Here is a 55,997-nt window from a genome sequence, read left to right on the forward strand (position 1 = left end):
GCTCCTCATCGGTCAGCACCAACTCGGCCTTCGGCCGCCCCATCGCCATACCGAAAGCCTACATCTAAACAGAATTCCAGACTCAGAACACTAGGTGCTGGCGGTCTCCTGCGGACAGCAGCGGTCCAGCACAACAACCATGCCAAACGCAGAGAGGCTATGCAAGCGGCAGAGCATGGTGTACTGTTTAGGCTGCTGCGAATTGCAGGAACGTGCTGCGAGAGGAAGGAGGGGGAATGCCCGACGACGACCGCGAGGACGAGCCCGAGGGCGTCCTGCTCAAGGGCGAGGACAACGCCGCCAAGCGGATCAAGGCCGAGCGCGAGCAGCGGGGCTGGAGCACCACCACGCTCTCCGACCGCCTCAACGAGGTCGGCTACGAGATGAACCCGTCGGCGGTATGGCGGATCGAGAACGGCAAGCGCCGCATCAACCTCGACGAGGCGATCGGCTTCGCCGAGGTCTTCGGGGTGTCACTGTCCAACCTCGTCGGCCCGCCGGCCCTGGCCGCCGCCGGCCGCGCCATGGAGCTGATCGACACCGTCGTGGCCGCCAGCGCGGCCGCCCAGCGCGCCCAGCACGCGTACCTCCGGGTCAACGCCGAACTCATCGCCTACCTCGAGGAGCACCCGGACATCCGTGAGGAGGCCAACGCGGTGGTCAGCAACGCCATCGCCGAGAGCACCATGAAGATCAACCAGGAGGAGTTCGGCCTACCGCCCGAGCCTTAGCCCGCTCCTCCGGCCGCCCTGGACCGCAAACCCCAGGACCCGGCCAGTCACACGCCCATCCCATCCCTGAACGACACCGGCCCGGCCGGGGTTGCCGCCCCACCAGCCGAGGCCACGAGAGGACCCCGCTTGCGCCACACGGCGATACCCCACGCCTCCACCCAGCCCCGCACGGCGAAGGAGGTGAACAACAACGACCGCCTGCTCACGGTCGACGAGGCCGCCGAACGCCTCGGCACCGGCGTCCGCTTCATCCGCCGGCTCATCCAGGAACGCCGGATCCGCTACGTGAAGCTCGGCAAGCACGTCCGCATCGCCGACAGCGTGTTGACCGCGTACGTCGAGGAGCGCACCGTCCCCTCCCTTCCCGAAGCGCGCTCCCGCTTCGGGAAGGCGGCCTGATGGCGAGCCGCAAGCCGCAGCGGCGGCGTGAGTTCGGCACGGTGCGTCAGCTGCCCTCGGGGCGCTGGCAGGCGCGCTACTGGGCACCGGACGGGTCCCGACGTACCGCCCCGGAGACCTTCGAGACGAGGACCGAGGCCCAGGACTGGCTGACCCTCACCAAGGCGGACATCCAGCGCAACGTCTGGGTAGATCCGGAAGTCGGAGCGGTCAACTTCGAGGAGTACGCCTTGAAGTGGGTGGCGGAGCGCGGCCTGTCCGCCACCACGGACGAGCTATACCGCCGCCTCCTGCGGCTGCACCTCCTTCCGTTCTTCGGCGAGGTGGACCTCGATGAGATCACCCCGCCGACCGTGCGGACCTGGCGGGCCGAGCGCTTCGCCACCACCGGGGCTACGACCGTCGCCAAGTCTTACCGCCTGCTCAAGGCGATCATGGAGACGGCTGCGGACGACGAACTGATCCGGCGTAATCCGTGCCGGATCAGGGGCGCCGGCAGCGAGAAGGCGAAGGAGCGCACGACGGCCACCGTCGAGCAGGTCGACGCCCTCGCCGAGGCCATCGGGATCCGCTGGCGGCTGATGGTGTACCTCGGCGCCTACGGTCCGATGCGTCCGGAGGAGCTGGCGGCTCTGCGCCGGAGCTCGATCACCCTCGACCCGCTCGCCGTACGGGTCACGGAGGCCGCTCCGGAACTGAACACCGGACGTCGCGTCGAGGGCGACACCAAATCCGCGGCCGGTGTCAGGACCATCCACTTGCCGGCCTTCCTCTATATCGAGGTCAAGCGGCACCTGGACTGGTTCGCGCAGAAGGAGCCCGACGGGCTGCTGTTCGTGGGGGAGAAGGGAGCACCCTTCCGACGGACGACCTTCGGCCGGAAGTGGGCGAAGGCCCGCGCCAAGGTCGGCCTACCGAAGGACTTCCGCTTCTACGACCTCCGGCACACGGGCCACACCCTCTCCACCCAGTCCGGTGCCACGTTGAAGGACGCGATGGTCCGCGCCGGCCAGTCCTCGGAGAAGGCCGCGATGATCTACCAGCATTCCGACGACGCCCGCCAGCAGGAGGTCGCCGGAGGCATCGACGCCAAGGTCCGTGAGTTGCGTGGACGTGCGACTGGCGTCGAGTCCGACTGAGATCCGTAACGTCCCCGGTCAGAGCGGTTCACCACCAGCTCTGACCGGGGATGGTCGAACCCTGGTAGTCGACTGACCAGCAGCGCTTCTTGATTTCCTCCCTCGAATGAGGGAGGATTTCCGGAAATCGCACTCCGTGGTCAGGGGCTGAATATGGCAGTCATGCACGTTGAGGACTCACGCGGCCAGAGCCGTCTCGCAGACCTGGGGCTCTCGGCCGAAGCCATCGAGAACGTGCTGCGGCGCGCCGAGGCGGAACGCAACTTCTGCACGCCCCTCGACCCGGTCTCGCTCCCGGGCAACATCTTCTGGGGCAGGACCATCCGCTTCCTGCGTGAGGCGTACATCCCTGACGGGTGGCGCAGTGTGAGCCCTCATAACGTCTCCCTCCTGCTGTCGCCGGAGGAGGACTTCGCCATCACTGCCTCCAGCGGAAACAAGGCCACCGGCTACGCCGCGCTCACCCCTGCCACCCGCTACTCGAAGGGCACGGCGGTCATCCGCCGGGTTGAGACCAACCGACAGCTGATGTTCCCTGGCTACGAGGCCGAACCCGAGTCTCAGGGAGTCGGAGAGGGGATCCCGACCTGGTTCCTCCTGTATCAGCACGTGAACACCCTGACGGGCACACGGCTCTACTACGAGCTGTCGCTGCCGACCAACCCGGGGAGTCGTGGCAAGATCGACAGCTGGCACGAGCGGATCATCTTCCCCTACATCGACTTCGAGGGCTTCAACCCGTTCCCGAACGACGACGACGGCGAAGGCGGCATCGACATCCCGATCGAGCGTCTGGGCTGATCGTCCACCCCACAACCCATTGGCACTCCCATGACCACCGCATCCCGGCTCGTCCTGGCGCGCAAGCGCCGCGGGCTCACCGTCACCCGTCTCGCCCAGATGGTCGGACTCACCGCCCGCCGGCTGTCCGATTACGAGAACGGCCGGGCCTACCCTCCCCCGGCCTCCCTGGCCAGCCTTGCTGAGGCTCTGGAGTTCCCTGAGTCCTTCTTCGTTGCCGAAGACGTTGCCGACTTGCCCGTCGAGTCGGTCAGCTTCAGGGCGCTGAGCAAGATGACGGCCTCACAACGGGACATCGCCCTGAGCAGTGGTCGCCTCGCCCGGATCTTGCAGGACTGGATCCGGGCTCGCTTCAAGCTGCCGGCGCCAGACCTTCCGTCCTTGACCTCGTTCAGCCGTCTCGGCAGCGACAACGAACCAGTGTTTCCGGGCGAGGCCGGTGTCGAGAACTGTCCCGCCGAGCGCGCAGCCGAACTGGTCCGCACTCGATGGGGGTTGGGGGTCGCCCCGATCCCCAACATGGTTCACCTGCTCGAAGCGCACGGCGTGCGTGTGTTCTCGCTGTCCCGGGACTGCCCGGAAGTGGACGCCTTCTCCTTCTGGGACCGCGGCATCCCGTTCGTGCTGCTGAACACCGAGAAGACGGCCGAGCGTGGACGCTTCGACGCCGCACATGAGCTGGGGCACCTGGTTCTGCATGGCGAGGAGCAGGTCCCTCATGGGCCCCAGGCCGAAGGGGAAGCGCACCGCTTCGCTGCCGCCCTGCTCATGCCCGCCGCAGACGTCTTGGCGCACGCCCCTCGCAACCCGAGCACCACCTGGATCCTGCAGGCGAAGCGTCGCTGGAAAGTCGCCGCCATGGCACTCGCCCACCGCCTGCACGAACTCAACCTCACCACCGAATGGCAGTACCGCACACACTGCGTCGAGCTCAGTCGCATGGGATATCGGAAGTCGGAACCCCAGAGCGCACTCACGCGGGAGACCTCCCAGGTGTTGGGCAAGGTCTTCGCCGCCCTTCGAGCGGAAGGCACGCCACTGGCGGAAGTCGCCCGTGATCTCGACCTGCGAGCCGTCGACCTCAGCGACTTGATTTTCGGCCTGGTGGTCATGGCCCAGGAGGGCGGGCGCGGTGGTGCCCGTAGTGCAGTCACCTCCCGTAGGCCACAACTTTCTGTCGTGCGCTGACACTCGCACTTGCGTCTGCGGAGGAACGTTCCATCGGGTGGAAGTGGTGCGGATCACAGAGCCGCCCGCCCGCATATCGAGACGGCGCTGCCTCCGCGTCACCTAAATGGTGCGGAGGCAGCGCCGTGGGCAGGGCATATAGCTGAGTTGGGGCACGCGGAGGGCACGGCGGTCCCCAAGAGGTCTAGACAACAACGAAGCCCCAGGTTGCTGACCTGGGGCTTTACTGTGGAGCGGATGACGGGAATCGAACCCGCGCTATAAGCTTGGGAAGCTCATGTTCTACCATTAAACTACATCCGCCTGGCGGTTCGTTGATCGGTACCGCAGACTCGGACACTGTACCCCATCGCGAAGTCGAGGCGTACCTCCCCGTGACGGAGCGGCGCCTGGAGGCGGGTGCTGTTGCGTTCTAATGTGGCTCTCTCGTCCACCACTTGTCGGGGAAGGGACTTGATGGGTTCGATGGAGCGCACCGTCGTTCGTTGTGCCGAAGGGCATGTGTTCAGTACCGCTTCGTTCCCGCTGCAGCAGCTCGGTGCCGGGCGGATCGGCCCAGGGCGGCTCATTCGCTGTCCGCGCTGTGCGCGGCTGCGGCATGCGGTGCCCGTGGAGCTTGAGCGGCGCTGATCGGCTGGGGCGCGGCGGGTTCCCGATTGGGGCAGGTCCGCGCCCTCTGCGTATCGTGGGGGCGTGCTTCTCTCAGACAAGGACATCCGGGCCGAGATCGATGCCGGACGGGTGCGCATCGACCCGTACGACGAATCCATGGTGCAGCCCTCGAGCATCGACGTGCGGCTTGACCGCTTCTTCCGGGTGTTCGAGAACCACCGCTACCCCCACATCGACCCCGCCGTCGAGCAGCTCGACCTGACTCGCGAGGTCGAGCCCGAGGGTGACGAGGCGTTCATCCTCCACCCCGGTGAGTTCGTGCTCGCCTCGACCTACGAGGTCATCTCCCTCCCCGACGACATCGCCTCGCGGCTGGAGGGGAAGAGCTCGCTCGGGCGGCTCGGGCTCGTCACCCATTCCACCGCCGGGTTCATCGACCCCGGTTTCTCCGGGCACGTGACCCTGGAGCTGTCGAACCTCGCCACCCTGCCGATCAAGCTCTGGCCGGGGATGAAGATCGGGCAGCTGTGCATGTTCCGCCTCAGCTCGCCCGCAGAGTTCCCGTACGGCAGCGAGCGGTACGGCTCGCGCTACCAGGGACAGCGGGGGCCGACGGCCTCGCGCTCGTTCATGAACTTCCATCGGACCCAGGTGTGACGGCAATGAGTGACGTACGGGAGAACCTCACCTACGAGGGCTTCGGCCGCGCCATCCGCGAGCTCGCCCAGACCATCGCCGACGACGGTTACGAGCCCGACATCGTGCTCTCCATCGCGCGCGGCGGCGTCTTCGTCGCCGGCGGTCTGGCGTACGCCCTCGACTGCAAGAACATCCACCTCGTCAACGTGGAGTTCTACACCGGGGTCGGAACGACGCTCGAGATGCCGGTCATGCTCGCGCCCGTTCCCAACGCCATCGACTTCAGCGACAAGAAGGTGCTGATCGCCGATGACGTCGCCGACACCGGCAAGACGCTCAAGCTCGTCCACGACTTCTGCGTCGACCACGTCGCCGAGGTCCGCTCCGCCGTCGTCTACGAGAAGTCGCACTCCCTCGTGAAGTGCGAGTACGTGTGGAAGAAGACCGACGAGTGGATCAACTTCCCCTGGTCGGTCGAGCCGCCCGTGCTGCGGCGCGAGGGCCAGGTCCTCGACGCCTGAGGCGAAGAGGTGCGGACGGAATGAGGAAGGGCCCCGGAAACCGCTCCTTGCGGTGGGGGCCCTTCCTTTCGTCTTCTACAGCGTGCCCAGCTTGATGAGCGAGAGCAGTGCGATCAGCTGGATCGCCGACGCGCCCAGCGCCTTCGGCCACGGCAGGTCGTGCGAGCGGCTCACCATCAGCGTGAACAGCGCGCCGGCCGCCAGCCAGGTGGCCCAGCCGAGGACCTGTACCAGGCTGTTCTCGCCGCCCAGGAACATCGCGAAGACCAGCCGGGGCGCGTCCGTGATCGACATGATCAGCATCGACAGGCCCACGGTCGGCTGCCAGCTGCCGTCGCCGCCCAGCTGGCGCGCCAGGGTGTGCGTGACCGCGCCCAGGATCAGGCCACCGACGACGAAGCCGGCGCCCGTCATCAGCACGTACGGGATCGCCGTCGACAGCGTCGCGCCGATCGCCTCGTCGCGCGCCTGGTCGAAGCCGAAGATCGCCAGCAGGCCGTAGAGGAACGTGACGACCAGCGCCGGCCCCCACACCGCGTGGTCCCGCATCTGCAGGAACGTCGGCGCCGGGCGCAGCACGATGCCGCTCAGCAGGGCCTTCCAGGGCAGCCGCGGGCCCGTCGGGACGGGGGCGGCGGCGGGGTACGTCGCCGCGTCGCCGTAGGGGTCCTCGTTCACGCTGAACATCTGCGTGTGCCCCGGCGTGTTCGCCGCGTAGTGCTGCTGCTGATGCTGCTGCGCTCCGTGCGGGTCCCCGAAGTACTCCGGCTCGCCGTACCCGCCGCCCTGAGGGGCCTGCTGGGCCCACTGCTGCTGCGGGTGGGGCGGCGGGGCCGCGGTGTACCCGTACGGCGCCTGCTGCGGTTGTTGTTGCGGGGGGCGGTTTTCCCGGCCGCGTCCGTTCCTGAATCCAGCCACGCCTTGAACGTACCCGTTTCCGCTGTGTGGGCGCTCCTTTGCCACTGAGCTGTGACATCCCCTAGGGGGCCCCTGAGGGCTTTGCCAGGCCGGTGCTCGGCCCTCGGCCCACGGTTACGAGGCCGACGGTTACGAGGCCCACGGTTACGAGGCCGACGGTGCGTCCGGGCGGAAGACGGATCAGCCGGGGGTCCGGCGGCCGGCCCGCGGGGCCTCAGGGCTCGGGTTCGCCCTGTACCGTCGCCGCTCGCCCCGCCAGGAGCGAGGGCGCGCAGCCGTACGTACGAAAGCCGCCCCGCGCATCTCGCGCGGGGCGGCTCTCTCGTTCGTACCGGCTACTCGGCCGAGACCGACTCCGACTCGGACTCCGCATCCGACTCCGGGGCGTCCGCCTCGACGTCCTCCGGCTTCGTCTTCACCGAGTCGAGCAGCAGCTGGGCCACGTCCACGACCTGGACGGACTCCTTCGCCTTGCCCTCGTTCTTCTTGCCGTTCACGGAGTCCGTGAGCATGACCAGACAGAACGGGCAGGCGGTGGAGACGATGTCCGGGTTGAGGGACAGGGCCTCGTCGACGCGCTCGTTGTTGATGCGCTTGCCGATCCGCTCCTCCATCCACATCCGCGCGCCACCGGCGCCACAGCAGAAGCCGCGCTCCTTGTGACGGTGCATCTCCTGCTGGCGCAGGCCCGGGACCTTGTCCATGATCTCGCGCGGCGGCGTGTAGACCTTGTTGTGGCGGCCCAGGTAGCAGGGGTCGTGGTACGTGATCAGACCCTCGACCGGCGTCACCGGGATCAGCTTGCCCTCGTCGATGAGGTGCTGGAGCAGCTGCGTGTGGTGGATGACCTCGAACTCGCCGCCCAGCTGGGGGTACTCGTTGGCGATCGTGTTGAAGCAGTGCGGGCAGGTCGCGACGATCTTCTTCGCCGACTTCGGCTTCCTGGTCGACTCGTCCTCGTCGTCCTCGCCGAACGCCATGTTCAGCATCGCGACGTTCTCCTGGCCGAGCTGCTGGAACAGCGGCTCGTTGCCCAGGCGGCGGGGCGAGTCACCGGTGCACTTCTCCTCGCCACCCATGATCGCGAACTTGACGCCCGCCATGTGCAGCAGCTCGGCGAAGGCCTTGGTGGTCTTCTTGGCCCGGTCCTCCAGGGCGCCGGCGCAGCCGACCCAGTACAGGTAGTCGACCTCGGTGAGGTCCTCGACGTCCTTGCCGACGATCGGGACGTCGAAGTCGACCTCCTTGGTCCACTCGACGCGCTGCTTCTTGGCCAGACCCCAGGGGTTGCCCTTCTTCTCCAGGTTCTTGAGCATCGTGCCGGCCTCGCTCGGGAAGGCGGACTCGATCATCACCTGGTAGCGGCGCATGTCGACGATGTGGTCGATGTGCTCGATGTCGACCGGGCACTGCTCGACGCAGGCGCCGCAGGTGGTGCAGGACCACAGCACGTCCGGGTCGATGACGCCGTTCTCCTCGGCGGTGCCGATGAGCGGACGCTCGGCCTCCGCGAGGGCGGCGGCGGGCACGCCGGCCAGCTGCTCCTCGGACGCCTTCTCCTCGCCCTCCATGGTCTTGCCGCCGCCGGCCAGCAGGTACGGGGCCTTGGCGTGCGCGTGGTCGCGCAGCGACATGATCAGGAGCTTCGGGGAGAGCGGCTTGCCGGTGTTCCAGGCGGGGCACTGCGACTGGCAGCGGCCGCACTCGGTACAGGTGGAGAAGTCGAGGATGCCCTTCCAGGAGAACTGCTCGACCTGGGAGACACCGAAGACGGCGTCCTCGGCCGGGTCCTCCCAGTCGATCTCCTGGCCCGCGGTCGTCATCGGCTGGAGCGCGCCGAGCGCGGTGGAGCCGTCGGCGTTCCGCTTGAACCAGATGTTCGGGAAGCCGAGGAAGCGGTGCCAGGCGACGCCCATGTTGGTGTTCAGCGAGACCGTGATCATCCAGGTGAAGGACGTGACGATCTTGAGCGCCGCGAAGAAGTAGGTGAGGTGCTGGATCGTGCTCAGGTCGAGACCGTCGAGCAGCGCGATCAGCGGGTACGAGGCGAAGAAGCCCGGCTCCCAGCTCGTCACGTGGTGCTGGACGCCCTCCAGGGCGCGCAGCGTCATGATGCAGACGCCGACGATCAGGATGACCGCCTCGACGAAGTACGCCTGGCCGGTCTTGGAGCCCGTGAAGCGGGACTTGCGGCCCGCTCCGCCCGGCCGGTTCAGCTGCCGGATCACGATGAGGGTCACGATGCCGAGAACGGTCATCAGGCCGAGGAACTCGGTGAAGATCTCGTACGGCAGCCAGTCGCCGATGATCGGGATCAGCCAGTCGGCCTGGAAGAGCTGGCCGAAGGCGTTGACGATGGTGAGCAGCAGCGAGAAGAAGCCCACCGCGACGAACCAGTGCGCCACGCCGACGACACCCCAGCGGTTCATGCGGGTGTGGCCGAGGAACTCCTTGACCAGCGTGATGGTGCGCTGTGTGGGGTCGCCGGTGCGCGTGCCCGCGGGCACGGGCTGGCCGAGCTTCACGAAGCGGTAGATCTGCGCGATGGCGCGGCCGAACAGCGCGACGGCCACCACCGTGATGGCGATCGACACGATGATCGCGGCGAGTTGCATGAGGGGCTCCTCGGGCGGGCCTGCGAGGCGGAGCGCCTGTACTCCCCAGTGTGGCGAGTTCGGCGCTACTAAGCGGTAACTTATTCAGTCCGTGCTGAGATTACCCCTTCACGGCTCCGCGCTGTAGCGGCGCCTGCGGTGATCTGTGTCGCTCAGGCAAGCCTTGCCGGCCGGGTTCTCCCGGCCGTCGAAGCGCTCGCCGCGCGACGCCTGCGGACTGCTGGAAGCGTACGCGCCAGGATGGCCAGATCCATCCCGAGCCAGTGATGGTCCACATAGTGGAGGTCGAGCAGCTCGCGCTCCTCCCAGGGCAGCTCGGAGCGTCCGCTGATCTGCCAGAGCCCCGTCAGCCCCGGCCGGACCGTCAGCCTCCGGCGCGACTCGCCCACGCACTCGCGGTGTCCGGGGGTGAGTGGGCATGGTCCGACGAGCGACATCTCCCCCCGTACGACATGGACCAGGAGGGGCATTCCGGCCAGCGGGCTCTTCGTGCGGAACGTGTGCATCGTGAAGGCCTGTCCGCCCCGGCCCGCCACGGTCCGGCGGCGCATCACCCCGCCGGCGCCGGCCGTCGCGACCGCGAGGGAGAGGGCGACGGCGGCGAACAGAGGGGACAGGACGGCCAGCAGGGCGAGTCCGCCCAGGAGGTCGAGTGCGCGCTTGGCCGTCATTCCCCACACCCTTTCGAGTGACATTCATGGGATATTCGTGGGATACGCCCGGTTTGCCTGGCGGGGGCACCCCGGACTCTCTCATGGCGAGGGGTCCTGAGTCGGGGAATGACGCGCCCCGGTGGGCCTTCCGGCGCTTCTTTGAGCGGCTCTCAGGGTGAAGAGTTGAGTCACCTCCACTCAGGTCTGTTGACGCGCCGAGGGTCGTCGTGCATCCTTGAGTCAGTTCCACTCAAGTCAGTCAGCTGGAGGAATCGAAATGGCACGTGCGGTCGGCATCGACCTGGGCACGACTAACTCCGTCGTCAGCGTTCTGGAAGGCGGCGAGCCCACCGTCATCACCAACGCCGAGGGCGCCAGGACCACGCCGTCCGTCGTCGCTTTCGCGAAGAACGGTGAGGTGCTCGTCGGCGAGGTCGCCAAGCGCCAGGCGGTCACCAACGTCGACAGGACCATCCGGTCGGTCAAGCGCCACATGGGCACCGACTGGAAGATCGACATCGACGGCAAGACCTTCAACCCGCAGCAGATGAGCGCCTTCATCCTGCAGAAGCTGAAGCGCGACGCCGAGGCGTACCTGGGCGAGAAGGTCGTCGACGCGGTCATCACCGTCCCGGCGTACTTCAACGACTCCGAGCGTCAGGCCACCAAGGAGGCCGGTGAGATCGCAGGCCTCAACGTCCTGCGCATCGTCAACGAGCCGACCGCGGCCGCCCTGGCCTACGGCCTGGACAAGGACGACCAGACGATCCTCGTCTTCGACCTCGGTGGCGGCACCTTCGACGTGTCCCTCCTGGAGATCGGTGACGGCGTCGTCGAGGTGAAGGCGACCAACGGTGACAACCACCTCGGTGGTGACGACTGGGACCAGCGCGTCGTCGACTACCTGGTGAAGCAGTTCGCCAACGGTCACGGCGTCGACCTGGCCAAGGACAAGATGGCTCTCCAGCGTCTCCGCGAGGCCGCGGAGAAGGCGAAGATCGAGCTGTCGTCCTCCACCGAGACGTCGATCAACCTGCCGTACATCACGGCCTCCGCCGAGGGTCCGCTGCACCTGGAGGAGAAGCTCACCCGGGCGCAGTTCCAGCAGCTCACGGCCGACCTCCTGGACCGCTGCAAGACGCCGTTCCACAACGTCATCAAGGACGCGGGCATCAACCTGTCCGAGATCGACCACGTCGTTCTCGTCGGTGGCTCCACCCGTATGCCGGCCGTCGCCGAGCTCGTCAAGGAGCTGACCGGTGGCCAGGAGGCCAACAAGGGCGTGAACCCGGACGAGGTCGTCGCCATCGGCGCGGCCCTGCAGGCCGGTGTCCTCAAGGGTGAGGTCAAGGACGTCCTGCTCCTCGACGTGACCCCGCTGTCGCTTGGTATCGAGACCAAGGGCGGCATCATGACCAAGCTCATCGAGCGCAACACCACGATCCCGACCAAGCGGTCGGAGATCTTCACGACGGCCGAGGACAACCAGCCGTCGGTGCAGATCCAGGTCTACCAGGGTGAGCGCGAGATCGCGGCGTACAACAAGAAGCTCGGCATGTTCGAGCTGACCGGTCTGCCGCCGGCCCCGCGTGGCGTCCCGCAGATCGAGGTCGCCTTCGACATCGACGCCAACGGCATCATGCACGTGACCGCCAAGGACCTGGGCACGGGCAAGGAGCAGAAGATGACCGTCACCGGTGGCTCCTCGCTGCCGAAGGACGAGGTCGACCGGATGCGCGAGGAGGCCGAGAAGTACGCGGACGAGGACCACGCCCGCCGCGAGGCCGCCGAGTCCCGCAACCAGGGCGAGCAGCTCGTCTACCAGACGGAGAAGTTCCTCAAGGACAACGAGGACAAGGTCCCCGGTGAGGTCAGGACCGAGGTCGAGACCGCCGTCGCCGAGCTGAAGGAGAAGCTCAAGGGCGAGGACACCGCGGAGATCCGTACGGCCACCGAGAAGGTCGCGGCCGTCTCCCAGAAGCTCGGCCAGGCCATGTACGCCGACGCCCAGGCCGCGCAGGCCGCGGGCGGCGACGCGCCGCAGGGCGAGGCCAAGGCCGACGACGACGTCGTGGACGCCGAGATCGTCGACGACGAGGACGAGCGGAGGGGCGGCGGCGCCTGACGCCTGAGGCTCAGCCGAGTGAGAGGCCGCGCTCCTCCAGACTCTCCTGGAGCACGCGCAGCGCCTTCGGGCCCACACCGTGGAGAGCCGCGAGCTCTGCCGCCGGCACTCCGGCGAGCGCGTCGAGCGCGGTGTAGCCCGCGGCGGTCAGCGCCCGCGTGGCGGGCGCCCCGATCCCTCGCGGCAGGTCGGTGCCGGGTTCCTCAGGTGTGGTCACACGCGTGATGGTGCCACGCGGGCGCTCACAACGGGAGCAGCCTGCCGACGAGGTCACTCAGCTGGCGCGCGTTGCGGCACGGACGCATGTCGACCAGCTCGGCGTAGGCGAGGGCGACCGAGTCGCCCGTCGACCACAGTGAGGGCCGCTCGGGGTTGAGCCAGTGGATCCGGCGGGCCCGGTCGGCGATCCGCTTCAGCGCCGCGAGGTTCGGGTCGCTCATGTTCGTACGGGCGTCGCCGAGGACGAAGACCACGGTGCGCGGGCCGACGGCTTCGGCGTACCGCTCGTCGAACTCGCCCAGCGCGGTCCCGTAGTCGCTCTGGCCGTGCCAGCCCGTCAGCACCGCCTCGTCGAGGATGCGGGCGCCGAGCCCCGCCGGGTCCGCCGCACCCCGCGCGACGAGGTCGGTCACCTCGTCGACCCGGTTGACGAAGGCGAACACCCGCACCCTGCTGAACTGGTCGTGCAACGCCTGCACCAGCAGCATGGTGAAGCTCGCGAACCCCGCGACGGACCCTGACACGTCGCAGAGCAGGACGAGTTCGGGGCGCGCGGGACGTCTGCGCCGCAGCACCGGCCGCATCGGAACGCCGCCGGTCGACAGCGAACCGCGCAGCGTGCGCCGCAGATCGATCTGTCCCCGCGCGGCGCGCCGCCGCCGTGCAGCGAGGCGGGTCGCGAGCCTGCGCGCCAGCGGCCGTACCGTCGTCCGCAACTCGTCGAGCCGGGCCCGCCCGGCGAGCAGGAAGTCGACGCTGTCCGGAGTGCCCGCGACCGCGCGCCGCGCGACCCGGTCCCGGCCCTGCCGCTCGGCGACCCGCCGCCGGGCCTCGGTCCGTACCCGTTCACGGAACGCCTCGATGCGCCGCCGGATCTCGTCGTCCGTGAGCCGGTCGGTGAACTCCGGTCCGCCCACGGCCGTGTCGCGGAGCATGGCCCGGACACGGGCGAGCAGGGTCTCGGGCCGCAGCCGGGCGAGCGTCTGGTACGAGGACCAGCCGTCCGAGTCCGGAGAGGAACCGTACCCGCCGAGGCCGCCCACCGCCTCGCCCGCGAGCCGCGTCAGCGCCGAGCGGTCGTCGGCGGCCAGGGCGGCGGCCAGCCGGTCCCGTAGCGCCGCGGTGTCGAACGCACCGGCGGGAGCGACCTCGTCCGGGTCGGTGGAGGTGAGGGGAAAGTACAGGTCGAAGACGCGGTCGAAGAGCGGGCGTTGTCCCTCCTTGTGGAGCAGCGTGGCGGCGAGTGCCTCCCGCATCCGCTCCCGGGCGGTGAAGCCCACCGCCTCCAGGGCGTGCGCCGCGTCCACGCTCTCGCCCGTGCCGATCGACAGGCCGTGGGCGCGGAGCGCGTGCACCAGACCGGTGAGCCGCCGCGCCACCCCGGCCGGCGCCGCGGTCACAGCGTGTCCAGGTCGAGCTTGGCGGCCGCCTTCAGGATGTCGTCCTGGTGCTTGAGGATCACGCCGAGACTCTCGCGGACCACCGTCTCGTCGAGGGCGTCGGCACCGAGGGCGAGGAGCGTCCGCGCCCAGTCGATGGTCTCCGCGACCGAGGGCACCTTGCGCAGGTCCATGGCGCGGAGCGCGCCGACCACGCGCACCAGCGACGCCACCAGGGCCGCGTCGAGTCCGGGCACCTTCGAGGTCACGATGCGCCGTTCGAGCTCCTCCTCAGGGAAACCGATGTGGAGGAAGAGACAGCGGCGGCGCAGCGCCTCCGACAGTTCGCGCCCGGCGTTGGAGGTGAGGACGACGAAGGGGCGCCGGGCCGCGGTGATGGTGCCCAGCTCGGGCACGGTGATCTGGAAATCGCTCAGCACTTCGAGGAGGAGCCCCTCCACCTCGATGTCGGCCTTGTCGGTCTCGTCGATGAGCAGCACGGTCGGCTCGGCGGAGCGGATGGCGGTGAGGAGCGGGCGCGGAAGCAGGAACTCCTCGCTGAAGATGTCCGTGCGCGTCTCGTCCCAGCTCTCGTCGCGGCCCGCCGTGATCCGCAGCAGCTGCTTGGCGTGGTTCCACTCGTACAGGGCCCGTGACTCGTCGACGCCCTCGTAGCACTGGAGCCGTACGAGCCGGGCGTCGGCGACCTGGGCCACGGCCTTGGCCAGCTCGGTCTTGCCCACCCCGGCGGGACCCTCCACGAGGAGCGGCTTGCCCAGTCGGTCGGCGAGGAAGACGGTGGTCGCGACGGCCGGTGAGGCCAGGTACCCGGTCGTGGCGAGTCGCTCGGCGACGTCGTCGACGGAGCTGAAGTACCCGGTCGTCGTCATGGTGTTCCCCCAGGAGCCGCGTGGTTCCGTACCGGCCGGTGGTCGTACGCGTACTCGATCAGCTCCCGCCATGTTGCACAACCGTCCGGACCGCACGTGCGGCCAAGGTCACCGACGCGACGACGGACGGCGCCGCCGGCCTCCCCGTCGGCCCTTCGCCGGACGGGCCGGGCGCGGTCACCCGGACGCCCCGCCCCCCGGCACGAACGGCGGTCGCCACGAAGCACGTTGTGAGACGGCAGATGCCCTGTGTGACCAGGGACGGCCGGTTTTCACGCCTCGGTGCGATTCTTTCCGCCGGACGCTTGTGCAAGCCCCTCCGTCCCGGCACGCTCCTCGGTATGAACACCGCCCGGCACGCCAGTGAACGTCTGATGAGCTGGCCCTCGCTGGCCCCCGGCCGCGCCCAGTGCGGCGCCGAGCTCGGGCTGCGTAGCGCGACGCACGACATCGTGCACTTCCACGGCGAGCACGAGGCCGACGTCCACCTCACCCGAGCCATGATCGCGAAACTGCGCCCGGCCCTTCTCGGGTCCAGCGCCGTGCGACTGCGCGCCGGTTCGGGGTGGGTGACGGTCCGTCTGGACATGGGATCGGACATCGATCTGCTGGCGACCTTGGTGAGCGCCGCGCTCCAGGCGTCCTCAGGACGCCCGGACGCGGCACCGGACGGCTGCACCCGCACCGGCCTGACGCCCGCCCGAACCTGAACCCACCGACACCGGACGGGCGTGCCCACGACCGGTCCGCCCGCCCCTCGTCCCGTCGGACTCCGCTGCCCGTGACAGGCCCCGATCCCCCGTTCGGCGGCATGTCGGAGGGGTCCTGCCGTTCGGGCGGGTACTCCCCGTGGCATGCCCCCCACTCCCGGTGCCCCCCACGACGGCGCCCCCGCCGAGCACGGTCACTGGTTCCGTCGCCTTCACCGGTCCGTCCTCACCTCGGGCGTCGGGCTCGCATGGAACCGCGGCCGCGAGGTGGAGCTGATGCACCGTGCCATGGGCTTCGCGGCGCTCAGTCTCCTCACGCTCGTCCCGCTGCTCATCGTCGTCGCCGCGGCCGACCTCGCCAGCGGTCAGGGCTTCGCCCGCTGGCTGATCCAGGGGCTCGGAGTCGCCGAGGTCTCGCAGGAGGAGGTCGAGCAGCTCTTCGGCAAGCCGGGGCAGGCCCTGCAGCGCACCACGGCCTTCGGTCTCGCCGCCCTCGCCGCGTTCGGTGTGACCTTCGGGTCGGCCGTCCAGACCGGCTACGAACGGGTCTGGGACCTGCCCACCGCCCGCTGGCACACCATGTGGCGTCACGTCGTCTGGCTCGCCGTACTCGTCGTCGCGCTTCTCCTCTTCGTCACCGCCCCCGTGCCCGCGGAGTCCTCCACGGCCACCGTCGTTCTGGTGGCCGTCGGCGACGTCACCGGCACCTTCCTCTTCTTCTGGTGGTCGCAGCGCTTCCTGCTCTGCGGCCGCATCCGCTGGCGCGCCCTCGCCCCGGGCGCGGTCTGCACGGCTCTGGGGCTGTTCGGGCTGCGGATCTTCTCCCAGTTCGTCTTCTCCCCGCTGATCGTCTCCAACGCCTTCACGTACGGACCGTTCGGCACCGTCCTCGTGCTGCAGTCCTGGCTCGTCGGCGTCGGCTTCGTGGTCTACGGCGCAGCCCTCGTCGGGCGCCTCATCCATGAGCACCTGGTCCGGCGGCACATCGACCGGCTGCCCGCCGAGCCGCCGGACGACTTCGCCTGACGCCACGTCGCGACAGGCCATCATCACGTACGCGGCGGGCCCGGCGGCTCCGTGATCACACGATCCGGTGGACATGATCGCAAGGCCCCGGGCTGGGGTGACGCGAACGGTTGGATGGAGGCGTTCCGCCCGGCCCGTCGAAAGAGAGCTGACCTGATGCCGAACACCTGGCTGCCGCCCGCCGACTACATCGCGACGCTGCCGAGGGCGACGGCGTACGCCTGCCTGTACTTCACCGACACCGACGGCCGGCCCTTCCAGCTGCGTGCCACCTACCGCACCGAGCTGTGGCAGTGGCCCGGCGGGAACATGGACCCGGGGGAGACGCCGTGGCAGACCGCGGTCCGCGAGTGCCGTGAGGAGACCGGCATCGTCTTCGAGGGCGAGCCCAGGCTCATCGGCACCCACTTCGTCTCCGACCGGGGCGAGGAGTGGCCCGCCAACCACATCGGATTCATCTTCGACGGGGGCGTCCTGTCGGAGGAACAGCTCGCCGGGGTCGTCCTCGACCCGGACGAGCACAGCGAGTTCCGCCTCCTCAGTCTCGACGAGTGGGAGCGGGAGATGACGCCGGGGAGCTTCGCCCGGCTCGCCGAGATCGACCGCGCACGACGGGTCGGCACGACCGTGTACGTGGAGTCGGGCGTCGACCTCTGAGCGGACGGCCCGGCGGGGGCGTCACCGGTACGACCCCGCCGGGGTGTCCTCTCTCAGGCCCGGCAGCCGACCGGGTGGTTGATGTCGAGCACGACGCGCTCGGGGAGTGGAGCGTGCGGACCTTGGAGACGGGCTTCGTGTCGAAGGCCATCCCGATGGTCACCGGTTTGGTAGGAATTCAAGCGATATGAAGTGCGCGTTCAGTTCACCTGGGTCGCGGACCGTAACTCCTCGGCTTCGCAGCAGTTGACCAGGGCATGAAGAAGCGCAGCATGCTCGCCATCGCCTCCCTCGCCGCCGGTGTCGTCACGGCCCTCGTCACCCCGCCGCCGCACGCCTCCGCGGCCGACCACGGCGCGACCGGCACCACCGGTCTCCTGCAGAACGACAATCCGGTCGGCCCCCTGCTGGACGGAGCCGCCCCGCTCGTGGCCGACAGCCTCCCCGGGACTCCCGACGCCGGCGGACTGATGTGACCCTCCGAAGGGCAGCCCGTGCACGCGCAGCGTGAGCGGGAATGACAGGATGTCCCCATGAGCAACAACGTTTACTTCGACATCACGATCAACGACGAGCCCGCGGGCCGCATCGTCTTCAAGCTGTTCGACGACGTCGTCCCGAAGACGACGAAGAACTTCCGTGAGCTCGCCACCGGCGAGCACGGCTTCGGCTATGCCGGTTCCCCGTTCCACCGCGTCATCCCCGAGTTCATGCTCCAGGGTGGCGACTTCACCAACCAGAACGGCACCGGCGGCAAGAGCATCTACGGCGAGAAGTTCGCCGACGAGAACTTCACCCTCAAGCACGACAGGCCGTACCTGCTGTCGATGGCGAACGCGGGCCGCAACACCAACGGCTCCCAGTTCTTCATCACCACGGTCCTGACCCCGTGGCTCGACGGCAAGCACGTCGTCTTCGGTGAGGTCGTCGAGGGCCAGGACCTGGTCAAGAAGATCGAGTCCCTCGGCTCCCGCTCCGGTGCGACCAGCGCCAAGATCGCCGTCGCCGCGTCCGGCGTCGTCGAGGCCTGATCCGTACCGATCCGTACGACCGCCCCCGCAGCGCACAACGCGGGGGCGGTCGTCCGTTCCCCGTGGGCCACCGCCCGCCGGCAACGGAGCCGACCGTGCCGGGTCAGGACTCCTCGCCGCCCTCCCCGTACCGGCGTTCGAACTTCGCGACGCGGCCCTCGGTGTCCACCGTGCGCGCCTTGCCCGTGTAGAACGGGTGGCTCTCGGAGGAGATCTCGACATCGACCACGGGATAGCTGTTGCCGTCGTCCCACTCGATGGTCTGCTCACTCGTCGCCGTGGACCGGGTCAGGAAGGCGAACCCGGCGGAGCGGTCGCGGAAGACCACGGGGCGGTACTCCGGCTGCTTGTCCTGCTGCATATGTCCTCCTCGGGCTGCCTGTCTGATGCCCCCAGCCTCTCCGCCCCCGCCCTCGCCGACCAGCGCCGCGGGCCCGACCGGGTGAGGTCGTCCGGTGCGGGAAGACGAGCGCCGCCGATCCCCGGCGACCGCTCAGTGCGTCCAGCGGGCGGCGAGCAGGACCGCGATGTCGTCCGGACGGTCGGTGGCCTGCCGGGCGTCCCGGATCAGCCGGTCCGCCGTCTCCGTGAGGGGAATCGCCCCCGTGACGGAGAAGGTACGGCGCAGCCACTCGACCCCCTCGTCGATGTCCCGGCCCGGACGCTCCACCAGGCCGTCCGTGTACAGCGCGAGGACCGCCCCGGGCTCCAGGTGCAGTTCCGTGACCGGATACGTGGCCTCGGCGTCGATTCCCAGGACCAGACCGCCCGCCAGCTCCAAGACCTCCGCCGTACCGTCCGGGCGCCGCAGCAGTGGCTGAGGATGCCCGGCCCGAACGGCCTGGACCAGACCCGTCGCCGGGTCGAGCACCATGTAGCAGCAGCTGGCGAACTGCCCGGGATCGAGGTCGATCAGCAGCCGGTTCGTCCCCTTCAGCACCTCCTCCGGGGAATGGCCGCCGAGTGCGAAGGCCCGTACCGCGCTGCGCAGTTGCCCCATCGTCGCCGCGGCGGCGACCCCGTGGCCCTGGACGTCGCCGACCACCAGGGCCAGCAGTCCCCGCCCGGTCTCGACCACGTCGTACCAGTCGCCGCCCACGTCCATGCCCGTGGTGCCGGGCAGATACCGCGCCACGGTGTCGACGTGGTCGCGGACCGGCAGTCGCGCCGGGAGCAGCGCGTCCTGCAGCCCGCGGGCGAGAGCGGCCTCGCTGTCGTACCGCCGGGCCCGCTCCAGGGCCTGGGCGATGAGCCCGGCCAATGCCGTCAGGACCGTGCGCTCCTCCGGACTGAATCCGCGCGGCCGGTCGAAGCCGAGGATGCACGAGCCGACCGGCCGGCCCGAGGCGATCAGCGGCAGGAAGGCGCGGGCCCCCGAGAGCGCGTCCAGCGGGAGTTCCGGATAGGCGCGGCTCATCTGCTCGATCGACTCGAAGAACAGCGGCCGGCCGGTCGTGAGCGACTCGACGCCGGGCAGGTGGGCGTCCAGCCCCACGCCGTCGAAAGGCTCCAGGAATCCCGGCGGGAACCCGGTCTCCCACGCCAGGTACAGATGCCGGTCGCTCAGCAGATAGATCGCCAGCTGCCGGCCGCCGAACGCGGGCAGCAGCTCGTCGGTCACCACCGCCGACACCTGGCGGGCCGTGACCGCCTCGGTGAGCGCGATGGCGAGCGCCACCGGTCGGTACAACGCCGACGCCCGGTCCGCCGGCGAGCCGAGACCGGAATCCGGCTGGGCGACCGAACCGGGTTTGTAGGCAGGGTCGGTCTCGGGGAGCAGCACGATCGTGACGCCGTCGTGGCCGGGATAGAGGGAGACCGAGATCCACTCCCCGTCGGGGACGTGGGCCAGGAAGTGCACCGGCTCGTCGGAGAGCAACGCGGCGCGCAGGTGCTCCTCGTACCCGGGATTGCTGAACCACGGCAGGGCCTCCCACATGGTCAGCCCGGCGAGTGAGGCCCGGGGTCTGCCGAGGAGGGCCTCGGTCAGATGGTTCACGTACGTGATCCGCCCCAGGCGGTCGATCGCGATGATGGCCCGTGGCAGCCGGTCGGTGGCGTCGGAGCCGACCAGGCCGGTGCCGAGGTCGACGAGGGATCCCTTGAGCCGCCCCGGGCGGTCGCCCGCGGCGCGGGCGGAGACCTCCAGGAGGTGGAGCCCGCCGTCGGGACCCTTGAGCCGGATCCGGCGCGCCATCTGGGCACCCGACTCGGCCGCTCGGCGGGCCATGGTCCACAGCGCGGCGCTGTCCTCCGGTGCGAGGCGCGCGGTGAGCGCCTCCATGGTCCCGGGGAACGGGTCGTCGGTGTTCTCCCCGATGATCGCCCGCAGCCCGGCGTCGGCGGTGACGGTGCCGCTCGTCAGGTCCCAGTCGAAGTGGCCGATGCGGACCGGCTTGGTACCGCCCGAGGGGAGCTGGACACACACCGGCTCGCCGGGCCACTCGACGACCGTGCCGCTCTCGGCGAGGCTCATGAGGGTGTCGCCGAGCCGGCGCGCCTCCCGCGCCATCCGCATCCGGTCCCGGGTGTTCACCGGCACGCCGGGGCTCGGCGTGCGCAGCACCACGAGCACCCCGAAGCGTTCCCGGCCGCTGACGATCGGTGCGTACAGGGAGGCGAAGGGGAAGGGGAGGCTCGCCACGAGCTGGGGGAACTGGCGCATCGCCTCGTCGACGTCGGAGAGGTGCACCGGCTGGCCCGAGCGGTGCACCTCGGCCACCGGGAACGGACGGTTCGCATGCATGCGCCACCAGGGCCGGAACAGCTGGCCGGGGAGTCCGGCGAGTACTGCCATACGGAGCAGGTCCGGTGTCCCGGAGCGCAGATAGACGGTGCCCGCGTAGCCCCCGACCGCCTCGATCGAACGCAGCGTGCCCTCGGCCAGAACCAGCGGCAGGGCGTCCAGCAGCCGCCCGTCGGCCTCGCCGTTCCCAGGAACGTCCCCGGTCCGGGCCGACGGGGCGGGGTCGGCCTCGCGGTGCGACGTCACACAGACAGGATGCTCCAGGGCCCCGCGGCCCCGCATCTCGGGTGGTCGCGCCACGTGTCGGCCCGTCACACCGGGTCACACCTCTGTGCGGGCCGGACGGACCGCGCGACCATGGGGGCGTGGGAGAGGCGGGTGGCCATGGACGCGTCCGTGATGACCGCGGTGGTCGCCGCGGCTGTGCTGGTGTGCCGTGCCGCGGTGCTCGAGATGCGTAGACCCGGCGCCGGCCGTCGTGCCTGGGCCTTCGCCACCGACCGGCGGGCCCTGGGCGCCGGGGCCGGCGCGGCGCTCGCGCTCGGTGCGGTGGGAGGGGCCACGGTCGGCGGCGCGGCGGTGCCGGCCTGGGCGGGCCTGGCCGGTGTACTCGTCGCCTCGCTGACCGCGGAGCGGAAGCGCCCACCCGGCGAGTGAACTCCCCGAAGACCCGGGTACGTTCGGGGAACGCGACGGATCTCGATGAGGAGCAGCACCCGTGACCACCGACCCACGCATCGCGCCACCCCTGCTCGGGGGCGAACGCGTGACCCTCCGCGCCTTTCTGGACTACCAGCGCGCGACGCTCGCCATGAAGTGCGAGGGACTCGACGACGCGCAGTTGAGGGAGCGCTCGATGGCTCCCTCGACCCTGTCGCTGCTCGGCCTCGTCCGGCACATGGCCGAGGTGGAACGCGCCTGGTTCCGTCGTGTCTTCGAGGACCGCGAGGCGCCGATGGTCTGGTCGGAGAAGATCGACTTCCAGGCCGCGTACGACGCGAGCGGGTCCACCCGCGCCGAGGCCTTCTCCGCCTGGGAGGCCGAGGTCGAGACCTCCCGGCGGATCGAGCGCGAGGCCGGGTCCCTGGACCTGACGGGACACCAGCCGCGGTGGGGCGAGGACGTGTCCCTGCGGATGGTCATGGTCCACGTCCTGCTCGAGTACGGCCGCCACAACGGCCACGCGGACTTCCTCCGCGAGGGCGTCGACGGAACCGTCGGCGCCTGAGCCCGGCCCCGGCGCCGGCCCCCGCGCCGTCGGCGTACCGGTGCTCCCGGACCGGGCTGGCACCGGCTCCCGGCCGGTGGGAGCCTGGCAGGAGGGGCCCGACCGGCCGAGGAGTGACGATGGGCGCACCTCCCGCAGCCGCGCGCGTGGACGAGGCGGCCTTCCAGGAGCTGGAGCGATCCTTCTCCGGCAGGCTCGTCCGTCCCGACGACCCCGCCTACGCCGAGTCGCGACGCATCTGGAACGGGTCCATCAGCAGGTTTCCCGCGCTCATCGCGTACTGCACCGGCGTCGCCGACGTCGTCGCGGCGCTGGCGAGCGCGACACGCAGTGGGCTTCCGGTCGCGGTACGGAGCGGGGGCCACAGCTTCCCCGGCCAGTCGCTGGTCGACGGCGGCCTGGTCATCGACATGTCGGCCATGAACGGCATCCGCGTCGACCCCGTGAACCGCACGGTCAGAGCCCAGGCAGGGGTCCTGCTCGGAGCGCTCGACCGCGAGACGCAGCACTTCGGGACGGCCGTGCCCGCGGGGATCGTGACGCACACCGGCCTCGCCGGGCTGACCCTCGGCGGAGGGATCGGCTGGCTGATGCGCAAGTACGGACTCACGGTCGATCAACTGCTCTCCGCCGACCTGGTCACCGCCGACGGCAGCTTCGTCACGGCGAGCGCGGACCACGAACCCGAACTCTTCTGGGGCCTGCGCGGCGCGGGCGGCAACTTCGGCGTCGTCACCGAGTTCGAGTTCCGGCTCAACCCCGTGGGGCCCATCGTGCTCGCCGGACCGATCCTCTGGCCGCTGGAAGAGGCGCCGCACGTGCTCGCCTTCTACCGCGAGTGGATCACCGACGTCCCCGACGAGCTGACCACCATCGTCGTCCACCGCAAGGCCCCGCCCCTCCCGACGATCCCGCCCGAGCTGCACGGCAGGCCCGTCATCGCGGTGATCAGCTGCTACGCGGGAGAGATCGAGACCGGCCAGCGCGTGCTCCGCCCCCTGCGGACGTTCGGGACACCGCTCCTCGACCTCTGCGCGCCCAAGCCCTTCCTCCAGCACCAGTCCATGTTCGACCCGTCCTTCCGCCTCGGCTGGTGGTACTACGTCCGCTCCTGCGACATCGAACGCCTCGACGACGAGGTGATCGGAATCAGCGCGGCCCACGCCCAGCGGCTCACCTCCCCGCTCTCGACCTGCAACATCTTCCACCTGGGGGGTGCGGTCGCCCGCGTGGGTGAGGACGAGACCGCGTGCAGCGGGCGGAGCGTGGGCCACACCTTCAACATCAACGGCAACTGCTTCGACGCCGAGGGATTCGACGACGCGAAGGCGTGGGCGCGGGCGTGGTGGTCCGCTCTGGAGCCGTACCACGCGGGCGTCTACGTCAACTTCCTCATGGACGAGGGCGCGGCCCGCGTCGAGCAGGCGTACGGCGCCGAGAAGCTCCGCAGGCTGCGCGCGCTCAAGCGGGAGTACGACCCCGGCAACGTCTTCCGCTCGAACCAGAACATCGCCCCGGCGGACTGACCGCCCGGGCGCTACCGGGCGAGTGTCAGTGCCGGGTGCGATGCTGCCGGGTATGGACGAGCTGATGCGAGGCCGTGTGTACGGCGCCGACCATGACGATCCCCATCCCGGCCCCAGACCCGGGCGGGTCTACCGCGAGCTGGTGGCCGGCCCCCTGGACGGCCTTCTGCTCGACGTCACGGGATGGACCGCACGACAGCTCGAGGAGGGTGCCGCCCTCGCCACGGAGATAGGCGCCTACGGCCCGGGCGGCCACGCCCGCTACGGGCCACGGGAGGGTGACGGCGTGCACTGGGACTGGGAGGGCGACACCCGCTAGACCCGGGTCCGGAGCGTGGTGGCCGGTGCCCACCCATCCGAAGCGGGTGTCCCGGCGCGTCAGGAGGTCCGACCGGTCACGCAGGCCGCGCGAGAGTCCCGGTTGGCCAGGGAGCGTTCGGCCGGATCCTCGGCGGCCTCGGCCCGGCCGAGCGCGTCCGCGCCTCGTCGAGGGGCGCGCCGGCGGTGACGGTTCGGCGCACGGCCTCCGGTTCGAGCAGGAGCCGTACGTCGTAGACCGCGCGGGCCATGCCGGCGTCCACCATCCGTACCGTCGCGCCCTTGTACTGGCTCATCACCACGAGACCGCTGCCGGCCAGGGTCTTCAGGGCCTCGCGCACCGGGGTCTTCGACACCCCGAAACGGGCGGCCAGTTCGGTCTCCACGAGCGCCTGGCCGGGGCTGAGGCCCCCGGTCAGGATGTCGTGCTTGATCGCCTCCAGGACGTACTGGGTGCGGGAGGGGATGGGGCTGGGGGCGAAGGTCATGACGCACTCTCAGATCTCGTGTATCGCGTCTCATATATGACGTACGAAGTGCAACGCCGAGGAGCTATGGGGGTGTTGATGTTTCGTCAATGCTTCGCGCAGGATTCTCGGAAAGCGCTTACCGTCTTCTCCTGTCCGGGGCGTACGGCAACGGGCGCCCGGTCCGTGGTCCGGGCGCCCGTCGTGGTGGGTGGGGGTCACGCGGTCAGCGGACCGCCAGCAGATGTTCGAGCGCGAGCTGGTCCAGGCGCTCGAACACCATGGAGCGCTCGGCCGCCGCCGTCACGTCGAACTCCTCGAACGCGCCGGTGTCGGCGAGCAGGCCGGCGAGGCCGTCGGAAGCCGTGGGGACCGCGAGTTCGGGCAGTCGGGAGGCGGCCAGAGCCTCCTGGACCTCGGGGTCGGCACGGAAGGCGGCCGCGCGCTCCTTCAGGATCAGATAGTTGCGCATGCAGTTCTTCGCGGACTCCCACACCCCGTCGAAGCCGTCCGTGCGGACGGGCTTGAAGTCGAAGTGCCGCGGGCCCTCGTACCCCGCCGTCTCCAGCAGGTCCACCAGCCAGAACGCCTGGCGCAGATCCCCCGCGCCGAAGCGGAGGTCCTGGTCGTACTTGATGCCCGACTGGCCGTTGAGGTCGATGTGGAAGAGCTTGCCGGCCCAGAGCGCCTGAGCGATGCCGTGCGGGAAGTTGAGTCCGGCCATCTGCTCGTGGCCCGTCTCCGGGTTCACGCCCACCAGCTCGGGCCGTTCCAGGCGCTCGATGAAGGCCAGGGCGTGGCCGATCGTCGGCAGGAGGATGTCGCCGCGCGGCTCGTTCGGCTTCGGCTCGATCGCGAAGCGCAGCTCGTAGCCCTGCTCGGTGACGTACCGGCCGAGCAGGTCGAAGGCCTCCTTCATCCGGTCCAGCGCCACCCGGACGTCCTTCGCCGCACCTGACTCGGCGCCCTCGCGGCCGCCCCAGGCGACATACGTCGTGGCGCCGAGTTCGACAGCCAGGTCGATGTTGCGGATCGTCTTGCGCAGGGCGTAGCGGCGGACGTCCCGGTCGTTGGCGGTGAAGCCGCCGTCCTTGAAGACGGGGTGGGTGAAGAGGTTGGTCGTGGCCATCGGCACCTTCAGGTCGGTGCGGTCGAGCGCCGCCCGGAAGCGCTTGACCACGGCCTCACGTTCCGCCTCCGGGGCGCCGAAGGGGATCAGGTCGTCGTCGTGGAACGTGACCCCGTAGGCCCCCAGTGCGGCGAGCCGGTCCACCGACTCCACGGGGTCGAGCGCGGGGCGGGTGGCCTCGCCGAAGGGGTCGCGGCCCTGCCAGCCGACGGTCCACAGGCCGAAGGTGAACCGGTCCTCGGGGGTGGGGGAGAAGCGTGCGGGGGAGATGTGTTCCGTCATGGTCTGTCCCTCTTGTTGCGGTTCTCGGGAGAAAGGGCGCGGCGCGACCTGGCCCATCTATTTGTTTTCTGAGATAACTAATACGGCACGTCGCGACTCGGCGCCAGAGTGGACGACGGCGCCGCGTCAGGGTGGTCGACGACTCCATGCCGACATGAGCACGCGGTTCGACGAAAGGTGAGACCCATGACGGCGACGCGCTCCGCGCCCCCGCTGGTGATCGGCGTGGACAGTTCCACACAGTCCGCCAAGGCGCTCGTCGTCGACGCGGAGACCGGCGCCGTACGCGGAACCGGCCGGGCCGCACACACGGTCACGGGGGAGGGCGGAGCCCGCGAGAGCGACCCCGAGCAGTGGTGGTCGGCACTGCGCGACGCCGTCGCCGCGGCCCTGACCGACGCGGGCGCGCCCTCCTCCTGCGTGACCGGCATCGCCGTCGCGGGCCAGCAGCACGGCCTCGTGGTCCTCGACGCCGAGGGCCGCCCGCTGCGCCCCGCCCTGCTCTGGAACGACACCCGATCCGCCCCTCAGGCCGTCGGACTCACGGCGAAGCTCGGCGGTCCGGACGGCTGGCTCGCCCGGACCGGCTCGGTGCCGGTCGCCTCGATGACCGCCACCACATGGCAGTGGCTGCGCGCCCACGAACCCGCCGTCGCCGCCTCCGCGGCCGCCGTCCGGCTGCCCCACGACTTCCTGACGGAGCGCCTCTCCGGAGTCGCCGCCACGGACCCCGGGGACGCCTCGGGCACCTGCTGGTACGACACGTCGACCTCCGCGTACGACCGCGAGATCCTGGCCCTCCTCGCCCTCGACGAGTCCCTGCTGCCCGTCGTCGCCCCGAGCGGTGCCACCCGCGTCGGGGCCCTCACCCCGGCCGCCGCCCGCGCGCTCGGACTGCCGTCCGGCGTCGCCGTCGCGGCCGGCACGGGAGACAACATGGCCGCGGCCGTCGGTCTGGGTCTCGGCGGCGCGGGGCTCCTGGACCATCCCGTCGTGAGCCTCGGCACGTCGGGCACCGTCTTTGCCGCCACCCGGACCCGACCGGCCGCCCCCGGCCTCGCCGGATTCGCCGCGACCGACGGCACCTACCTCCCCCTCGGCTGCACCCTCAACTGCGGCCTGGCCGTGGACCGTTTCGCCGGCCTGCTCGGCCTCGACCGCGAGGACTCCGCACGCGGCGACGGCGTCGTCGTCCTGCCGTACCTCGACGGCGAGCGCACCCCGGACCTTCCGCACGCCACCGGCCTCGTCACCGGACTGCGCCACACCACCACACCACGCGCGATCCTCGGCGCGGCCTACGAGGGCGCCGCGTTCACCGTGCTGCGCGCCCTCGACGACCTCCTCGGCGCCTGCGGCCTCGACCCCTCGGACGCGGCGGTACGGGACCGTCCGCTGCTCCTGATCGGCGGCGGCGCCCGGGGGCGCAGCTGGAGGGACACCATCCGCCGTCTCTCCGGCCGCCCCGTGACCGTCCCCGCCGCGACCGAACTCGTCGCCCTCGGCGCGGCCGCGCTCGCGGCCTCCGCCGCGACGGGCGAGGACCCCGTCGCGCTCGCCACCGTATGGGGCACGGGACAAGGGGAGAGGCTGGAGCCGGTGGCCCGCGACGAGGAGACCTGGGGCCGGATCGCCACGGTCCTGGACCGGGCGGCCAGGGGCCTCCTGGCCTGACCCGCGCGGACATCCGCACGCGAAGGATCGGACGCGGCGGGCGCGTCGGAGCCCCCTCCGCGCAGGCAGGGAGCACGTCGGAAAGGCGAGCCGATGCACTTCGGCGACGGGGCGTCGGCGCCCCCTCAGGGCGACGTGGGCCCGTGGGGTGGAACGATCGCGACCGGGCAGTGGGCGTGATGGAGCACCGCGTGGGCGACCGAGCCCATGAGGAGCGTCGCCACCCGGTGTCGGCGATGCCGGCCCACCACGACCAGGGCCGCGCGCCGTGACCCCTCGACGAGCCGCCCCGCCGCGTCCGCCGGTACGACGACAGGCACGACCTCGACGTCCCCGTACCGCTCGGTGAACGGCCGCAGCCGGTCCTCCTGGAGGCTCACGGTCTCCCTGACCAGCTCGGGGGTCTCGTCCACGGGCACCGGCGGCGGCATCTGCAGGGCGGGCGCCGGCGGACCGGCCAGCATGATCGGCGACGGCGGCAACCGGTAGGCGGTCACCACTTCGAGAGCCACGCCCCGCTGTTGGGCCGCGTGGAAGGCGAAGTCCACGACCTCGTCGCCGGTCTCCTCCGGGTGCAGCCCGACGAGGACCCGCCCCGACTCGGCGTCGCCCTCCAGCGACACGGTCCGCGCCTCGTGCGGTACGACGACGACGGGGCACGGGGCGGAGGCGGCCAGGGTCCGGCCGGAGGAACCGAGCAGCAGACTCGCGAAGCCGCCCCGTCCACGCGATCCGGTCACCAGGAACCGTGCGGTCCGCGCCGCGTCGAGCAGGGCGTCCGACACGGAGCCGTCGAGCGAGTCGAACCGTACCGGCACCCGCGGGCTCTGCTCCTCCACCCATGCGCGGACACCGTCGAGAACGGCGTCGGGGACGTCGGGCGTCTCGCCCAGGGAGGCGATCCGGGCCCTGCCCAGCTGGAGCGCGTCGGAGCGCACATGGGCGACGACCAGGGGAGCGTCGAGCCGCTGCGCCACGCTCAGGGCCCATTCGAGGGCCAGGTGGCTGTGCTCGGACCCGTCCACGCCGACGACGACCGGCTTCTCGTTCATAAGGGCATGATTCCCCGCCTCCCGGCGCCCCGCGCGCTGGGCCTACTCCGCCGGTGCGCCGAGGGTCGTACAGCGAAGCCGCACGCGCACCCCAGGCCCGGCACCTCGGGCCGGACCGGCGCCGGCGCCTTCACCACCCCGCCGTCCAGAAGGCACAGGGTGCGGGCGCGGCTCGCGCCGGGAAAGAGACCGACGCGTTCGGCGAGGTCGGCGAAGCGGAGCCGGCCGTCCTGCTCGAGGCGGTCGAGGAGCCGCGGGTCGCCATCCGAGACCTCGTCGACGGAACGCTGCTCGCGCGCATGCGCCCCGGGCAGGACCGACCACCGTCCAGGGGACGTGTGTTCGGCTGCCACCGCCGAGTACCCCCCCGCCATACTGGTCGCGGCGGGACCTGAGAGGCGGCAGAAGTGAGTCAACGACACGACCGGTACGACGTCGTGGTGTTCGGTGGCAGCGGAGTGGACACCGTCATCCGGGTCGACGCCCTGCCGGTCCCCCTCGCCGACTCGGTCCACGTCGGACCGATCGAGGAGTGGCCCGGGCACACCGGCGGGAACGTGGCCCTCGGAACACGGGCCCTCGGCCTGCGGGTCGCACTGCTCGACTGCGTGGGAGACGACTGGATGGGCGCGATCGTACGACGGCGCATGGCCGAGGGGGACGTGGAGTTCGCCCCCGTGATCTCACCCGCGGGAACCCGGCGCGCGGTCAACTTCGTCGACGCGACAGGACGCCGGATGTCCTTCTACGACGGCCGGGACCCGGCGGACCTGCGCATGCCGAGGGAGTTCTACCTGCCCCGGCTGCGCCGTGCGCGCCACGCCCACGTCTCCATCATGAACTTCGCACGCTTCCTGTACGACGACATCGAGGCGCTCGGAGTGCCGGTCTCCACCGATCTGCACGATTGGGACGGACGGAACGACCATCACCGTGATTTCGCCCTGCGCTCCGACCTCGTCTTCCTCAGCGCTGCGGGGGCGGGCGAGGGCACACCGACGCTGATGCGGGAGATCCTGCGCGAGGGCCGCGCCCGGACCGTGGTCGCCACGGCGGGCGCGGACGGCTCCTACGTGCTCACCCGGGACGGTGACCCGACGCCGCGGCACATTCCGGCGGTCGCGCCCGACGCACCCGTGGTGGACACCAACGGCGCCGGCGACGCGTACGTCAGCGGCTTCCTCTACGGCAGGCTCACCGGCCGGGACGTCCTTGACTGCGCCCGCCTGGGTGCGGCGGCGGGCGCCCACGCCTGTACGGCACCGGGCTCCACGTCGCTCATCACGCCCGAGGCACTCCTGGCGACGGCCCGGATCTCCGCCCAGATCTGACCCGGCCCGGTGGACGGGCCCGACCCGTCCACCGGCTCCGCATCGCCGGAACCGCCCCATCGGGCGCGCCCCACCGGGTGGCGTTCCGCTCCCGCGCCCCGTGCCGAGTGGCGGACACGGTGGAGAGCCGTTGCGATGGGGATCATGAACGAGCGCACTGCCCGCTGGTGGGCCGAGCTGCCGCCCGCCGCGGGAGCCGCGGTGATGGGCACCGGCATCATCTCGGTCGGCTTCCATCTGACCGGCCTGGAGGCGGTGTCCCGCACGCTGCTCGGCGTCGCGGGCGCACTGTGGGTGCTGCTCGCGCTCGACTTCGGAACCCGGCTGCTGCGCAGCCGTCGCCGCTGGTTCGCCGACGCCGACACCCCGCCCGCGCTGACCGCGGTCGCCGCCACCACGGTGCTCGGTGTCCGCGTGGCCCTCCTCGGCTGGACCCACCTGGCGGCGGTGCTTCTCGCCGGATCGGCCGTGCTGTGGGCGGTGCTGCTCATGGCGGTCCTGACACACCTGCGAAGCGGCATGCCGGGCGGTGTCTTCCTGATCTGTGTCGCCACCGAGGCGCTCGCGGTCCTGGGCGCCACCCTCACACCCACGGCGGGCGACTGGCTCGCCCACACGTCCCTGGCCTTCTTCCTGCTCGGCCTGCTGCTCTACCTCGCCGCCCTGCTCCGCTTCGACTTCGGGCAGGTCAGCGCCGGCGCCGGCGACCACTGGGTGGCCGGCGGGGCCATGGCCATCTCCGCCCTGGCCGGCTCCCAGCTCCTCATGACGGGTGTATGGACCGGCGCGACCCATGCCTCCCTGCGGAGCACCACCCTGTTCCTGCTGATCGTCGACCTCGTCTGGTACGCCGTCCTGCTCGTCGCCGAGCTGCTCCGGCCGCGCCTGGCCTACGACGTACAGCGCTGGGCCACCGTCTTCCCGATGGGCATGACGGCGGTCGCCTGCCTCTCGACGTCGGCGGCCGCGGCCGTCGGGTGGCTCGACACCCTGGGACAGATCCTGCTGTGGACCGCGACGCTCGCCTGGCTCGCCACCCTCGCGGCGACGCTCCACACGACTCCCCGACGAGCGGCCGCCTCCCGGTGAACCTAAGGGCTGTCCCGTAGCCCCGCCCCGCCGCCTTGCGGCGGTCGGGGCGGGGCTGGGTTCACCCCGTGAACGGTGCCAGCGCCGCGAACTCGGGTGCCACACCGACGCCCTCGGCCAGTGCGCCGAGCACGTTCCTGACCCGGGTCAGCGGGTGGTCCGGGAACTCGGCGTCGTACCGGGCATGGTCCGCGGCGTGGAACGGCAGCCCGCCCCGCACCTCCGGGGCGTAGGGATGAGCCCGGAAGAAGGCGTCCGGACCGACCTGCGCCATCACCATCGCCTCACGCATCCCGGTCGTCCCCCGCTCGGGCGCCTGGATCTTCACCACCGTGCTGCACTCCGCCCGGGGCACGGTGAAACTGCCGATGAAGACCTGCCCATGGGCCTGCCCGGGCATCGGCAGCTTGAGTATCTGCCGCAGCGCCGGCAGCCCGCCCAGCGACTTCACCGAGGCCTCGATCAGCCCGCCGCCGGCGTCCGCGGTCATCCGGGTCAGCGCGGCGCGCAGCGACGGGCCGTCGTCCAGGGACGCGGGAAGGTCCGGACGTAGCGCGAAGAAGTGCAGCGACAGCACATCACCCGCGTCGCTGACCCAGACATCGGGCTCGACGAGTCGGAAGCCCGGCAGTTCGATGCCGACAAGAGCTCTCATGACCGGTGATCATGGCGTATGCCGCCGACCGCGTCGAAGCGGGGGCTCCCACAGCGAGAACCCCCGGGCAGCCCGCTCGTGGCGCCTACCGCAGGGACGCCTGGTGAAGCGCGTCCGGGCCGATCGGCAGCCCGGGAAGCGCCTGGGTCCCCTGCCCCGCCACCGCACCGCGCGGAGACGCGAGGGCGCCGTCGACATGGGCGTACAGCGCGTCCGTGATCGGATCCGGCAGCGGTCGGCCCTGCTCGTCGAAGCGCTGGTACTTCATCAGGTTGTAGCCGATGGCGACCTGACGACGACCGTCCTCCGTGGACAGGGCCCACGTGCCCGCGCCGAAGACGCCGCCGTCATGGCCCCAGTACCAGCCGCCGCTACGCATCTTCAGGGTGTAGATGCCGAGGCCGTACCGCATCAGCGGCTCCTCGCCCGGCGGGGTCTCGTACGCGGGGACGGTGGTCTTCATCGCGCGCAGCTCCGCCGCGCCGAGCAACCGGCCGCTGAGCAGCGAGCGGTAGAAGTCGTTGAGGTCGCTCGTCGTCGAGACGAGGGCGCCGGCCGTGCCCGCCCACGACATGTCGGTGACGCTGTAGTCGCGCGGCGGGTCGATCAGGCCGAAGAACGACTCGTACATCCGGGCGTGCGGTCCCTTGAGCGACGGGGAGCTCGGGAAGTACGTGTGGCGCAGCCCGGCCTTCCGTATGACATTGCGGGTGATGTACGACTCGGCCTTCTCACCGGTCACGCGTTCCAGGAGCAGCCCGGCGAGGACGTAGTTGGTGTTGGAGTACGAGTGCGTCCCGCGCTCCGCGACGGGCGGCGCCGCGAGACCCAGGCGGACGAGTTCCTCGGGGGCGATGTGACGGAGGCGGTTCTCGTCGAGGGCCTTGCCGGGGTTCTCCAGGATGCCGGGGAAGGCGGGCAGGACGTAGTCGGCGATGCCGCTGGTGTGGTTGAGCAGCATCCGAACGGTCACCTGGCGGCCGCGTTCGCCGGGCACGAGATCCGGCAGGTACCGGCCGACGGGAGCGTCGAGCTCGATGCGCCCGGCCCCGGCCTGCTGGAGGACGGCGACGGCCGTGAAGGTCTTGGTGATGCTGCCGACCCGGTGCTCGAAGTTCGGTCCGGTGGGCCGGCGGCTGTCGACGTCGGCGAATCCGGTGGCTCCCCGCCACTGCGCGGAGCCGTCACGGACCGCCGAATAGGCGCCGTACATCCCGGCCTTGTGGAACGCGTCGAGCGAGCCGCGGAGCGCCGCGCGGTCGAGACGGCCGCGACCTGCCGGCGTCACCGCGGCGGCGGCCGCGGCGGCGGCCGAGCCCGGCTCCGCCGCCACTGCGGTCTGCGCGGGTAACGCCGAGACGGAGAGGCTGATCAGAGTGGCCGTGGCGACGGCCGCGAGGCGGGCCTTGGGGGACGAAGACATGGATGGTCCTGTTCTCCTCGACGAGTGCGGTGACTCCATCCTTGTCGCCGCCCCCCGGCCCGCTCTCCACCCCCGGGAGGATCCTGTTCACAGGAAGACGTGACATTTGTCAGGAGTCCCGCCCACGGGCCGTCGGTGGCACACTGAGCCGCTGATCGCCCCCGAGGAGCCCGACGTGCCCATCATCCGCAACCTGAGGCGCACCGTCCGCCGTGCCTACTGCCGGACCGTGGACCTGAGCCATCCGGCACGCTCGCCGCTGGGCAGCTCGGTCGTCAACTGTGTGCTGTACGAGGACGGGGTGCGGCAGCGCGGAGCCTGTCCCGCCGACGAGGCGGTGCGACGGGTCCGCGCGTCGGCTGACGGGTTCGTGTGGATCGGGCTGCACGAGCCGTCCGTCGAGGAGTTCGCCGGGCTCGCCGAGCTTTTCGGCCTGCATCCGCTCGCCGTCGAGGACGCCGTTCACGCGCACCAGCGGCCCAAGCTGGAGCGGTACGACGACACGCTCTTCGCCGTCTTCAAGACCGTCCGCTACGTGGAGCACGAAGAGCTGACCGCCACCAGCGAGGTCGTCGACACGGGCGAGCTCATGGTCTTCGCCGGGCCGGACTTCGTCATCACCGTCCGGCACGGGCGGCACGGTTCGCTCGGCCCGCTGCGGGAGGCGCTGGAGGCGGACGCCGAACAGCTGGCCAAGGGCCCCGCGGCCGTACTGCACGCCATCGCCGACCACGTCGTGGACGACTATCTCGCGGTCGCCGACGCCGTGCAGCACGACATGGACGCGGTCGAGACGGCCGTCTTCAGCGAGCAGGCATCACGCGGCGACGCCGGCCGCGTCTACCAGCTCAAGCGAGAACTCCTCGAACTCAAGCGGGCGGTGGCCCCGCTGCAGCGCCCGCTGCAGGCCCTGGCCTCGGCCCCGCTCCCGCTGGTCTCGGCGGAGATACAGCCGTACTTCCGAGACGTCGCCGACCATCTCTCCCGGATCACGGAACAGATCACGTCCTTCGACGCGCTCCTCGACTCGATCCTCCAGGCCCATCTGGCGCAGGTGACGGTGGCTCAGAACGAGGACATGCGCAAGATCACCGCGTGGGCGGCGATCATCGCCGTCCCCACGATGGTCTGCGGGGTGTACGGCATGAACTTCGCGCACATGCCCGAACTGGGCTGGACCTACGGATATCCGCTCGTCGTCGGCACCATGGCCGTCGCCTGTCTTCTCCTCCACCGCAGCTTCCGCCGCAACGGCTGGCTCTGACACCCCGGCGCGCCACCGCCCGGAGCCGTGGAGTCCTGTCAGATCCGGGCGTTCAGAGCGGCGGTGTGGGCCCGTACCTGCTCCGGCGTCAGGTAGGCGTCCGTGTACTCGAAGTCGGCGAGCGTGCCGGACCGGGACGCCAGGAATCCCGTACGCACGAAGTCGTCCCCGGCCACGGCGTTGAGCAGCCAGTTCGTCATCACCCGCGTCTTGGCGACATTGGTCCGCAGCGCCGACCAGTGGTACGCACGGGCCACCGCCTGTGCGGGGGCGCCGTGCAGTTCGACGCCGAGCGGCTTGGACACCGCGTCCCGGCCGCCCAGATCCACCACCAGACCGAGATCCCGGTGATGGTACGGGTACATCGGCTCGCCGCGCAGGGCGGCGACGAGGTTGTCGGCGACGTGCCTGCCCTGCCGCAGGGCGTGCTGGGCCGTCGGCGGGCAGATCGCGCCCTTCTCCTTCCTGGCCAGGTCCGGTACGGCCGCGGCGTCCCCGAGGCCGTACACGCCGTCCACGCCGGGGACGACCATGTCGGGGCCGACCACCAGCCGGCCCCGATCGCTCTCGGCGCCGAGCGTCGCGATCAGCGGACTGGCGGCGACGCCCGCCGTCCAGATCAGGGTGCGACTGGGCAGCACCCGCCCGTCGGTCAGCGTCACGGCCTCGGCGTCCACGGAGGCGACCGAGACCCCGAGGGAGACCTCGATCCCGCGCCGCCGCAGAATCTCCAGCGCCGCCCGGCCCAGCTTGTCGCCCAACTCGGGCATGAGCTTGGGTGCGAGGTCCACGAGATGCCACTTGATGAGCTTCGGGTCGATGCGCGGATAGCGCCGGACCGCGTTGTGGGTCAGCCGCTGCAGACAGGCGGCCGTCTCCGTTCCCGCGTAACCCCCGCCCACCACCACGAAGCAGAGTCGGGCCGCCCGCTCCGCGTCGTCGTGCCCGGCGTCGGCCAGATCGAGCTGGGCGATGACGTGGTCGCGGATGTAGACGGCCTCGGCGAGCGTCTTCATGCCCCGCGCGTGCTCACCCAGCCCCGGGATGTCGAACGTGCGGGTCACACTCCCGGGCGCGAGCACCAGATGGTCGTACGGCTCGTCGACCAGTTCACCCGTGATCGTCCGTACGACGCAGACCTTGGCCTTGGTGTCCACGCCGATCGCGCCGCCGGGGATGATCCGCGTGCGGTGACGCTCGCTGCGCCGCAACGACAGGGCCACCGACTGCGGGGTCAGGACACCCGAGGCCACCTGGGGCAGGAGCGGCAGGTAGAGCTGGTACGAGAAGGGTGACAGCAGCGAGATCCGCGCCTCGCGGCTCGTCAGCCGCCGCTCCAGGCGCCGCACACAGGCGACCCCGGCGAAACCGGCACCCACCACGAGAATCTTCGGTCGAGTCACGCTGCCCGCCTCCCGGATCGTCGCTCCTTGAGTGCTGACTAACCCCTCAGGCCGATCGGAAACCCGGACCGTCCGCCGAAGAGGTGACTACGGAATCGAACATCATCGTCGGAGAGTGGTCATAGTGTGGTAGAAGGGAAAAACCGGGCGGGGGTGTGGAGAAACGGAGCCGACGGCCGTGGGGAGACCTGAGGGCACAGACAGCACCGCGCACGAGGCGGTGTTCGGCGTCGCAGACTCCGTCGTTCTCCTCTTCGACGAGCACGGAGCGGTCGTCGGCCGCCCGTACGCGGCAGAGCAGCTGCTGGGCTACCCCGCGGCGGAGCTGAGCGGCCGACACGTCGGCGCGCTGCTCGCGGCGGACGAGGCCGCCCGGCTCCCCGGCATCCTGGAGGTCTCGACGCGGGACGGCGGCTGGTCGGGGGTCCTGCTCGCACGTCACCGGGACGGCCGAACGATCGCCGTGGACGTCACCGTGCTGCCGCTGCCCGGCGCGACGGGCACGGCCCGTTGGCTCGTCGTCGCCGTGGGAGCGGCCCCGTCCCGGCAGTGGACCATGGGCCCCGCCCTCCTGGAGCGGATGGTCACCCGGATGCCCGTCGGACTCTGTCTGGTCGACACCGAGCTGCGGTGCGTGTGGTCGAACACCGCTCTCGAACAGTTCGGCGGTGGCACGGTCGAGGAGCGGCGCGGCAGGCGCTTCGGGGAGATCCAGCCCGGCATGAACGCCGGCCTCGTGGAATCGAAGATGCGCCAGGTCCTCGCGACCGGTGAGCCCGTCCTCGGGTACGAGCACGTGGGCCGCCCCCGGTCCCACCCCGGCCGGGACCACGCCCTCGCCATGTCGTTCGTCCGGCTGGACGACGACAACGGCCGCGTCCTCGGTATCTGTTACGCGGTCGTGGACATCACCGACCGCTACCGTGCGCGGCTGCGCCTCGCCCTGATGGCCCTGGCCAGCGAGCGCATCGGTCGCAGCCTGGACGTGGTCGTCACCGCCCAGGACCTGGCCGACGTGGCGGTTCCCGGCCTGGCGGACTTCGTCGCCGTGGACCTGCTGGACACCGTCGTCAGAGGCGCGGAGCCGTCTCCGGGGCCCACGGGCGGCGCCACGTCCGTGCAACTGATGCGCGCCGGTGTGCAGACGGTACCCGGCGGGATCGCGGTCATGGTGGAGCCGGGGCAGCCGTGCGGCTACCTGCCCTCGTCACCCCAGATCCGCTCCCTGGCCCACGGCCGCTCCTGGCGCGCCGCCCGGCTGGACGCCGCGACACGGGACGCGGCCCTCCCTGTGCCCCTGCCCCCGGCCGAGGACCCGTCGGCCGCCGAGCCCCCCACCGGCGCCGAGCCTCCGACCGGCGCCGAGCCGCCCACCGGCACCGAGATCACCGACTTCGTGCCGTCGGACGCCGGGCCGTCGGACGCCGAGCCCACCGGATCCGGCCCCATGGCGTCGGCGACCGCCGAGCCCGAGCCGCACACGGCGATCGTCGTGCCGATCCTCGCCCGAGGCACCACCCTGGGCATGGCCACGTTCTTCCGTGCCCGACAGGACGAGGCGTTCGACGAGGACGACCTGCGGCTCGCCGAGGAGCTCGTGGCGCGCGCGGCCGTCTGCCTGGACAACGCCCGCCGCTACACCCGCGAACGGGCCGCGGCCCTCGTACTCCAGCGCAGCCTGCTGCCGCACGGCGTACCCGCACAAGAGGCCGTCGACGCGGCCTCCTTCTACCGGCCGGCCGACGAACTGTCGGGCCTCGGCGGCGACTGGTTCGACGTCATCCCCCTGTCGGGTGCCAGGGTCGCCCTCGTCGTCGGCGAGGTCGTCGGCCACGGGATCGAGGCGGCCGCCACGATGGGGCAGCTCCGCACCGCCGTGCGGACCCTCGCCGACCTGGATCTCTCGCCCGAGGAACTCCTGGCCCATCTCGACGACCTCGTCCTCCAGGTCACCCGGGAGGGCCTCGAAGGCGAGCTCGGCGGCGCGGCCACCCCCGCGGGCGTCGGCGCCAGCTGCATCTACGCCGTCTACGATCCGGTCAGTCTGCGCTGCGACCTGGCGAGCGCGGGCCACCTCGCGCCCGCCGTCCTGGCGCCCGACGGCACAGTCACCTTCCCCGTACTCCCGCCCGGACCGGCGCTCGGCGTCGGTGGACTCCCCTTCGAATCCGTCGAGCTGCCGCTGGCGGAGGGCAGCGTGCTGGCCTTCTACACCGACGGGATCATCGCCGCGCCGGGGGCGGGCAAGGAAGGGCTGCGCCGCGTCCTGGAATCCCGTGACCTGCCGCTCGACGAACTCTGCCGCAGCATCGTCGACGAACTGGCCCCCAGCAGGCCGTACACCGACGATGCCGCCCTCCTCCTCGTCAGGACCCGCGGTCTGGCGGCCGGGCAGGTCGCCGTCTGGGACCTGCCCGCCGACCCGGCCGTCGTCGCCCGCGCGCGGGTGATGGCCGCCCGTCAGCTCGCCGCCTGGGGCCTGGAGGAGCTCGCCTTCACCACCGAACTCGTCGTCAGCGAACTCGTCACCAACGCCATCCGGCACGCCACCGGCCCGATCCGGCTCCGCCTGATCCTCGAACGCACCCTGATCTGCGAGGTCTTCGACGCCAGCAGCACCTCGCCGCACCTGCGCCACGCGCGCACCACCGACGAGGGCGGCCGGGGGCTCTTCCTGATCTCCCAGTTCACGCGGCGCTGGGGGACCCGCTACACGGCCGAGGGCAAGGTCATCTGGGCCGAACAGCCACTGGAAGGGGACGGCACCGCCGTGCACACCCCGCAGGGCCTCGCCCAAGATCTTTAATCGCTTGTCCTGCCCCCGAGCCCCGTGTCAGCGTGGGCTGCCGCGCGGGGAGGCCGACGGCGTCGAGAGGGGGATCCACCTGTGCGTGCGGGTACCGGCCACACCGTCGTGACGAAGCGAGGGCCCGTGCGCGGCACGGTCGCCGACGGGCTGCGGACCACGCTGGGCATCCCGTACGCCGCACCGCCCTTCGGCGCCGGGCGGTTCCGGGCGCCGAGGCCCGCGGAGGCATGGGACGACGTACGGGAGTGCACCGGGTTCGGCGCCGTCGCCCCGCAGTCGGCGGAGCTGCCCGGCTCCCCGGTCTGGCGCCCGGGCGACGAAGACGTCCTCACGCTCAACGTCTGGGCCCCGGCCGGGACTCCCGAGCCGCTGCCCGTCCTCTTCTGGATTCACGGCGGCGCCTACACCTTCGGCTCCTCCGCCCAGCCGGACTACGACGGATCCGCCCTGGCACGCGCCGGCACGGTCGTGGTGACCTGCAACTACCGTCTCGGCTTCGAAGGCTTCGGGCACGTGCCCGGATTCCCCGGCAACCGCGGGCTGCTCGACCAGATCGCCGCACTGGAGTGGGTGCGCGACAACATCGCGGCCTTCGGAGGCGACCCGGACAACGTCACCGTGGCCGGACAGTCCGCGGGCGGTGGCTCGATCGCCTCTCTGATGAGCAGCGCACGGGCCGACGGCCTCTTCCGCCGCGCCATCGCCCACAGCGTCCCCGACGCCTTCTTCCCGCCGGAGCTCGCCGAACGCCTGGCCCGCGAGGTGGCCGACGCGGCGGGCGTCGCCCCCACCGCCGACGGCCTGCTCGCCGCGACCCCGCAGGCGCTCGTCGAAGCCTCGGACCGCGTGGTGGCGCGGTACGCCGGCGATCCCGCCTCCGGACACCTCCACTACGACACCGTCCTCTACGGCCCCGTCCTCGACGGCGTGCTGCTGACCCGGGACCCGGTCGAGGCCCCGGCCCGGGACGGCGCGGCACGCCCGGTCGACCTCCTCGTCTGCCACACCACCGAGGAGTACTGGCTGATGCACCAGGTCGGCAGCATGCCGACCGTCACCACCGACGACGGACTCGCCCGGTTCGCCGCCGACCACGGTCTTCCCCCGGCCCTCGTCGCCGCCTACCGCGCCCTCATGCCCGGGGCGCCGGTACTCGACGTGTTCCTGGCTCTCGCGGGCGACGCGGTCTTCTCCGTGCCCACCGTCCGCCTCGCCGAGGCCCACGCCCGCGCCGGGGCGGGCCGCACGTTCCTGTCCCGCTTCGACCGGCGCCGTACCCGCCCCGACGGCAGCCCGGTGCGCGCCTGGCACGCCGCCGACGTGCCCTTCGCCTTCGGCACCCTGGACGCCACCGGCGTCGACTTCCTGACCGGTGGCCCCGCCGACGCCGACGACCGGGCCCTCTCTCGGCGGATGGTCCACGCCTGGACCGCCTTCGCCGCCGGCGGAGACCCGGGATGGGCCCCGCTCACCGTCCCGCTCACACCCTCGCCGGCCGACACCACCGCACGGGCCGTCCACGTCTGGGACGTGCCCGGCGACCGCACGGAGGGCGCGGCGCCCGCGTACGCCCTCTGGGACGGCGTACGGACGGCCCCGCCGTCACTTCCGTAGCCGGGACGGGATAATCGGCGGGCGCGGACGAAACACCGCGCGGACCACGGAAGCACGCGACAGGCCGTCACCCCGCGGGGGTGACGGCAGGACTGGGAGAACCCGATGGACGTCCAGCACTTCGAGCGGATCACCGCGTTCATCGAGGACCGGCTCCGGCCGCTGTTCGACCCCGAGAACGGCAGCGATCACGGATTCGGCATGGACGACACCTCCCGCGCGCTGCGGGCCCTCCTCGGCACCGTGAAGGCGGCGGCGGCGGTCAAGGGCCTCGCCGACCAGCGGGCCGCGGCCGACCCGGCGCTCCGTCACATCATCGACCAGGCCCTGGAGCACAACTGGGACGTCCTGCGCCGCGTCGCCCGCAACTGGGAGGACCACCCCGACTTCGTCCGTGACTTCAAGCGCCACGCCTGGGAGCTCGACGAGACCCCTGTCGCCACCGCCTGACAAGGGATCATGAACTCGGAGATCTGGACCCTGCTCCCGCTCGGTGTCCGCCGGGCGGTCGACGCCCACATACGCCTCGACCGCCCCGTCATGGCGGTCAAGGAGGTGCGGGACGCCCTCCCCGAGGAGTCCCTGCCAGGTCTGCACGAGACGCTCGACATGGTGGACGAGCGCTACGGCGAGCTCGGCCCGAGCCTGGGACCGGGCCCACGGAGCCGCTCGCGGCTGCGCTCGCCGCGCGGGCCGCGATGCTGCCGGGGCGCCCCGCGGCGGTCGAGGCGCTCTGGGACGGAGACACGTTCGGCTGGATGGTGGACCTCGTCGTCGTCACGGACGAGCCGGAGGTCCCTCACCGGCCGGCCGTGATCCGGCACGGCGGTGACATCCGGCTCTTCGACGGCACGGTCTCGCCGTGGCCCGAGGCCGAGGGGGCCCGGCGCGCAGGTCACGCCCTCGCCGAGCGGCGCGGAGTCCCGTCCCACGTCGCCGGCCCCGACCGGCCGGACGACGGGACGCCCCGGTGGCGGAACGTCCGGGGCGGCGCACCCTCCTGACGGTCGTTCAGATCAGGGCGGACCGTGACACGCCGTCCGCTGTGCCCCGGTCGGGTGAGTACGCCGTTCATCCGACAGGCGCGGATCCGGATCGGGTACGTATCGCGGCATTGCCGTCCCCAGCGTCGGAGGATGCTGCCCCATGCCTGTCAGGAACGTCCGCACCGGCCCGCGCGTGGTGGCCGCCGCGATCTGCGCGACACTCGCGGTCATCGGCTACATGAAGGTGTCGGCGGAAGAACCCGCTCCGGCCGCCGCGCCCGGAGCGCGCGCCGCGGCCAAGAACGCGGGTCCGGCCGCCTCGCCCCGGTCGCCCGAGGCAGCGCCGTCCCCCGGGACAGCCGCGGCGGAACGCGGCGGCTCCGGCGCCCCCGGTGCGCCTGGTGCCCCCGGCGCTCTCGGTGCGCCCGGGACCACCGTGACCGGACCGAAGGGACCCGCCGGCCCGCCCGGTGTCGGTCCCACGATGCTGAAGCGGATCCCGGACGGTACGAAGCAGGCGTTCGTCGTCACGGGCGGGGCCCTGGACACCAGCAAGGCCACCGCCGTGCTCTACGAACGGGACGCCGCGGGACGATGGCAGCGCACGGGCGGGCCCTGGCCCGCGCACAACGCCCTGCGCGGCTGGACGGACGACCACTGGGCCGGCGATCTGCGCACCCCGATCGGCGTGTTCGGGCTCGGGGACGCAGGCGGCCGACTGCCCGACCCCGGCTCGAAGCTGCCGTACGACCAGGACGAGCAGTTCGTCTCCCCGGGCACCGGATTCCTCGGTGAGCCCCTGGAGGGCTCCTTCGACTACGTCGTCGCCATCGACTACAACCGTGTCCCCGGAACGACTCCCCTGAACAGGGAGCGGCCGCTCGGGGAGGACCGCGGCGGGGGCGTCTGGATCCACGTCGACCACGGCGGCCCAACCCAGGCCTGTATCTCCCTGACCGCCGACGTCATGCGCGAGCTCCTGCGCGCCCTCGACCCCGCCAAGGAGCCGGTCATCGTCATGGGGCCGGCCGCCGAGATCGGTCGCTGACCCTCAGCCCTGAGAGGCGCTGACGGGCGCTGACGGGCGCTGGCAGCTGCCGTCAGCGCCCGTTGGCCCGCAGCCCGCACCCGCCAGGGGCCCGGGTGTCGGCGGAGTTCGAGTCGGGGCGAGGCCGGTGCTGGCGACGGCCTTCAGCGAGATATTGGCCGGAACGCGACGCCCCAGTGCGGAATAGTGCGCCATTTTCCGCCATGTACAGACGACTTCCGGTCACGTCTCGATCGGAATCGTCACTCTCCGGAGATCGCCGGTAACTTCATGCCGTCGCCGCCACACCAGGGGCACACGGCCCCCACGGGACTAGCGGCGACGAAGGACATCTCTTCACTTGACGACAGCGACCGACAGCTTCAAGGTCCAGCCGTACACGCAGCACTGCCAAGTGATCCACACCGAAGGCGCCCACGCGGTCATCGGCATCTCCCCAGGCAACGGCTACTTCTCCGCCCAGCGGGTGGCCGACCTCGCCGCCTGGGGACTCCGCAACTTCGAGCAGGTCGACCTCATCTACACCGACCTGCACGTCGCCGACATGTACGAGGCCCTCGGCTACCCGCCGGACGAGGCCCGCCGCAAGACGGTCAAGAACCTCCGCGGCGTACGCGCCAAGGTCAACAACGCCGTCGCCGCCACCGACCCCGGCGGCGAACGGCTCCGAGGGCGCCCCATGTCGGCGCTCCTCGACATCCCCGCCTACCGGCACCTGCGCAAACACCTGGACGACCTGCTCGCCACCGACGCCGAGTTCCTCGCCACGTGCGACATGCTCGTCTCGGCCTTCCTCTCCTCCAAGGTCCTCGAAGGACAGGCACCCACCGCCCGCCAGCGCGAGGTCTGTCTCCAGTACATCTGCGCCGAGGCGCCGCTCTTCCTGGACACCCCCGCCATCCTCGGTGTCCCCTCCTCCCTCAACTGCTACCACCAGCTCCTGCCGATGGCCGAACTCCTCTACTCACGGGGCTCCGGACTGCGCGCCTCCCGCAACCAGGGCCACGCCATCGTCACCGCGATCCTCGGAGACCACGATGACCACTGAGACGCTGATCGACTTCCCGTTCTCCGCCCGGGGCGACCGCCTGCCCCCGGAGATCGAGTCCCTGCGCGCCGAGCCGGTCAAACGGGTCCGTACGATCGCCGGCGACGAGGCCTGGCTGGTTTCCTCCTATGCGCTCTGCAAGCAGGTCCTCGAAGACCCGAGGTTCTCGCTCAAGGACACCTCCGCCCCCGGAGTGCCCCGGCAGTACGCGCTGACCATCCCGCCCGAGGTGGTCAACAACATGGGGAACATCACCGGTGCGGGGCTCCGCAAGGCCGTCCTCAAGGCCATCAACCCCAAGAACGACGGCCTCACCGACTGGATGCGCCGCCACGCCTCCGAGCTCGTCGACGAACTCCTCGCGTACGGACCGCCGGTGGACCTCCGCTCCCGGTTCACCAGCCCGTACGCGGAGCACCTGCACTGCAGGATCCTCGGCATACCCGAGTCCGACGCACCGCGCCTCGCCGCCAGCCTGGACATCGCGTTCATGAACTCGGCCTGCCCCGTCACGGGCGCCCGGCTCAACTGGGACCGCGACATCGCCTACATGATCGAGCGCCTCGACGACCCGGCGACCACCGGCCTCATGGCCGAACTCGCCGCCCTGCGAGGGAACCCCGACTACGCCCATCTGACCGACGAGATGCTCGCCACGGTCGGCGTCACCTTCTTCGGCGCGGGCGTGATCTCCACCATGGGTTTCCTCACCATGGCCCTCTTCTCCCTGCTCCAGAACCCCGACGTCCGGGAGCGGCTCCGCGAGGAGCCGGAACGGATCCCCGCCGCCGTCGACGAGCTGCTCCGGGTCAACCTGTCCATCGCCGACGGCCTTCCGCGCCTCGCCCTGGAGGACGTCACGCTCGGAGACGTCGACGTACGGAAGGGGGAACTCCTCCTCGTCCTCGTGGAGGCAGCCAACACCGACCCGGCGGTCTTCCCCGACCCGCACACCGTGGACATCGACCGTCCGAACGCCGACACCCACCTCTCCTTCGGCGGAGGCGGTCACTACTGCCCGGCCACCGCGCTCGGAAAGCGGCACACCGAGATCGCCCTGGAGATCCTGCTCGACCGTATGCCCGACCTGCACCTCGCGGTGCCGCTCGACCAACTCGTCTGGCGCACCCGCTTCATGAAGCGCATCCCCGAACGGCTGCCGGTCGCCTGGTGATCCCCGTGTGACCCGATCCGTACGCGCACGTACGCCGACCGTCGTCGCCCCCGGCCACCCGCCGGGGGCGACGGTGTGTCGGCGGCGGGCGGCGCCGTGGGCGTGCCCTCGGCGAAGGGTGAGACCTCTACGACCTGCGGCGGGGTCTGCCGGGCTTGCTGCCGCGCTTGACGCCCTTCGAACCCTTCGCGCCGCCGGAACCGGACCGGGGACTCTTGTCGGCGGGCCTGCCGCTCTTCTCCGGACGCTTCGCCTTGGCCTTCGGCTGCGGGGGTGTCGCGGCACGGCCGCGAGTGCTGTTGACCGTCCGCCCGCGAACGATCCCGATGAACTCCTCCACCAGGTCTGGCGTCGGTTCGGCCTGCGGCCAGGAGAGAGCGACCCGCGACTCCGGGGTGTCCGACAGTGGCCGGTAGGTGAGGTCCTTGCGGTGGTGCAGCCGCGCGAGCGACTGCGGAACCACGAGCAGACCCACACCCGCCGCGACGAGCTCGATCGCGTCCGCCGTCGTCGCAGGGCGTTCGATCGCCGGCTGCCCCGGCGGACGCTCCCAGTCGAGGGTGTCGTCGAGCGGGTGCAGCACGATCTCGTCCGCCAGCTCCGCGGGCGACACCTCCTCGACCGCCGCCACCACATGGTCCTTAGGAACCACGACCACGGTCGTCTCGGTGTAGAGGGGGATCGCGCTGAGCTCCGTACGGTCGACCGGCATGCGTACGAGCCCGGCGTCGGCGCCGCCGGTCCGCAGCAGCTCGTCCGCCTCGGCGGCCGGCACCTGGACGAGGGTCAGCGGGACGTCCGGCAGACGCTCGTTCCAGACCCGCACCCACTTGGTGGGCGTCACTCCCGGTACGTACGCGAGCCGGAACGAGGAGGGTTCTTCCTGGCCAGTCACTCCGCCAGGTTACCGGTCGTGGTCAGAGGTAGCTCACACGCTCGATACCCTTGACACCATGACGTCGCACCAGACCGCCCAGACGATGAAGCCCGCGACCGCGGCGAAGAAGCTGGGTGTGTACCTCGAGGCCACCCCCGCCGAGTTCCAGGAGGGTGTCGTCTCGCGCACCGAGCTGAACGCCCTGCAGACCGATCCGCCCGAGTGGCTCCGCGAACTCCGGCGCAACGGCCCCCACCCGCGTCCGGTGATCGCGGCGAAGCTCGGCATCTCCATCTCCGGACTCGCCCGGGGCGGCATCACGGAGGCCCTCACCACCGAGCAGATCGAGGCGCTGAAGGCCGACGACCCCGAGTGGCTCCAGAAGGAGCGCGCCACGCAGGCCGAGGTCCGCAAGGAAGCGGTCCGCATCAAGGAGAAGCAGGCCGAGAAGGCGGCGAAGGCCGCCGACCGCTCGGACTCCTGACGTCTCCCCGCGCCGAGTGAGCGGTGCGGTACGCGCCGTCCCTCATCCGGCCAGGACCGGCACCAGCTCGGGACGCTTCGCCGTGCGGCCCTCCCCCCGAGGAGCGGCCGCGCAGGCGCCTTCCGAGCCACGGGCCGAGGAAGCCCGCGACCCACCGCGCCTCGTCGAGGGCCCTGCGCGGGGCGGACGGCACCGGGCCCGTCCCCTCGGGCAGCGGACGGGTCCAGGCGTCGTCGCTGCCGGGGATGCCGAGTGCGTCGGCCACCGCGGCGGCGATCCGTTCATGACCGAGCGGACTCGCGTGCAGCCGGTCCGCGCTCCACAGCCGGGAGTCCGTCACCACCGGATGGTGGAAGGTCTCGGCCACCGCGACGCCGTGCCGCGCCGCCGCCTCACGGATGCGGTCGTTGAGCGCGAGGACGCGTGAGCCGAGCGGCCGGGCGAGCGGGATGACCCGCCCCGCGTCAGGGAACGTCACCGTCGCCACCCGGGCGCCCTGGGCGGTGAGCCGGGCGAACATCGTCTCCAGATGACCGGCCACCTCGTCCGCGTCGAAGCGGGGCCGGAGCAGGTCGTTCATCCCGGCGACCACGGTGGCCACGTCCGGCCGCAGCGCCAGAGCCGGCCCGAGCTGCTCGGCGTGGACCTGACCCGCGAGACGGCCCCGTACGGCCAGATTGGCGTACGTCAGCCCGGGGCTGCTCGCCGCCATCAGCTCGGCGAGCCGATCGGCACAGCCACGGAGACCGGTGGCGTCGTCGCCGTCCCCGAGACCTTCGGTCTGACTGTCTCCCAGGGCGACGTAGCGCGTGTACGGGCCGGTGTGCATGAGCCTCTCGCTCCTCCGTGCGGCGGCGTGCCCTCGGCGGCACACCTCGACGGTATTCAACACCGTACCTATTAAGTTCCGCGACTAGGTTTCCTCGAGGTCTCTCCGCACGCGACCGCGGCGCCCGGGCCGCTGTCAGTGCCCGCTGCCAAGATCGTCGGATGACCTACCGTACCGAGACCATCGCCGCCTACGGGGACTCCGCCGCCTCGACCTTCGACGACGAACCCGACCACGGACTGCGCTCCGACCGCACCCACGAGGCCTGGGCCCCGACCCCGAGGCCGCGCTGTGCGCATGGGTGAGTCGCCTGCGGCCGGGCGGTCGGCTCGTGCTCGTCGAGGGGCGCTGGCGGGAGCCGGGGCAGAGCGGCGTACCGTACGTCGCCGGAGCCGAGGCCCTGCCGTGGCACGGCGGCATCGGCGCCGAGGCCCTGGCCGCGGCCGTTCGCCCGCTCGTCGCCCGTCTCCGCGTCGATCCCCTCGACGGGGACGCGGACGCCGATCTGTGGGGGAAGCGGGTGGACGACGAGCGGTACGCGCTGATCGCCGAGGCGTGATCCGTCAGCGGCCCGGCACCACGTGATAGCGGTGGAACGGCCCCTCCGCGATGGGCAGTTCGGGGCACCACGTCCTGAGGGCCTGGGCGGACGGCGTGAACAGCGGCTCGGGGAGACGGTCGAGCGCGGTCCACTCCCAGCGCCGGATCTTGTCCGGCTCCGCCACGGCCGGAGTGCCGCTGAAGGCCCGTACGACCGCCACCGCCGTCAGGCGGGTGAGCTCCGTCGAGGTCAGCGAGTCCAGCAGGATCCCGATGACGTCCACATCGGCGGCGTCGGCCACCAGCGTGGTCTCCTCGGCGAGTTCACGGACCGCCGCAGACTCGATGGACTCGCCCGGATCGACCTTCCCGCCGGGCAGCTCCCACGCCCCGCTGGGATGCAGCCCCAGGAGCACCCGCCCGGCCCCGTCGGTCACCACGACACCGGCGCCGAGCGACGCCTGGGCGGTCGGAGGCTGGGCGTTGCGGTGGGGCGGGCCCGGGCGCGGGTCCGGATGCGGGTCTGGGCGCCGGGGCTGCCGGTCGGGGGGGAACATGTCGACTCCTCGTACGGACGCGGGGCATGGTGTCGCCTGCCAGCCAACACCATGTCCGGCTGGACGCTTCGGCGGCCGCCCCGGAGCCGGTGGGGCGCGAGCGGACCGCCGACCCCCGGGGATGACGGCGAGCCATCGGGTGCCCGACGCGGCGGAGCCGTGAGCGGGGCCGGGCCGCCGTCGTACGCGAGGCCGTGTCGTCGGCGCTCCCCGAGGTCTCGGCCCCGTCCAGCATGCGCCGCCGGCCGGGAGGATCGCGAGGACCAGGACGGCAGCGGCAATCACCGCCGTGTGCTTGAGCGCCTCAGACTCCTGCGGACAAGGCGTCACTCACCCGAACTTCCAGCGGTGCGCGGAACGAGAGCAGGTCCAGGACGGGCGGAGGCGGAGCACCCGGGGTGAGTCGGAGTCCGGGGAGACGGCCGGCCGCCGCCTTGAGGGCCACCGCCGCTTCCGTACGCGCCAGGGACGCGCCCGGGCACCGGTGACGGCCCGCCCCGAACGACAGATGATGGCGGACGTTGGCCCGCGAGGGGAGCAGCCGGTCCGGGGCCTCGAAGACCTCCGTGTCGGAGCCGCTGCCCATGAGCATCAGCAGCAACTCGGCGCCGGCGGGGAGCCGTACGCCGCCCAGCTCCACCGGAGCCGCCGTCACCCGGCGCCAGGTCGTCACGGGCGGCTCGCGGCGCAGCACCTCCTCGACCCACGCCTCGGCCAGCCCCTCCTCGTGTGCCACGCGCCGCCACAGCCCGGGTTCGGCGAGGGCGCTGCGCAGGACCGTCGCGATGAGCTGGCCGGTCGTGGACTGCCCGGCGATGAAGACGAAGAAGCACGCACCGACCGCCGTGTGCACGTCCACCGCCTCGCCGTCGGGCAGACGGTGGCGGGCGAGCGCCCCGACGAAGCTGTCCGGCGCGGCCTTGCGGTCGGTGACCACCGACGTCAGCCACTTGTGGAACTCGCCGACGAGCGCGGCGAGTTCGACCTGCCGCTCGGCAGTCGGCCGACCGTAGAACAGCTCCAGCGAGGCGTCGCTCCAGCGCACCAGGGTCACGGGATCGAGACCGTCGATCCCCAGGAGCTCCATCATGACCCGGCAGGGCAGCGTGTGCGCGAACGCGCCGAAGAGGTCGCCGGTACCCCGTGCGTCGAGCTCCGCCCGTACGCTGTCGAGCAGTTCGCCGGCGACCCGCTCGATCACCGGCACCGCCGCGGCGACCCGCTGGGCGTTAAAGAACCGCGTGACCACGCGGCGCAGTCCGGCGTGGCTCTCCGTCGCGTTGTTGGCCAGGGCGGGCCGCAGCCGGAACCCCGCGCGGGCGAGCAGCCGCAGCGCCGGAACGGACAGCGGAGTGACCGCGTGCTGGGCGTTGTCCGGCCGGAACGCCTCGGGAGCGAGCAGGACCCGGCGGATGTCCTCGTACCGGCTGACCAGCCACAGCCCGGTGGCGGCATCGTGATGGACCGGCGCCTCGGTCCGCAGCGCGTCCAGCCAGGGGTGGGGATCGGCGACGAACTCCTCGCCGAACAGGTCGAGCAGCTCGATCCGGTCGTGCAGCGGACTCGGGGTGGGCGCGGAGCCGGCGCCGCCACCGTACGGGCAGGGGCCGGCCGGACCCGTCGGAGAGGCGGGCCCGGGCCCGCCGAGGGCGGATGTCACGCTCGCGGACGCTAGCACGCGGGCGTACGCCTACCGGCCGGTCTGTGCGACGGATCACGCGGGGATCCGCCCAGGCCAGAGGCGGTGCCACGCAGAGGGGCACCGGCCGGCCCCGCACACCGCGGGACCGGAACCCTGAGCCGTCACTCCCGGGTCAGGAGCCCGTCAGGACGACCAGCAGCTGCGTCGCCCGGGTCATCGCGACATATCGGTCCACCGCTCCCTCGATGCCCGGGCCGAACGCCTCCGGATCGACGAGGACGACCAGATCGAACTCAAGACCCTTCGACAGCTCGGGCGTCAGCGAGCGGACGCGGGACGTCTCCCGGAACGCGGGGTCGCCGATGACGCAGGCGGTCCCTTCGGCATGCCCGGACAGCCACTCGTCGAGGACTGCGTCACGGTCCGCGACGGATCCGTGGACGACGGGCACGCCGCTGCTGCGGACGGAGGTCGGCACATTGGCGTCCGGGAGCGCGGCCCGGATCGCCGGCTCGGCCTCCGCCATGACCTCCTCCGGCGTCCGGTAGTTGATGCCCAAAGAGGCCACCTCGATCCGGTCGAGCCCGACCCGTTCGAGCCGCTCCACCCACGACTCCGTGAACCCGTGCCGGGCCTGGGCACGGTCGCCCACGATGGTGAAGCTCCGGGAGGGGCAGCGCAGGAGCAGCATCTGCCACTCCGCGTCGGTCAGTTCCTGAGCCTCGTCCACGACGATGTGCGCGAACGGACCCGCGAGCAGGTCCCGGTCGGTGCCGGGCAGGGCGGTCGCGTCGATCAGGCTGTCCTGGAGGTCCTTTCCACGCAGCATCCTCACCGCGCCCTCGCTCTCGTCGCCGGCCTGGTCGATGTCGGCGGTCGTGATGATCTCGTCGATCACCCGGGCCATCCGCTCGCGCTCGGCGGACACAGCGGCCAGGTGCCGCCGCTTGCGTCGTGCCGCCTCCGGGTCCCCCAGCCGCTGCCGCGCCGCGTCCAGCAGGGGCAGGTCGGACACCGTCCAGGCCTGGGCGTCCTCGCGCCGCAGCTTCCGGACGTCGTCGGGACCGAGCCAGGGGGCGCACATGCGCAGATAGGCGGGGACCGACCACAGATCCCCGACGAGGTCGGTCGCCTGGAGCAGCGGCCACGCGCCGTGGAGGGCGTCGGCCAGCTCCCGGTCGTTGCGGAGGGACCTCTGGAACACCTCGGGGGAGACGTCCCCGTCGAGCTTGCCCAGCAGGATCGTGGTCAGCTCCTCCCAGATCAGGTCACGCGCCTCGTTGTGCGGGGTGCCCGGCTCCGGTGCCGCGAACGCCTCGGCCCAGTCCTCGACGCCCAGCCAGAAGTCGCCCCAGTCGGTCGTGACGTCCATGCCCTCGCCGGGCGGCTCCTCGTAGAACGCGACGGCCTTCTCGATGGCCCTCACCATGTGCGCGGACGATTTCAGACGGGCCACCTCCGGGTCGGCCTCGACCGGCGCCCCGGCGCCCTCCGCGACGAGGTCCCGCACGGTGCAGGTCCTCACCCCCTCCTCTCCGAGACTGGGGAGCACGTCCTCCACGTAGGCGAGGTAGGGCTGGTGGGGCCCGACGAACAGCACGCCGCCGCGGCGATGGCCCAGACGCGGGTCGGAGTAGAGGAGGTGGGCGGTGCGGTGGAGGGCGACCACCGTCTTGCCCGTACCCGGACCACCGTCGACGACGAGGGCGCCACGGGATCCCGCCCGGATGATGGCGTCCTGGTCCGCCTGGATGGTGGCGAGCACGTCGCGCATCCGGGGCGACCGCGTGGCGCCCAGGCCGGCGATGAAGGCGGACTGGTCGTCGAGCGCGGCGTGCCCTTCAAGCCCGTCGGTCGTGAACACCTCGTCCCAGTAGTCGCTGATCCGGCCGCGGGCCCAGCGGTACCTGCGGCGGCTCGTCAGACCCATCGGGTCGGCGTGCGTGGCCGCGAAGAACGGCTCGGCCGCGGGGGAGCGCCAGTCGAGCAGCAGCCGGCGACCCTTGCTGTCGGTGAGGCCCAGCCGTCCGATGTACACGGGCTCCGGGTCGTCGGCGGTGACGACGTGCCCGAGGCACAGGTCGAGACCGAAGCGGCGCAGGGTGCGCAGGCGGTTGCTCAGGCGGTGGATCTCCGCGTCCCGGTCCATCGCCTCGCGGCCGACGCCGCCGGGCGCCCTCCGCGTGGCGTCGAGGCGCTCGGACAGTTCGGCGACCGTCTGCTCCAGGCTCTCCGCGATCGCCGCGAAGTGCTGCTCGTCACGGCCGATCAGCGCCGGGTCGGCCTTGACGGAGAGGTGGCCGGGAAGCTCGAACGCACTGCTGGTCAGGGCGGTCACACGCACGGGGTGAATCTCCTATGTCCGCAGGTGGCTGGCTTGGAAGGGCGATTGTGCGGCACCAGCGGGGCCTTGCCGCAAGCCCCCCTGTGCGCTATAAGTTGAGAGTGGCCAGGAGTGGGTACACCTCCCCGTCCTCATCGCCCGCGGTGTCCGGGCAGACTCACACCCCGCAGCACGCCGCCAGCCGGCGCCGCCCGGGGGAGCGTTCACGAGGTTCCGCCGGCCGGTCTCTTCCTCGACGCCCTCACCGCCCCAACCGTGAAGCACGACTCCGCCGAAGGACGGCTCGGTCCGGCCGACGCCCGCGGCATGCCGCTGCTCCGCGCCGCGGTGCGCCCGCGCGCGTCCGGCGGACGCCCCGCTGACCGTCCGACCCCTCCGGAGTGCGGTGCGTGACCCCCTCCCGTACGCTCGCCGACAGACGGCGAAGACACCGGGAAGAGGGCTCATGTCCGGACAGTTCGAGGCGACGACGGACGTGAACCGTCCCATCGACGAGGTGTTCGCGTTCCTCGCCGACGGCCGCAACGATCCGAAGTTCAGCCCCCGGGTGCAGAGGATCGAGCGCGTCCCCGACACGCCGACCGCCGTGGGCACCGTCTTCCGCAGCACGGTGAAGGATGCCGGGATGAAGACGGCGCGCGAGTTCCGCATCACCGAGTTCGACGCACCGCACCGGATCCGATGGGCCGAGATCTCGAAGAACATCGTGACGGCCGCCCGAGGCGGCTACGACCTCGAACCCCTTCCGGACGGCGCAACCAGGGTCAGGATCTTCAACGTCCTGGAGGGCCACGGGCTCGGCAGACTCCTCGTCGGCTTCGCGCTCGGTGCCGCCCGCAAGGACGCCGACGCGTTCGGCCGCCGCATCAAGGCGGCGGCGGAGGCGTCGTAACGACGTCCTGCGCGCGGCTCAGGGCATGACCTGGGCGTTCGTCAGGCCGCCGCCCGCGTTCGTCACCGTGCTGGAGGCGTACACGACACGTCCCGGCGTGGTTCTCGGCGAAGGTGTTCCCGCGGACCACCCCGTCGAAGGCGCCCTCCTCGGGCGCCCCAGCCAGGTCTGTGGGACATGAGTCGCGTTCAGATACGTGAGTGGGGTGGGCGTTTGCATCTCACGCAGGCGTTGCCGAGCCGTCGTGGGTCCGGCGGTTCGCTGCCGGCCGGACCGGAAGGCGCACGTACCGTAGGGATCGCGGGCGGCCGTGCGCCGCCCCGAGGAACCGACCACCAGGAGCACCACACCGTGATCGCCCGCGCATCCCGTCCCCTCCGCAGCGCGCTTTCGGCTCTGACCCTGGCCGGCGTGCTCGCCGCCTCGGCGGTCGGATGCGCCTCGTCCGGTGACGGAGGTGACGGCGACTCCGCCCCGCCCTCGCCCCGGCCCTCGTCCCCCCGCGCGGTTGTTCTTCCCGAGCCTCACGTCGGGTTCGACTACCAGATCGGCGGGCCCTACCCGCCACCCACCGGAGTGGGCGCGGTCTCCCGCGACCGTACGGCGAAGCCGGCCGACGGGCTCTACAACATCTGCTACGTCAACGCCTTCCAGGCCCAGCCGGACGCCACCGGGTGGTGGCAGGAGCACCACCCCGACCTGCTCCTCCGGAACGCCGCAGGGGAACTGGTCGTCGACCAGGACTGGGACGAGGCCCTCTTCGACGTCTCCACCCCGGCCAAGCGCGAGCGGCTCGCCGCGATCGTCGGCGCATGGATCGACGGCTGCGCCACCGCCGGCTACCAGGCGGTCGAGGCCGACAACCTCGACTCCTACGAACGCTCCCAGGGCCGCCTCACACCCGAGCACGACCTCGCCTTCGCCCGGCTGCTCGTCGGCCGCGCCCATACGGCCGGACTGGCGATCGGGCAGAAGAACGCCGCCGATCTGGCGCCGCGGGGCCGGGACATCGGCTTCGACTTCGCGGTCGCCGAGGAGTGTGGCCAGTACGACGAATGCGCCCCGTACGCGACGGCCTTCGACAACCGTGTGCTCGTCGTCGAGTACGAGCCCGAGGGCCTTTCCCGTGCATGCGCGCGCTGGGGCAGCACCCTCTCCATCGTGCTGAGAGACACCGACGTCCGCCCTGCGGGCGACACCGGCTACGTCCGCGCCACCTGCTGAAAAGACCCGCGTCATGGCGGGGTCTTGGCCGCGCCCTGTCCCGTTCACGGTTCCAGCATGCTCCCGGCGGCCGGCCCGCACGAGGGGGTCGGAGTCCGACGTCGGCGCCGCACAGAGCGCGTCCAGCCTCTCCGCGTCCTCGTAGGACCGGCGGCAGACGTTGCGGAAACGCGGCCTGCAGACGGTCACCGGTGCCGTCGTCCGCGTCGGCGCGACACGGCCGCGCGCCCCCGGACCGAGGCCCGTGTGAGCAGGCCGGTCCGGGGGCGCGGGGGTGTCAGGAGAGCTTGCCGTCGTAGTCCGGCAGCTTGAACGTCCGCTCGGCGTGGCCGCCGACGATGTCGGTGGGCCGGTTGCCGATGTTCGCGATGATCGTGTAGCCCCGCGCCTCGATCTCGGCGCGCTTGGCCGTCTTGTAGGTGCTGACCTCGTCGAAGAGGTCGGGCAGGCTGCGCACGTAGAGCCCGGACACGGGGTAGCCCACGGCCTTCAGGTTGTACTGGGTCAGCGCGTGGATGATGCCGGGGCGCGCGGTGACGAAGAAGACGGCCACGCCGCGGGAGTGCGCGTAGTTCGCGAGGTCGCGGACGTCCTGCACGGCCGGCGTCGGCAGGTGCAGGAAGAAGTGGAAGTCCGTCTCCAGCGACGTGTTGTCGATGTCGAGGACGATCGCCTGCTTCTCGCCGTCGGCGTTCGAGCTGCGCTGCTCGATGTAGGGGCGAGCCTGGTCGACCACCGCCTTGACGTCGCGGCGCCAGGTGCCGTAGTCGACACCGGCGAGGTCGGCGATTCCGCCCGTGGACACGGCGGTCACGGCGGCGGGCGCGGATGTCGCGGGAGCGGCCATGGCCGTGGCCGGGGACGCGACCAGGATGCCGACGGCCGCGGCGGTGGACAGGGCCGTTCTGACCCGGAGGGTGTGGCGATGCATGTGGGGGATCTCCTGTGGACGAAGGCAGGTCCGGTGGGACGCGCCTGGACGAACACGACGGTTTGGCATGTTCGCGACTAGATTCACGCCTGCGCGACGCCATGTCTACCGGCCGGTAGGAAATTCCTCGCTCACGCGCGGTTAACGCACAACTCCCTTCCCGCGCACGGGACCTGCACCTCCCTCGGCTTCCCCGCCCTCCCTCGGCGTCCCCGCCCCTCCCGCCTTCCCGCGCCGCCCGTCGACGCCCACCGCCCGCGCCCGGTACCGGCCCGTTGTCGTACCGAACTCGCGGCTGAAGGCGTGCGAGAGCGCGTACGGGGTTCCGTAGCCGACCCGACGTGCGATCGCGGCCAGGGAGTCCCGGGTGTCGCGCAGCGCGCCGGCCGCCAGGGTCAGTCGCCACCAGGTGAGGTACGCCATCGGCGGCCTTCCCACCAGAGACGTGAAGCGCCGCGCCAGAGTGGGGCGCGAGACCCCCGCCTCCGCGGCCAGCCGCTCGTTGGTCCACGCGGCGGCCGGGTCGGCGTGCAGCGCACGCAGCGCGGCGGCGGTCACAGGGTCCCCCAGGGCAGCCGACCACGCGCCGCCGCCCTGGTCCACCCAGCCCCGGATCATGTAGACGAGCAGGAGGTCCACCAGGCTCGGGACGGCGATGCCGGTCCCCGGGCGCCCCGCGGTCAGCTCGCCGCCCAGCAGACCGATGGCCGCCCGCAGTTCGGGGTGGTCACCCACCCGGTTCGGCAGATGCACGACGGTGGGCAGCTCCGCCAGGAGCGGATGGACCCGGCTGTGGTCGAGGCGGTACTTGCCGCACAGCAGCTCCACTCCGCCAGTCATGGACCGGGGCAGCCGGCGCGGGCCCGGCGGACCGCCCGTCCAGCGCTCGAACGGCATGGCCCGTGCGAGGGTCGCCGCGTCGGCGGGGGAGTCGGCGATCACATGCCCCGTACCGTGGGGCAACAGGACCGCGTCCCCGACGCCCAGTGAGACGGGTGTGCCGCCGTCGGGCAGCAGCCAGCAGCCGCCCTCCAGCACCACATGGAAGCCCGCTCCGTCGTACGGAGCGAACCGCGCGCACCAACTCCCGCTCACCCGCACCCGCTCGGACACCGCCTGCCCCATGCGTACCGCCGCGACAGCGTCGCTCACCAC

The 55,997-nt window shown here is 71.4% G+C and carries 52 protein-coding genes, 1 tRNA gene and 3 pseudogenes (1 of these 56 running past the window's edge); 33 read left to right on the forward strand and 23 right to left on the reverse strand.

Annotation, left to right across the window (positions count from 1 at the left end; genetic code table 11):
• Positions 1-236: 236 nt before the first annotated feature.
• The 5 genes from ACFUJR_RS18660 (at position 237) to ACFUJR_RS18680 (ending at position 4,261) form a co-directional block, all read left to right on the forward strand.
• Positions 237-731 (forward strand): helix-turn-helix domain-containing protein, encoded by a 495-nt coding sequence (locus tag ACFUJR_RS18660; RefSeq protein WP_383180235.1) that lies wholly within the window; start codon positions 237-239, stop codon positions 729-731.
• A 183-nt stretch (positions 732-914) separates the two neighbouring features.
• A complete protein-coding gene (locus ACFUJR_RS18665) occupies positions 915-1,133 on the forward strand; it encodes an excisionase family DNA-binding protein (protein ID WP_383180238.1) in 219 nt (72 codons plus the stop codon).
• A complete protein-coding gene (locus tag ACFUJR_RS18670; RefSeq protein WP_383180232.1) occupies positions 1,133-2,272 on the forward strand; it encodes a tyrosine-type recombinase/integrase in 1,140 nt (379 codons plus the stop codon). Before ACFUJR_RS18665 ends, ACFUJR_RS18670 begins: the two co-directional genes overlap by 1 nt.
• Before the next feature lie 162 nt (positions 2,273-2,434).
• On the forward strand, positions 2,435-3,073 hold the full coding sequence (locus ACFUJR_RS18675) for a hypothetical protein (protein ID WP_383180229.1): 639 nt from the start codon (positions 2,435-2,437) through the stop codon (positions 3,071-3,073).
• A 30-nt stretch (positions 3,074-3,103) separates the two neighbouring features.
• Positions 3,104-4,261: a helix-turn-helix domain-containing protein gene (locus ACFUJR_RS18680; protein WP_383180227.1), complete on the forward strand. Its 1,158-nt coding sequence runs from the start codon at positions 3,104-3,106 to the stop codon at positions 4,259-4,261.
• A 229-nt stretch (positions 4,262-4,490) separates the two neighbouring features.
• On the opposite strand, the gene ACFUJR_RS18685 is transcribed toward ACFUJR_RS18680, so the two are convergent.
• Positions 4,491-4,564: transfer RNA gene (locus ACFUJR_RS18685), tRNA-Gly, on the reverse strand.
• A gap of 390 nt (positions 4,565-4,954) precedes the next feature.
• Here ACFUJR_RS18685 and dcd point away from each other — a divergent pair.
• Positions 4,955-5,530 (forward strand): dCTP deaminase, encoded by a 576-nt coding sequence (dcd, locus tag ACFUJR_RS18690; RefSeq protein WP_056653242.1) that lies wholly within the window; start codon positions 4,955-4,957, stop codon positions 5,528-5,530.
• 5 nt (positions 5,531-5,535) lie between these two features.
• The gene (locus ACFUJR_RS18695; protein ID WP_383180224.1) at positions 5,536-6,033 is read left to right on the forward strand and encodes a phosphoribosyltransferase; all 498 of its coding nucleotides are present in this window, start codon (positions 5,536-5,538) and stop codon (positions 6,031-6,033) included.
• A gap of 75 nt (positions 6,034-6,108) precedes the next feature.
• Here the strand turns inward: ACFUJR_RS18695 and ACFUJR_RS18700 are convergent, their stop codons facing one another.
• The 3 genes from ACFUJR_RS18700 to ACFUJR_RS18710 form a co-directional block, all read right to left on the reverse strand.
• Positions 6,109-6,951, reverse strand: coding sequence for a Yip1 family protein (locus tag ACFUJR_RS18700; RefSeq protein ID WP_383180221.1), 843 nt, complete (start codon positions 6,949-6,951; stop codon positions 6,109-6,111).
• Positions 6,952-7,286: 335 nt separating this feature from the next.
• Positions 7,287-9,566, reverse strand: a complete 2,280-nt coding sequence (locus ACFUJR_RS18705) for a (Fe-S)-binding protein (RefSeq protein ID WP_383169560.1) — start codon at positions 9,564-9,566, stop codon at positions 7,287-7,289.
• Between the two features lie 152 nt (positions 9,567-9,718).
• Positions 9,719-10,237 (reverse strand): sugar transferase, encoded by a 519-nt coding sequence (locus ACFUJR_RS18710; protein ID WP_383169562.1) that lies wholly within the window; start codon positions 10,235-10,237, stop codon positions 9,719-9,721.
• Positions 10,238-10,496: 259 nt separating this feature from the next.
• Here ACFUJR_RS18710 and dnaK point away from each other — a divergent pair, with 259 nt between their 5' ends.
• Entirely contained in the window at positions 10,497-12,344 is a 1,848-nt protein-coding gene (dnaK, locus tag ACFUJR_RS18715) for a molecular chaperone DnaK (RefSeq protein ID WP_383450549.1), read from the forward strand.
• Between the two features lie 10 nt (positions 12,345-12,354).
• Here dnaK and ACFUJR_RS18720 read toward each other — a convergent pair whose 3' ends face one another.
• Genes ACFUJR_RS18720 through ACFUJR_RS18730 form a run of 3 tightly spaced genes read right to left on the reverse strand, consistent with a single transcriptional unit; the run spans position 12,355 to position 14,832 of the window.
• Complete coding sequence (locus ACFUJR_RS18720) at positions 12,355-12,561, reverse strand: DNA-binding protein (RefSeq protein ID WP_383176146.1); 207 nt, start codon at positions 12,559-12,561, stop codon at positions 12,355-12,357.
• A gap of 25 nt (positions 12,562-12,586) precedes the next feature.
• A complete protein-coding gene (locus ACFUJR_RS18725; protein ID WP_383176149.1) occupies positions 12,587-13,963 on the reverse strand; it encodes a VWA domain-containing protein in 1,377 nt (458 codons plus the stop codon).
• On the reverse strand, positions 13,960-14,832 hold the full coding sequence (locus ACFUJR_RS18730; protein WP_383176152.1) for an AAA family ATPase: 873 nt from the start codon (positions 14,830-14,832) through the stop codon (positions 13,960-13,962). The genes ACFUJR_RS18725 and ACFUJR_RS18730 overlap by 4 nt, the downstream gene beginning before the upstream one ends.
• Before the next feature lie 341 nt (positions 14,833-15,173).
• On the opposite strand from ACFUJR_RS18730, the gene ACFUJR_RS18735 reads away from it, so the two are divergent.
• The 5 genes from ACFUJR_RS18735 (at position 15,174) to ACFUJR_RS18755 (ending at position 18,256) form a co-directional block, all read left to right on the forward strand.
• The gene (locus tag ACFUJR_RS18735) at positions 15,174-15,542 is read left to right on the forward strand and encodes a luciferase family protein (protein ID WP_383176155.1); all 369 of its coding nucleotides are present in this window, start codon (positions 15,174-15,176) and stop codon (positions 15,540-15,542) included.
• Between the two features lie 144 nt (positions 15,543-15,686).
• Positions 15,687-16,568 (forward strand): YhjD/YihY/BrkB family envelope integrity protein, encoded by an 882-nt coding sequence (locus ACFUJR_RS18740; RefSeq protein ID WP_383176158.1) that lies wholly within the window; start codon positions 15,687-15,689, stop codon positions 16,566-16,568.
• A gap of 156 nt (positions 16,569-16,724) precedes the next feature.
• Entirely contained in the window at positions 16,725-17,225 is a 501-nt protein-coding gene (locus tag ACFUJR_RS18745; protein WP_383176161.1) for an NUDIX domain-containing protein, read from the forward strand.
• A 257-nt stretch (positions 17,226-17,482) separates the two neighbouring features.
• Complete coding sequence (locus ACFUJR_RS18750) at positions 17,483-17,701, forward strand: hypothetical protein (protein ID WP_383176164.1); 219 nt, start codon at positions 17,483-17,485, stop codon at positions 17,699-17,701.
• A 57-nt stretch (positions 17,702-17,758) separates the two neighbouring features.
• A complete protein-coding gene (locus ACFUJR_RS18755; RefSeq protein WP_352190039.1) occupies positions 17,759-18,256 on the forward strand; it encodes a peptidylprolyl isomerase in 498 nt (165 codons plus the stop codon).
• Between the two features lie 103 nt (positions 18,257-18,359).
• Here the strand turns inward: ACFUJR_RS18755 and ACFUJR_RS18760 are convergent, their stop codons facing one another.
• On the reverse strand, positions 18,360-18,617 hold the full coding sequence (locus ACFUJR_RS18760) for a type B 50S ribosomal protein L31 (RefSeq protein ID WP_383176168.1): 258 nt from the start codon (positions 18,615-18,617) through the stop codon (positions 18,360-18,362).
• 132 nt (positions 18,618-18,749) lie between these two features.
• Complete coding sequence (locus ACFUJR_RS18765) at positions 18,750-21,284, reverse strand: SpoIIE family protein phosphatase (protein WP_383176200.1); 2,535 nt, start codon at positions 21,282-21,284, stop codon at positions 18,750-18,752.
• A 102-nt stretch (positions 21,285-21,386) separates the two neighbouring features.
• Between ACFUJR_RS18765 and ACFUJR_RS18770 the strand changes: the two genes are divergently transcribed.
• The 4 genes from ACFUJR_RS18770 (at position 21,387) to ACFUJR_RS18785 (ending at position 24,075) form a co-directional block, all read left to right on the forward strand.
• A complete protein-coding gene (locus ACFUJR_RS18770; RefSeq protein ID WP_383176171.1) occupies positions 21,387-21,659 on the forward strand; it encodes a hypothetical protein in 273 nt (90 codons plus the stop codon).
• Between the two features lie 61 nt (positions 21,660-21,720).
• Positions 21,721-22,230, forward strand: coding sequence for a DinB family protein (locus tag ACFUJR_RS18775; protein WP_383176174.1), 510 nt, complete (start codon positions 21,721-21,723; stop codon positions 22,228-22,230).
• Between the two features lie 119 nt (positions 22,231-22,349).
• Positions 22,350-23,756 carry an FAD-binding oxidoreductase gene (locus tag ACFUJR_RS18780; RefSeq protein WP_383176177.1) on the forward strand — a complete coding sequence of 469 codons (1,407 nt, stop codon included), beginning with the start codon at positions 22,350-22,352 and terminating at the stop codon, positions 23,754-23,756.
• Positions 23,757-23,808: 52 nt separating this feature from the next.
• Positions 23,809-24,075: a hypothetical protein gene (locus tag ACFUJR_RS18785; RefSeq protein WP_383176180.1), complete on the forward strand. Its 267-nt coding sequence runs from the start codon at positions 23,809-23,811 to the stop codon at positions 24,073-24,075.
• A gap of 83 nt (positions 24,076-24,158) precedes the next feature.
• On the opposite strand, the pseudogene ACFUJR_RS18790 reads toward ACFUJR_RS18785, so the two are convergent.
• Positions 24,159-24,562: pseudogene (locus ACFUJR_RS18790) on the reverse strand (GntR family transcriptional regulator); the annotation flags it as partial.
• A gap of 205 nt (positions 24,563-24,767) precedes the next feature.
• Positions 24,768-25,952 (reverse strand): xylose isomerase, encoded by a 1,185-nt coding sequence (gene xylA / locus ACFUJR_RS18795; RefSeq protein WP_383176183.1) that lies wholly within the window; start codon positions 25,950-25,952, stop codon positions 24,768-24,770.
• Positions 25,953-26,138: 186 nt separating this feature from the next.
• On the opposite strand from xylA, the gene xylB reads away from it, so the two are divergent.
• Positions 26,139-27,626: a xylulokinase gene (xylB, locus tag ACFUJR_RS18800; RefSeq protein ID WP_383176186.1), complete on the forward strand. Its 1,488-nt coding sequence runs from the start codon at positions 26,139-26,141 to the stop codon at positions 27,624-27,626.
• Between the two features lie 125 nt (positions 27,627-27,751).
• Here xylB and ACFUJR_RS18805 read toward each other — a convergent pair whose 3' ends face one another.
• Together ACFUJR_RS18805 and ACFUJR_RS18810 are read right to left on the reverse strand one after the other, a co-directional pair.
• A complete protein-coding gene (locus ACFUJR_RS18805) occupies positions 27,752-28,678 on the reverse strand; it encodes a universal stress protein (protein WP_383176189.1) in 927 nt (308 codons plus the stop codon).
• Positions 28,675-29,052 (reverse strand): AsnC family transcriptional regulator, encoded by a 378-nt coding sequence (locus ACFUJR_RS18810; RefSeq protein ID WP_383176191.1) that lies wholly within the window; start codon positions 29,050-29,052, stop codon positions 28,675-28,677. Before ACFUJR_RS18810 ends, ACFUJR_RS18805 begins: the two co-directional genes overlap by 4 nt.
• A 33-nt stretch (positions 29,053-29,085) precedes the next feature.
• On the opposite strand from ACFUJR_RS18810, the gene ACFUJR_RS18815 reads away from it, so the two are divergent.
• A complete protein-coding gene (locus ACFUJR_RS18815; protein ID WP_383176194.1) occupies positions 29,086-30,009 on the forward strand; it encodes a carbohydrate kinase family protein in 924 nt (307 codons plus the stop codon).
• A 144-nt stretch (positions 30,010-30,153) separates the two neighbouring features.
• Entirely contained in the window at positions 30,154-31,098 is a 945-nt protein-coding gene (locus ACFUJR_RS18820) for a tellurite resistance/C4-dicarboxylate transporter family protein (protein ID WP_383176197.1), read from the forward strand.
• A gap of 61 nt (positions 31,099-31,159) precedes the next feature.
• On the opposite strand, the gene ACFUJR_RS18825 is transcribed toward ACFUJR_RS18820, so the two are convergent.
• Together ACFUJR_RS18825 and ACFUJR_RS18830 are read right to left on the reverse strand one after the other, a co-directional pair.
• Positions 31,160-31,753, reverse strand: a complete 594-nt coding sequence (locus ACFUJR_RS18825) for a hypothetical protein (protein WP_383171979.1) — start codon at positions 31,751-31,753, stop codon at positions 31,160-31,162.
• An 85-nt stretch (positions 31,754-31,838) separates the two neighbouring features.
• Positions 31,839-33,176 carry a serine hydrolase domain-containing protein gene (locus ACFUJR_RS18830; protein ID WP_383171978.1) on the reverse strand — a complete coding sequence of 446 codons (1,338 nt, stop codon included), beginning with the start codon at positions 33,174-33,176 and terminating at the stop codon, positions 31,839-31,841.
• A gap of 175 nt (positions 33,177-33,351) precedes the next feature.
• Here ACFUJR_RS18830 and ACFUJR_RS18835 point away from each other — a divergent pair, with 175 nt between their 5' ends.
• Positions 33,352-34,440: a magnesium and cobalt transport protein CorA gene (locus tag ACFUJR_RS18835; RefSeq protein ID WP_383171977.1), complete on the forward strand. Its 1,089-nt coding sequence runs from the start codon at positions 33,352-33,354 to the stop codon at positions 34,438-34,440.
• Positions 34,441-34,478: 38 nt separating this feature from the next.
• Here the strand turns inward: ACFUJR_RS18835 and ACFUJR_RS18840 are convergent, their stop codons facing one another.
• Positions 34,479-35,843: an NAD(P)/FAD-dependent oxidoreductase gene (locus ACFUJR_RS18840; protein WP_383171975.1), complete on the reverse strand. Its 1,365-nt coding sequence runs from the start codon at positions 35,841-35,843 to the stop codon at positions 34,479-34,481.
• 178 nt (positions 35,844-36,021) lie between these two features.
• Between ACFUJR_RS18840 and ACFUJR_RS18845 the strand changes: the two genes are divergently transcribed.
• The 7 genes from ACFUJR_RS18845 to ACFUJR_RS18875 all read left to right on the forward strand — a co-directional run bounded on the left by ACFUJR_RS18845 (position 36,022) and on the right by ACFUJR_RS18875 (position 44,522).
• On the forward strand, positions 36,022-38,649 hold the full coding sequence (locus ACFUJR_RS18845; RefSeq protein WP_383171974.1) for a SpoIIE family protein phosphatase: 2,628 nt from the start codon (positions 36,022-36,024) through the stop codon (positions 38,647-38,649).
• 81 nt (positions 38,650-38,730) lie between these two features.
• Positions 38,731-40,266, forward strand: a complete 1,536-nt coding sequence (locus ACFUJR_RS18850) for a carboxylesterase/lipase family protein (protein WP_383171972.1) — start codon at positions 38,731-38,733, stop codon at positions 40,264-40,266.
• A gap of 105 nt (positions 40,267-40,371) precedes the next feature.
• Positions 40,372-40,716, forward strand: coding sequence for a hypothetical protein (locus tag ACFUJR_RS18855; protein ID WP_383171971.1), 345 nt, complete (start codon positions 40,372-40,374; stop codon positions 40,714-40,716).
• Between the two features lie 248 nt (positions 40,717-40,964).
• Complete coding sequence (locus ACFUJR_RS18860) at positions 40,965-41,270, forward strand: hypothetical protein (RefSeq protein ID WP_383171970.1); 306 nt, start codon at positions 40,965-40,967, stop codon at positions 41,268-41,270.
• 220 nt (positions 41,271-41,490) lie between these two features.
• Positions 41,491-42,300: a hypothetical protein gene (locus ACFUJR_RS18865; protein ID WP_383171982.1), complete on the forward strand. Its 810-nt coding sequence runs from the start codon at positions 41,491-41,493 to the stop codon at positions 42,298-42,300.
• A 340-nt stretch (positions 42,301-42,640) separates the two neighbouring features.
• Positions 42,641-43,348, forward strand: coding sequence for a tRNA-dependent cyclodipeptide synthase (locus tag ACFUJR_RS18870; protein ID WP_383171968.1), 708 nt, complete (start codon positions 42,641-42,643; stop codon positions 43,346-43,348).
• Positions 43,338-44,522 (forward strand): cytochrome P450, encoded by a 1,185-nt coding sequence (locus ACFUJR_RS18875; protein WP_383171967.1) that lies wholly within the window; start codon positions 43,338-43,340, stop codon positions 44,520-44,522. Before ACFUJR_RS18870 ends, ACFUJR_RS18875 begins: the two co-directional genes overlap by 11 nt.
• A 127-nt stretch (positions 44,523-44,649) precedes the next feature.
• Here ACFUJR_RS18875 and ACFUJR_RS18880 read toward each other — a convergent pair whose 3' ends face one another.
• Positions 44,650-45,417 carry a LysR family transcriptional regulator substrate-binding protein gene (locus ACFUJR_RS18880; RefSeq protein ID WP_383171965.1) on the reverse strand — a complete coding sequence of 256 codons (768 nt, stop codon included), beginning with the start codon at positions 45,415-45,417 and terminating at the stop codon, positions 44,650-44,652.
• Between the two features lie 58 nt (positions 45,418-45,475).
• On the opposite strand from ACFUJR_RS18880, the gene ACFUJR_RS18885 reads away from it, so the two are divergent.
• Positions 45,476-45,883: a DUF5997 family protein gene (locus tag ACFUJR_RS18885; RefSeq protein WP_383171964.1), complete on the forward strand. Its 408-nt coding sequence runs from the start codon at positions 45,476-45,478 to the stop codon at positions 45,881-45,883.
• 42 nt (positions 45,884-45,925) lie between these two features.
• Here the strand turns inward: ACFUJR_RS18885 and ACFUJR_RS18890 are convergent.
• Positions 45,926-46,712: pseudogene (locus ACFUJR_RS18890) on the reverse strand (SGNH/GDSL hydrolase family protein).
• 161 nt (positions 46,713-46,873) lie between these two features.
• Here ACFUJR_RS18890 and ACFUJR_RS18895 point away from each other — a divergent pair.
• Both ACFUJR_RS18895 and ACFUJR_RS18900 read left to right on the forward strand, forming a co-directional pair.
• Positions 46,874-47,017, forward strand: a complete 144-nt coding sequence (locus ACFUJR_RS18895) for a hypothetical protein (RefSeq protein ID WP_383171962.1) — start codon at positions 46,874-46,876, stop codon at positions 47,015-47,017.
• Positions 46,984-47,271 (forward strand): annotated as a pseudogene (locus tag ACFUJR_RS18900) (SAM-dependent methyltransferase); the annotation flags it as partial. The gene ACFUJR_RS18895 and the pseudogene ACFUJR_RS18900, both read left to right, overlap by 34 nt.
• Positions 47,272-47,275: 4 nt before the next feature.
• On the opposite strand, the gene ACFUJR_RS18905 reads toward ACFUJR_RS18900, so the two are convergent.
• The 3 genes from ACFUJR_RS18905 to helR form a co-directional block, all read right to left on the reverse strand.
• Positions 47,276-47,809, reverse strand: coding sequence for an NUDIX hydrolase (locus tag ACFUJR_RS18905; RefSeq protein WP_383171960.1), 534 nt, complete (start codon positions 47,807-47,809; stop codon positions 47,276-47,278).
• Between the two features lie 304 nt (positions 47,810-48,113).
• On the reverse strand, positions 48,114-49,469 hold the full coding sequence (locus ACFUJR_RS18910) for a cytochrome P450 (protein ID WP_383171959.1): 1,356 nt from the start codon (positions 49,467-49,469) through the stop codon (positions 48,114-48,116).
• A gap of 154 nt (positions 49,470-49,623) precedes the next feature.
• Positions 49,624-51,789: an RNA polymerase recycling motor ATPase HelR gene (gene helR / locus ACFUJR_RS18915; protein ID WP_383171981.1), complete on the reverse strand. Its 2,166-nt coding sequence runs from the start codon at positions 51,787-51,789 to the stop codon at positions 49,624-49,626.
• A 451-nt stretch (positions 51,790-52,240) separates the two neighbouring features.
• Between helR and ACFUJR_RS18920 the strand changes: the two genes are divergently transcribed.
• Both ACFUJR_RS18920 and ACFUJR_RS18925 read left to right on the forward strand, forming a co-directional pair.
• Positions 52,241-52,687 (forward strand): SRPBCC family protein, encoded by a 447-nt coding sequence (locus ACFUJR_RS18920; RefSeq protein ID WP_383171957.1) that lies wholly within the window; start codon positions 52,241-52,243, stop codon positions 52,685-52,687.
• A gap of 351 nt (positions 52,688-53,038) precedes the next feature.
• A complete protein-coding gene (locus ACFUJR_RS18925) occupies positions 53,039-53,911 on the forward strand; it encodes an endo alpha-1,4 polygalactosaminidase (protein WP_383171954.1) in 873 nt (290 codons plus the stop codon).
• A 277-nt stretch (positions 53,912-54,188) separates the two neighbouring features.
• On the opposite strand, the gene ACFUJR_RS18930 is transcribed toward ACFUJR_RS18925, so the two are convergent.
• Together ACFUJR_RS18930 and ACFUJR_RS18935 are read right to left on the reverse strand one after the other, a co-directional pair.
• On the reverse strand, positions 54,189-54,842 hold the full coding sequence (locus ACFUJR_RS18930; RefSeq protein ID WP_383171953.1) for an HAD family acid phosphatase: 654 nt from the start codon (positions 54,840-54,842) through the stop codon (positions 54,189-54,191).
• A gap of 141 nt (positions 54,843-54,983) precedes the next feature.
• Positions 54,984-55,997 carry the 3' portion of an AraC family transcriptional regulator gene (locus ACFUJR_RS18935; RefSeq protein ID WP_383171951.1) on the reverse strand. It continues 6 nt past the right edge of the window, so only the last 1,014 of its 1,020 coding nucleotides appear in the window; its start codon lies off the right edge, out of view; its stop codon occupies positions 54,984-54,986.

This window comes from Streptomyces sp. NPDC057271 (assembly GCF_042668715.1).
Classification (GTDB): domain Bacteria; phylum Actinomycetota; class Actinomycetes; order Streptomycetales; family Streptomycetaceae; genus Streptomyces.

Excerpts from the sequence above, each read along its gene's own strand:
- ACFUJR_RS18785 (WP_383176180.1), top strand. The coding sequence starts at position 23,809 with ATGGACGAGCTGATGCGAGGCCGTGTGTACGGCGCCGACCATGACGAT.
- ACFUJR_RS18770 (WP_383176171.1), top strand. The coding sequence starts at position 21,387 with ATGGACGCGTCCGTGATGACCGCGGTGGTCGCCGCGGCTGTGCTGGTG.
- ACFUJR_RS18820 (WP_383176197.1), top strand. The coding sequence starts at position 30,154 with ATGAACGAGCGCACTGCCCGCTGGTGGGCCGAGCTGCCGCCCGCCGCG.
- ACFUJR_RS18805 (WP_383176189.1), bottom strand. The coding sequence starts at position 28,678 with ATGAACGAGAAGCCGGTCGTCGTCGGCGTGGACGGGTCCGAGCACAGC.
- xylB (WP_383176186.1), top strand. The coding sequence starts at position 26,139 with ATGACGGCGACGCGCTCCGCGCCCCCGCTGGTGATCGGCGTGGACAGT.
- ACFUJR_RS18680 (WP_383180227.1), top strand. The coding sequence starts at position 3,104 with ATGACCACCGCATCCCGGCTCGTCCTGGCGCGCAAGCGCCGCGGGCTC.
- ACFUJR_RS18905 (WP_383171960.1), bottom strand. The coding sequence starts at position 47,809 with ATGTTCCCCCCCGACCGGCAGCCCCGGCGCCCAGACCCGCATCCGGAC.
- ACFUJR_RS18755 (WP_352190039.1), top strand. The coding sequence starts at position 17,759 with ATGAGCAACAACGTTTACTTCGACATCACGATCAACGACGAGCCCGCG.
- ACFUJR_RS18740 (WP_383176158.1), top strand. The coding sequence starts at position 15,687 with ATGCCCCCCACTCCCGGTGCCCCCCACGACGGCGCCCCCGCCGAGCAC.
- ACFUJR_RS18860 (WP_383171970.1), top strand. The coding sequence starts at position 40,965 with ATGCTGCCGGGGCGCCCCGCGGCGGTCGAGGCGCTCTGGGACGGAGAC.
- xylA (WP_383176183.1), bottom strand. The coding sequence starts at position 25,952 with ATGACGGAACACATCTCCCCCGCACGCTTCTCCCCCACCCCCGAGGAC.
- ACFUJR_RS18825 (WP_383171979.1), bottom strand. The coding sequence starts at position 31,753 with ATGAGAGCTCTTGTCGGCATCGAACTGCCGGGCTTCCGACTCGTCGAG.
- ACFUJR_RS18780 (WP_383176177.1), top strand. The coding sequence starts at position 22,350 with ATGGGCGCACCTCCCGCAGCCGCGCGCGTGGACGAGGCGGCCTTCCAG.
- ACFUJR_RS18920 (WP_383171957.1), top strand. The coding sequence starts at position 52,241 with ATGTCCGGACAGTTCGAGGCGACGACGGACGTGAACCGTCCCATCGAC.
- ACFUJR_RS18695 (WP_383180224.1), top strand. The coding sequence starts at position 5,536 with ATGAGTGACGTACGGGAGAACCTCACCTACGAGGGCTTCGGCCGCGCC.
- ACFUJR_RS18705 (WP_383169560.1), bottom strand. The coding sequence starts at position 9,566 with ATGCAACTCGCCGCGATCATCGTGTCGATCGCCATCACGGTGGTGGCC.
- ACFUJR_RS18895 (WP_383171962.1), top strand. The coding sequence starts at position 46,874 with ATGACCTACCGTACCGAGACCATCGCCGCCTACGGGGACTCCGCCGCC.
- ACFUJR_RS18810 (WP_383176191.1), bottom strand. The coding sequence starts at position 29,052 with ATGGCGGGGGGGTACTCGGCGGTGGCAGCCGAACACACGTCCCCTGGA.
- ACFUJR_RS18750 (WP_383176164.1), top strand. The coding sequence starts at position 17,483 with ATGAAGAAGCGCAGCATGCTCGCCATCGCCTCCCTCGCCGCCGGTGTC.
- dnaK (WP_383450549.1), top strand. The coding sequence starts at position 10,497 with ATGGCACGTGCGGTCGGCATCGACCTGGGCACGACTAACTCCGTCGTC.
- ACFUJR_RS18730 (WP_383176152.1), bottom strand. The coding sequence starts at position 14,832 with ATGACGACGACCGGGTACTTCAGCTCCGTCGACGACGTCGCCGAGCGA.
- ACFUJR_RS18930 (WP_383171953.1), bottom strand. The coding sequence starts at position 54,842 with ATGCATCGCCACACCCTCCGGGTCAGAACGGCCCTGTCCACCGCCGCG.
- ACFUJR_RS18670 (WP_383180232.1), top strand. The coding sequence starts at position 1,133 with ATGGCGAGCCGCAAGCCGCAGCGGCGGCGTGAGTTCGGCACGGTGCGT.
- ACFUJR_RS18875 (WP_383171967.1), top strand. The coding sequence starts at position 43,338 with ATGACCACTGAGACGCTGATCGACTTCCCGTTCTCCGCCCGGGGCGAC.
- ACFUJR_RS18830 (WP_383171978.1), bottom strand. The coding sequence starts at position 33,176 with ATGTCTTCGTCCCCCAAGGCCCGCCTCGCGGCCGTCGCCACGGCCACT.
- ACFUJR_RS18885 (WP_383171964.1), top strand. The coding sequence starts at position 45,476 with ATGACGTCGCACCAGACCGCCCAGACGATGAAGCCCGCGACCGCGGCG.
- ACFUJR_RS18855 (WP_383171971.1), top strand. The coding sequence starts at position 40,372 with ATGGACGTCCAGCACTTCGAGCGGATCACCGCGTTCATCGAGGACCGG.
- ACFUJR_RS18760 (WP_383176168.1), bottom strand. The coding sequence starts at position 18,617 with ATGCAGCAGGACAAGCAGCCGGAGTACCGCCCCGTGGTCTTCCGCGAC.
- ACFUJR_RS18735 (WP_383176155.1), top strand. The coding sequence starts at position 15,174 with ATGAACACCGCCCGGCACGCCAGTGAACGTCTGATGAGCTGGCCCTCG.
- ACFUJR_RS18765 (WP_383176200.1), bottom strand. The coding sequence starts at position 21,284 with ATGCGGGGCCGCGGGGCCCTGGAGCATCCTGTCTGTGTGACGTCGCAC.
- ACFUJR_RS18745 (WP_383176161.1), top strand. The coding sequence starts at position 16,725 with ATGCCGAACACCTGGCTGCCGCCCGCCGACTACATCGCGACGCTGCCG.
- ACFUJR_RS18660 (WP_383180235.1), top strand. The coding sequence starts at position 237 with ATGCCCGACGACGACCGCGAGGACGAGCCCGAGGGCGTCCTGCTCAAG.
- ACFUJR_RS18710 (WP_383169562.1), bottom strand. The coding sequence starts at position 10,237 with ATGACGGCCAAGCGCGCACTCGACCTCCTGGGCGGACTCGCCCTGCTG.
- ACFUJR_RS18675 (WP_383180229.1), top strand. The coding sequence starts at position 2,435 with ATGCACGTTGAGGACTCACGCGGCCAGAGCCGTCTCGCAGACCTGGGG.
- ACFUJR_RS18865 (WP_383171982.1), top strand. The coding sequence starts at position 41,491 with ATGAAGGTGTCGGCGGAAGAACCCGCTCCGGCCGCCGCGCCCGGAGCG.